The 57,671-nt window shown below is 46.0% G+C and carries 52 protein-coding genes (2 of these 52 running past the window's edge); 42 read left to right on the forward strand and 10 right to left on the reverse strand.

Annotated elements, in window-relative coordinates; all coding sequences use genetic code 11:
• The 20 genes from NSB28_RS04835 to NSB28_RS04930 form a co-directional block, all read left to right on the forward strand.
• On the forward strand, positions 1–1,465 hold the 3' portion of the coding sequence (locus NSB28_RS04835) for an NTP transferase domain-containing protein (protein ID WP_109625435.1). It extends 296 nt beyond the left edge of the window; 1,465 of the gene's 1,761 nt are visible here — the last part of the coding sequence; its start codon lies off the left edge, out of view; it ends in the stop codon at positions 1,463–1,465.
• Complete coding sequence (locus NSB28_RS04840; protein WP_109625436.1) at positions 1,446–2,324, forward strand: NTP transferase domain-containing protein; 879 nt, start codon at positions 1,446–1,448, stop codon at positions 2,322–2,324. The genes NSB28_RS04835 and NSB28_RS04840 overlap by 20 nt, the downstream gene beginning before the upstream one ends.
• Before the next feature lie 56 nt (positions 2,325–2,380).
• Positions 2,381–3,385, forward strand: coding sequence for an extracellular solute-binding protein (locus tag NSB28_RS04845; RefSeq protein ID WP_109625693.1), 1,005 nt, complete (start codon positions 2,381–2,383; stop codon positions 3,383–3,385).
• 16 nt (positions 3,386–3,401) lie between these two features.
• Positions 3,402–4,166 carry an ABC transporter ATP-binding protein gene (locus NSB28_RS04850; RefSeq protein WP_109625437.1) on the forward strand — a complete coding sequence of 255 codons (765 nt, stop codon included), beginning with the start codon at positions 3,402–3,404 and terminating at the stop codon, positions 4,164–4,166.
• Positions 4,163–5,725, forward strand: coding sequence for an ABC transporter permease subunit (locus NSB28_RS04855; RefSeq protein WP_109625438.1), 1,563 nt, complete (start codon positions 4,163–4,165; stop codon positions 5,723–5,725). The genes NSB28_RS04850 and NSB28_RS04855 overlap by 4 nt, the downstream gene beginning before the upstream one ends.
• A gap of 146 nt (positions 5,726–5,871) precedes the next feature.
• On the forward strand, positions 5,872–6,387 hold the full coding sequence (locus tag NSB28_RS04860) for a hypothetical protein (protein ID WP_109625439.1): 516 nt from the start codon (positions 5,872–5,874) through the stop codon (positions 6,385–6,387).
• 3 nt (positions 6,388–6,390) lie between these two features.
• Complete coding sequence (locus NSB28_RS04865; RefSeq protein ID WP_109625440.1) at positions 6,391–7,308, forward strand: leucine-rich repeat protein; 918 nt, start codon at positions 6,391–6,393, stop codon at positions 7,306–7,308.
• A complete protein-coding gene (locus NSB28_RS04870; protein WP_109625441.1) occupies positions 7,298–8,650 on the forward strand; it encodes a vWA domain-containing protein in 1,353 nt (450 codons plus the stop codon). Before NSB28_RS04865 ends, NSB28_RS04870 begins: the two co-directional genes overlap by 11 nt.
• Before the next feature lies 1 nt (position 8,651).
• The gene (locus tag NSB28_RS04875) at positions 8,652–10,184 is read left to right on the forward strand and encodes an AAA family ATPase (protein WP_109625442.1); all 1,533 of its coding nucleotides are present in this window, start codon (positions 8,652–8,654) and stop codon (positions 10,182–10,184) included.
• A complete protein-coding gene (locus NSB28_RS04880) occupies positions 10,181–10,909 on the forward strand; it encodes an HAD family hydrolase (RefSeq protein WP_109625443.1) in 729 nt (242 codons plus the stop codon). The genes NSB28_RS04875 and NSB28_RS04880 overlap by 4 nt, the downstream gene beginning before the upstream one ends.
• Positions 10,906–11,460, forward strand: a complete 555-nt coding sequence (locus NSB28_RS04885) for a DUF2284 domain-containing protein (protein ID WP_109625444.1) — start codon at positions 10,906–10,908, stop codon at positions 11,458–11,460. The genes NSB28_RS04880 and NSB28_RS04885 overlap by 4 nt, the downstream gene beginning before the upstream one ends.
• Positions 11,457–11,690: a hypothetical protein gene (locus NSB28_RS04890; RefSeq protein ID WP_148410887.1), complete on the forward strand. Its 234-nt coding sequence runs from the start codon at positions 11,457–11,459 to the stop codon at positions 11,688–11,690. The genes NSB28_RS04885 and NSB28_RS04890 overlap by 4 nt, the downstream gene beginning before the upstream one ends.
• An 87-nt stretch (positions 11,691–11,777) precedes the next feature.
• Positions 11,778–12,143 (forward strand): CidA/LrgA family protein, encoded by a 366-nt coding sequence (locus NSB28_RS04895; protein ID WP_109625446.1) that lies wholly within the window; start codon positions 11,778–11,780, stop codon positions 12,141–12,143.
• On the forward strand, positions 12,140–12,832 hold the full coding sequence (locus NSB28_RS04900; protein ID WP_109625447.1) for an LrgB family protein: 693 nt from the start codon (positions 12,140–12,142) through the stop codon (positions 12,830–12,832). Before NSB28_RS04895 ends, NSB28_RS04900 begins: the two co-directional genes overlap by 4 nt.
• A gap of 25 nt (positions 12,833–12,857) precedes the next feature.
• The gene (locus tag NSB28_RS04905) at positions 12,858–13,388 is read left to right on the forward strand and encodes a M48 family metallopeptidase (RefSeq protein WP_109625448.1); all 531 of its coding nucleotides are present in this window, start codon (positions 12,858–12,860) and stop codon (positions 13,386–13,388) included.
• A gap of 63 nt (positions 13,389–13,451) precedes the next feature.
• The gene (locus tag NSB28_RS04910) at positions 13,452–14,897 is read left to right on the forward strand and encodes a phospholipase D family protein (protein WP_109625449.1); all 1,446 of its coding nucleotides are present in this window, start codon (positions 13,452–13,454) and stop codon (positions 14,895–14,897) included.
• Positions 14,898–15,063: 166 nt separating this feature from the next.
• A complete protein-coding gene (locus tag NSB28_RS04915; RefSeq protein ID WP_187374346.1) occupies positions 15,064–15,915 on the forward strand; it encodes an SseB family protein in 852 nt (283 codons plus the stop codon).
• A 9-nt stretch (positions 15,916–15,924) separates the two neighbouring features.
• Complete coding sequence (locus NSB28_RS04920; RefSeq protein ID WP_109625451.1) at positions 15,925–16,875, forward strand: alpha/beta hydrolase; 951 nt, start codon at positions 15,925–15,927, stop codon at positions 16,873–16,875.
• Positions 16,868–18,688, forward strand: a complete 1,821-nt coding sequence (locus tag NSB28_RS04925) for a DUF6320 domain-containing protein (protein ID WP_109625452.1) — start codon at positions 16,868–16,870, stop codon at positions 18,686–18,688. Before NSB28_RS04920 ends, NSB28_RS04925 begins: the two co-directional genes overlap by 8 nt.
• An 18-nt stretch (positions 18,689–18,706) precedes the next feature.
• On the forward strand, positions 18,707–19,510 hold the full coding sequence (locus tag NSB28_RS04930; protein WP_109625453.1) for a PHP-associated domain-containing protein: 804 nt from the start codon (positions 18,707–18,709) through the stop codon (positions 19,508–19,510).
• 118 nt (positions 19,511–19,628) lie between these two features.
• Here NSB28_RS04930 and NSB28_RS04935 read toward each other — a convergent pair whose 3' ends face one another.
• From NSB28_RS04935 to NSB28_RS04960, 6 genes are all read right to left on the reverse strand, one after another.
• The gene (locus NSB28_RS04935; RefSeq protein WP_257497685.1) at positions 19,629–20,024 is read right to left on the reverse strand and encodes a hypothetical protein; all 396 of its coding nucleotides are present in this window, start codon (positions 20,022–20,024) and stop codon (positions 19,629–19,631) included.
• A 72-nt stretch (positions 20,025–20,096) separates the two neighbouring features.
• Complete coding sequence (gene bilS / locus NSB28_RS04940; RefSeq protein WP_109625454.1) at positions 20,097–20,606, reverse strand: flavodoxin family protein BilS; 510 nt, start codon at positions 20,604–20,606, stop codon at positions 20,097–20,099.
• 147 nt (positions 20,607–20,753) lie between these two features.
• Complete coding sequence (locus NSB28_RS04945) at positions 20,754–22,205, reverse strand: GntR family transcriptional regulator (protein WP_109625455.1); 1,452 nt, start codon at positions 22,203–22,205, stop codon at positions 20,754–20,756.
• 129 nt (positions 22,206–22,334) lie between these two features.
• The gene (locus NSB28_RS04950) at positions 22,335–24,539 is read right to left on the reverse strand and encodes an EAL domain-containing protein (protein WP_257497684.1); all 2,205 of its coding nucleotides are present in this window, start codon (positions 24,537–24,539) and stop codon (positions 22,335–22,337) included.
• Between the two features lie 450 nt (positions 24,540–24,989).
• On the reverse strand, positions 24,990–25,724 hold the full coding sequence (locus tag NSB28_RS04955; protein ID WP_109625456.1) for a tRNA lysidine(34) synthetase: 735 nt from the start codon (positions 25,722–25,724) through the stop codon (positions 24,990–24,992).
• Positions 25,725–25,730: 6 nt separating this feature from the next.
• Positions 25,731–26,336 (reverse strand): TetR/AcrR family transcriptional regulator, encoded by a 606-nt coding sequence (locus NSB28_RS04960; RefSeq protein WP_109625457.1) that lies wholly within the window; start codon positions 26,334–26,336, stop codon positions 25,731–25,733.
• Between the two features lie 184 nt (positions 26,337–26,520).
• On the opposite strand from NSB28_RS04960, the gene NSB28_RS04965 reads away from it, so the two are divergent.
• The 6 genes from NSB28_RS04965 (at position 26,521) to NSB28_RS04990 (ending at position 34,846) form a co-directional block, all read left to right on the forward strand.
• Positions 26,521–28,617 carry an efflux RND transporter permease subunit gene (locus NSB28_RS04965; RefSeq protein ID WP_109625458.1) on the forward strand — a complete coding sequence of 699 codons (2,097 nt, stop codon included), beginning with the start codon at positions 26,521–26,523 and terminating at the stop codon, positions 28,615–28,617.
• Positions 28,614–30,806 (forward strand): X-X-X-Leu-X-X-Gly heptad, encoded by a 2,193-nt coding sequence (locus tag NSB28_RS04970; RefSeq protein WP_109625459.1) that lies wholly within the window; start codon positions 28,614–28,616, stop codon positions 30,804–30,806. Before NSB28_RS04965 ends, NSB28_RS04970 begins: the two co-directional genes overlap by 4 nt.
• 111 nt (positions 30,807–30,917) lie before the next feature.
• Entirely contained in the window at positions 30,918–31,847 is a 930-nt protein-coding gene (locus NSB28_RS04975; protein ID WP_257497683.1) for a carbohydrate kinase family protein, read from the forward strand.
• Between the two features lie 12 nt (positions 31,848–31,859).
• Entirely contained in the window at positions 31,860–32,735 is an 876-nt protein-coding gene (locus NSB28_RS04980) for a helix-turn-helix domain-containing protein (protein ID WP_109625461.1), read from the forward strand.
• 81 nt (positions 32,736–32,816) lie between these two features.
• Positions 32,817–33,623, forward strand: a complete 807-nt coding sequence (locus tag NSB28_RS04985) for a methyltetrahydrofolate cobalamin methyltransferase (protein WP_109625462.1) — start codon at positions 32,817–32,819, stop codon at positions 33,621–33,623.
• Positions 33,624–33,655: 32 nt separating this feature from the next.
• Entirely contained in the window at positions 33,656–34,846 is a 1,191-nt protein-coding gene (locus NSB28_RS04990; protein WP_109625463.1) for a trimethylamine corrinoid protein 2, read from the forward strand.
• Between the two features lie 198 nt (positions 34,847–35,044).
• Here NSB28_RS04990 and NSB28_RS04995 read toward each other — a convergent pair whose 3' ends face one another.
• Positions 35,045–36,046: a LacI family DNA-binding transcriptional regulator gene (locus tag NSB28_RS04995; RefSeq protein WP_109625465.1), complete on the reverse strand. Its 1,002-nt coding sequence runs from the start codon at positions 36,044–36,046 to the stop codon at positions 35,045–35,047.
• 334 nt (positions 36,047–36,380) lie between these two features.
• On the opposite strand from NSB28_RS04995, the gene NSB28_RS05000 reads away from it, so the two are divergent.
• The 12 genes from NSB28_RS05000 to NSB28_RS05055 all read left to right on the forward strand — a co-directional run bounded on the left by NSB28_RS05000 (position 36,381) and on the right by NSB28_RS05055 (position 51,533).
• The gene (locus tag NSB28_RS05000) at positions 36,381–37,712 is read left to right on the forward strand and encodes an ABC transporter substrate-binding protein (protein WP_109625466.1); all 1,332 of its coding nucleotides are present in this window, start codon (positions 36,381–36,383) and stop codon (positions 37,710–37,712) included.
• Positions 37,713–37,851: 139 nt separating this feature from the next.
• Positions 37,852–38,745 carry a carbohydrate ABC transporter permease gene (locus tag NSB28_RS05005; RefSeq protein WP_109625467.1) on the forward strand — a complete coding sequence of 298 codons (894 nt, stop codon included), beginning with the start codon at positions 37,852–37,854 and terminating at the stop codon, positions 38,743–38,745.
• Between the two features lie 15 nt (positions 38,746–38,760).
• Entirely contained in the window at positions 38,761–39,588 is an 828-nt protein-coding gene (locus tag NSB28_RS05010) for a carbohydrate ABC transporter permease (protein ID WP_109625468.1), read from the forward strand.
• A gap of 94 nt (positions 39,589–39,682) precedes the next feature.
• Complete coding sequence (locus NSB28_RS05015) at positions 39,683–40,702, forward strand: LacI family DNA-binding transcriptional regulator (protein ID WP_109625469.1); 1,020 nt, start codon at positions 39,683–39,685, stop codon at positions 40,700–40,702.
• The gene (locus tag NSB28_RS05020; protein WP_109625470.1) at positions 40,702–43,857 is read left to right on the forward strand and encodes an alpha-mannosidase; all 3,156 of its coding nucleotides are present in this window, start codon (positions 40,702–40,704) and stop codon (positions 43,855–43,857) included. Before NSB28_RS05015 ends, NSB28_RS05020 begins: the two co-directional genes overlap by 1 nt.
• Positions 43,858–43,883: 26 nt before the next feature.
• Entirely contained in the window at positions 43,884–44,849 is a 966-nt protein-coding gene (locus NSB28_RS05025) for an alpha-L-fucosidase (RefSeq protein WP_109625471.1), read from the forward strand.
• A 142-nt stretch (positions 44,850–44,991) separates the two neighbouring features.
• Positions 44,992–46,401: a Sapep family Mn(2+)-dependent dipeptidase gene (locus NSB28_RS05030; protein WP_109625472.1), complete on the forward strand. Its 1,410-nt coding sequence runs from the start codon at positions 44,992–44,994 to the stop codon at positions 46,399–46,401.
• Between the two features lie 121 nt (positions 46,402–46,522).
• Positions 46,523–48,139, forward strand: coding sequence for an ABC transporter substrate-binding protein (locus tag NSB28_RS05035; protein WP_109625473.1), 1,617 nt, complete (start codon positions 46,523–46,525; stop codon positions 48,137–48,139).
• Positions 48,140–48,191: 52 nt separating this feature from the next.
• Positions 48,192–49,142: an ABC transporter permease gene (locus NSB28_RS05040; protein WP_187374343.1), complete on the forward strand. Its 951-nt coding sequence runs from the start codon at positions 48,192–48,194 to the stop codon at positions 49,140–49,142.
• Positions 49,139–49,954, forward strand: a complete 816-nt coding sequence (locus NSB28_RS05045; protein ID WP_109625475.1) for an ABC transporter permease — start codon at positions 49,139–49,141, stop codon at positions 49,952–49,954. Before NSB28_RS05040 ends, NSB28_RS05045 begins: the two co-directional genes overlap by 4 nt.
• Positions 49,955–49,971: 17 nt before the next feature.
• Positions 49,972–50,931 (forward strand): ABC transporter ATP-binding protein, encoded by a 960-nt coding sequence (locus NSB28_RS05050; RefSeq protein ID WP_109625476.1) that lies wholly within the window; start codon positions 49,972–49,974, stop codon positions 50,929–50,931.
• On the forward strand, positions 50,928–51,533 hold the full coding sequence (locus tag NSB28_RS05055) for an ABC transporter ATP-binding protein (protein WP_109625477.1): 606 nt from the start codon (positions 50,928–50,930) through the stop codon (positions 51,531–51,533). Before NSB28_RS05050 ends, NSB28_RS05055 begins: the two co-directional genes overlap by 4 nt.
• A gap of 84 nt (positions 51,534–51,617) precedes the next feature.
• Here NSB28_RS05055 and NSB28_RS05060 read toward each other — a convergent pair whose 3' ends face one another.
• The gene (locus NSB28_RS05060) at positions 51,618–52,091 is read right to left on the reverse strand and encodes a DUF4358 domain-containing protein (protein ID WP_109625478.1); all 474 of its coding nucleotides are present in this window, start codon (positions 52,089–52,091) and stop codon (positions 51,618–51,620) included.
• Between the two features lie 120 nt (positions 52,092–52,211).
• Complete coding sequence (locus tag NSB28_RS05065) at positions 52,212–53,204, reverse strand: GDSL-type esterase/lipase family protein (protein WP_109625479.1); 993 nt, start codon at positions 53,202–53,204, stop codon at positions 52,212–52,214.
• A gap of 150 nt (positions 53,205–53,354) precedes the next feature.
• Here NSB28_RS05065 and NSB28_RS05070 point away from each other — a divergent pair, with 150 nt between their 5' ends.
• The 3 genes from NSB28_RS05070 to NSB28_RS05080 all read left to right on the forward strand — a co-directional run bounded on the left by NSB28_RS05070 (position 53,355) and on the right by NSB28_RS05080 (position 56,452).
• Positions 53,355–54,776: an MBOAT family O-acyltransferase gene (locus NSB28_RS05070; RefSeq protein ID WP_109625480.1), complete on the forward strand. Its 1,422-nt coding sequence runs from the start codon at positions 53,355–53,357 to the stop codon at positions 54,774–54,776.
• A gap of 11 nt (positions 54,777–54,787) precedes the next feature.
• The gene (locus NSB28_RS05075) at positions 54,788–55,927 is read left to right on the forward strand and encodes a DHHW family protein (RefSeq protein WP_109625481.1); all 1,140 of its coding nucleotides are present in this window, start codon (positions 54,788–54,790) and stop codon (positions 55,925–55,927) included.
• Positions 55,928–56,098: 171 nt separating this feature from the next.
• Complete coding sequence (locus tag NSB28_RS05080; protein WP_109625482.1) at positions 56,099–56,452, forward strand: helix-turn-helix domain-containing protein; 354 nt, start codon at positions 56,099–56,101, stop codon at positions 56,450–56,452.
• 220 nt (positions 56,453–56,672) lie between these two features.
• Here the strand turns inward: NSB28_RS05080 and NSB28_RS05085 are convergent, their stop codons facing one another.
• Entirely contained in the window at positions 56,673–57,065 is a 393-nt protein-coding gene (locus NSB28_RS05085) for a nucleoside 2-deoxyribosyltransferase (RefSeq protein ID WP_109625483.1), read from the reverse strand.
• Positions 57,066–57,273: 208 nt separating this feature from the next.
• Between NSB28_RS05085 and thyA the strand changes: the two genes are divergently transcribed.
• A protein-coding gene (gene thyA, locus NSB28_RS05090; RefSeq protein WP_109625484.1) for a thymidylate synthase crosses the window boundary here: on the forward strand, positions 57,274–57,671 show its beginning. It continues 454 nt past the right edge of the window; 398 of the gene's 852 nt are visible here — the first part of the coding sequence; its start codon is at positions 57,274–57,276; its stop codon lies off the right edge, out of view.

The following is a 57,671-nucleotide window of genomic DNA, read 5'->3' on the forward strand; positions in this document are numbered from 1 at the left end:
TGTAGAGAGCATGATCTGTTATCTACATGAGGCAGGTGTGTTTAAGATAGATATCATAGTCGGTTTTATGAAGGAACAGTATGAATATCTGATAGATAAATATGGGGTGGAGCTTGTATACAGCAGAGATTATGCCACCAGGAACAATCTTTTTTCCTTGAAGAGGGTGATTGACAGGATCGGCAATACTTATATTATCCCCTGCGATATCTGGTGTGAGAAAAATCCATTTTCCAGGCAGGAACTTTATTCCTGGTATATGGTCACAGATGAGATGACCGAGGATACCTCAGTGAGGATTGGAAGGAAAAAGGAGCTGATCCTCACAGGTAACGGGGAGATAGGCAACAGGATGGTGGGGATAGCCTATATCCTGGAGGAGGATGCCGCAGTTCTGAGGGAGCGTGTGGAGGAGCTGACACAGAGAAGAGAATTCAACCAGGCCTTCTGGGAGACAGCGCTTGTAGCTGATGGAAAGCTGAGACTGTGGCCGAAAGAGGTTTCAGGGAGCAGCGTGAAGGAGATAAATTCTCTGGAGGATCTCAGGGTTGTGAATGAGGGAAAGGAACCTCTCAGTGAGCAGGCATACTGTTTTATAGAAGAGGCTCTCTCATGCAGGAGAGAGGATATAGGACATGCCATATCTGTTAAGAACGGATTTTTGAGCCGTGTTTATGAATTTGAATATTCCGGGAAAAAATATGCCCTGAGAGTGCCTGAAGAGATCATGGCTGATACATTTGCACCGGAACAGGAATATGAAGTCTATAGAAAGCTCCTGGAAAATGACGTTATGACTCCGAAATGCTATTTTTCTGTGGAACCTGGCTTCTGCCTGAAGGAGCTCAGTGTGGGATGCCGCACCTGTGACAGGGAGAATGAGGAGGATGTCAGGCGGTGTATGGAATATCTGCGGAAATTCCACAGTAAGAATATCCAGGCCGGGCATTTTTACGATATGTATAAAATGATCGATTACTATGAGAGCATGCAGTACGGCGGAAAGTCTGTTTACAGAGACTACAGGGAGACAAAGGCAAAGATATGTGAGCTTAAGGAATACGTGGACGCCCAGCCCAGGCAGTATGCCCTGACCCATATAAATGCCATACCGGAAAAGTTTCTGATGTTTGAGGATGGCCGCATCTGCCTGCAGGACTGGGAATACGCCGGGATGCAGGATGTACATCTGGATATCGCCATGTTTGCAGTCTACGCATTATATGACAGAGAGAGGATAGACAGGCTTATAGACTATTATTTCGAAGATAAGTGTCCCAAAAGTGTGAGGATCAAAATCTATTGTTATGTGGCCATTGCAGGCTTTTTATGGAGCAACTGGTGTGAGTATAAAAGAAGATTCGGAGTGGAATTTGATGAATATGCGATGAAGCAGTACAGATATGCAAAAGAATTTTATAAAATTGTAAAAAAGGAGCTGGAGGATGACAAGGACAGGCTATAAAACAGACAACGCAATTATAATGGCAGCAGGGATGGCTACCCGGTTTGCACCGCTGTCATATGAGAAGCCCAAGGCGCTGATAGAGGTAAGGGGGGAAGTGCTCATTGAACGGCAGATACGCCAGCTCATAGAGGCGGGAGTACCGCAGATCATCGTGGCGGCAGGATATAAAAAGGAATTGTTCGGATATCTGACGGATAAGTACGGGGTCATGCTTGTAGAAAATCCTGATTACCGTACAAGGAATAATCATTCGACTCTCTACCATGTGAGGGATTACCTGAAAAATTCATATATCTGCTGTTCAGATAACTATTATACAGAAAATCCTTTTAAGGACAGGGAGGATGAGGCATATTATGCAGCTGTCTATGAGGAAGGGCAGACTGATGAGTGGTGCCTCTATACAGATGAAAAGGGATACATTAACCATGTGCAGATAGGCGGCTCTGATGCCTGGGTCATGCATGGGCATACATTCTTTACGGAGGGCTTCTCAAAGCAGCTCATACCGTATATTGAAGAGGCTTATCATAAAGAGGAAGACGCCGGGCTGTATTGGGAAGAGATATACATGGAGCATCTGTCGGAGATGAGGATGCGCAGGAGAGAATATGATGTGGATGTGATCCAGGAATTTGACTGTCTTGAGGATCTGCGGAAATTTGACGATACTTATCTGAACCATTCAGGCTCATGGGTGATGGAGAGGATATGCAGAGAACTGAAATGCAGGGAAAAAGATATTGTGGGGATAAAGCCTGTAGAGGGAAATGACGGTGCAGCAGGCATTACATTTTCTGTGTTTAACAGAAGATATGCTTTTGATTACGCGAGAAAATATCTCGGAGAGTGCTGACGGCAGGAAATGCCGGCCAGTGTGCAGCCGGAGAGCTGCAGGAGAGGAGAGAAAAGATGAAAAAATGGATGATGGCAGCAGTAGCTGCAGTGATGCTTCTGGGGGCTATGGCTGCCTCAGGATGCGGAAAAGGTGCGGAGGGAGTAAAAACTGATGACAATAAGGTGGTCATCTATTCCTGCCTGGAAGACTTCAGGAATGACTATATCCTGGATAAACTGAAAGAAAAATTCCCTGATTATGATATCACGCTCCAGTTTGTGGCAACGGGAAATCTGGCAGCCAAGATCAAGAGTGAGGGGGAAGCCACAGAGGGAGATATCATTCTGGCGCTTCAGGCTGTATATATGGAGCAGCTGAAAGACAACTTTGCTGACCTGTCTTCTTACGACACGTCAAAGTACCTGGATGAGCTGGTGATGGATCATCACAAGTACCTTATATGGGAACGGTTCAGCGGATGCATTATGACAAATCCGAAGATTTTAGAGGAAAAGGGCCTTACTGAGCCTGAGAGCTTTGAAGAGCTAGCAGACCCAAAGTATAAGGGGCTTGTTTCCATGCCTGACCCGAAGACTTCCAGCACGGGATTTATCTTCTATCAGATGCTGGTAAATGACTGGGGGGAGGATAAGGCCCTCGAATATTTCGACAGGCTGTCAGAGAATGTACTCCAGTTTACCACCTCCGGAAGCGGCCCTGTCAGCGCCCTGACCCAGGGGGAAGCGGCTATTGGCCTTGGTATCACCTACCAGCCCGTCCAGCAGATAAATGACGGGGTGAAGATGAATATCAGGTTCTTTGAAGAAGGCGCGCCTTATGATCTGGACGGCTACGGGATGATCAGGGGGAAGGAAGAGAAGAAGGCGGTAAAGGATGTTTTTGACTATCTGTATGATACCCTGATCTATGAGGACAAGGATCTGTATTCTCCGGAACAGATATTTAAAGAACAGTCAAATACGATTGAAAACTATCCAAAGGATATCCCATACGGTGATATGACAGGTGCTCTTGATATCAAGGAAAAGGAACGTCTTCTTGGCGAGTGGAAATATTAAAGCGGGGTGCGGTCAGATGAAAGAAAAACTGCGGGTGGAAAACCTGAAAAAAGTATACGGTACTAAGGAAGTCCTCCGGGGCGTGGAATTTGATGTGAGGGACGGAGAATTCCTGTCTATTCTGGGGCCCTCAGGGTGCGGGAAGACCACCATCCTGAAAATACTCTCAGGCCTGCTTAAACCCACTGAGGGGCGGGTGATCAAAGACGGGGAAGATATTACAGAGCTGGCTTCCTCAAAAAGAGGTATGGGGATCGTGTTCCAGAACTATGCCCTGTTCCAAAATATGACGGCTCTCAAAAATGTAGAATATGCCATGCAGTTTAGGCCGGGGCTGAAACCGGGAGCCAGAAAAAGGGCGAGAGGGCTTCTGGAGATGGTGGGCCTCTCAGAATATGAAAATGCAAAGCCTCACAGGCTCTCAGGCGGCCAGCAGCAGAGGGTAGCCATCGCCAGGACACTGGCGCTGAATCCGGATATCATACTGTTTGATGAGCCTATGTCAGCGCTTGATGTGGCAAACCGCCTTGCACTGCGGGGGGAACTGAAGGCTATCCAGAAAAAGACGGGAGCGACCATCATCTATATTACCCATGACCAGGAGGAGGCGTTTGCCATGTCTGACAGGATCATGGTGATGGGAAACGGTGAGATTGAGCAGCTGGATACTCCTGAGAATATATTAAAATCCCCGGCAAGCGATTATGTCAAAAGCTTTGTGCTGGATAATCTCAGGCTGAAGATGGAATCGCTGTCAAAATATATGGAGTACTGTCTATGAAAAAGAATTATGGCCTGAAGGCCATCCTGGCTCTCTTTTTCCTGTTTGCCGTGATCTGTCCCCTGGCTGCCCTGCTGGCAGGTTTAAAGGATGTAGATATAGGGGCGGTCATCAGCTCCGGGCAGTTTATGGATGCACTTGTCCATTCCCTTGTCTCAGCAGTACTCTCCACTGTCATATCTGTGGCCTGCGGACTTTTGCTGGCCTGGTGCATAGCCAGGAGCAATATAAGGGGGAAAGCAGTATTTTCCATGCTGCTGACTCTGCCCATGCTGATCCCGTCTATTTCCCACGGAATGGGCCTGGTGATGCTGCTGGGGCAGAACGGTGTGCTCACTAACCTGCTGGGGCTTAAGGGGTCAATATATGGCCTTTCAGGCATTGTAACAGGATCTGTCATCTATTCCTTCCCCATTGCTTTTTTGATGTTTGTGGACATCTTTACATATGAGGATATGTCGGTGTACACTTCTGCGGAGGTCATGGGGGTGCCTAAATACAGGCAGTTTTTGGACATTACACTGCCTTACCTGAAAAAGCCCATGATTTCCATAGTGTTTACTGTGTTTACCATGGTAGTGACAGATTATGGGGTGCCTCTCATGGTAGGAGGCAAGTATACGACACTTCCTGTTCTCATGTACCAGCAGGTCATAGGGCTGCTGGATTTTGGAAAGGGGACAGTGATCGGGGCGGTGCTTCTGATACCGGCAGTCGTTACCTTCCTTATTGACGCGCTTCACAATGAGAAGTCAGGGCAGCATTTCGTAACTGAGAAGACAGAGAAGAAGGAAAACAAGGTAAGGGACAGGGTGAGTTATCTTTTCTGTACTCTGTCAGGCATTCTTGTAGCTCTGCCGATTCTTGCATTCGCGCTTCTCACATTTGTCAAAAAATATCCGTTGGACAACAGCTTTACACTTGCAAATATCCAGAGAAGCCTGGAGATGGGAGCAGGCAGGTATCTGTCCAACTCCCTGGTGATTTCTGCGGCGGTGGCAGTATTTGGAACAATGCTGGCGTATCTGGCCGCATATGCGTCCTCCAGGAGTACAGGAAAGTCTTCAAGAGTCCTGCATCTGGCCGCCATCACTTCGCTCTCCCTGCCGGGGATGGTCCTGGGCCTCTCCTATGCAGTTTTTTATAAAGGGAGCTTCATATACGGCACTATGGGGATACTTGTGCTGGTGAATATCATACACTTTTTTGCATCCGCATACCTGCTTGCCTATAATTCCTTCGGCAAGATAAATGAAAATCTGGAGGATGCAGGGCAGATGCTTGGGATCAGCAGATTCCATATGATAAAGGATATTTTTCTGCCTCAGATGAAAGGGACGCTTTGTGAGATGTTCTCGTACTTTTTTGTAAATTCAATGATAACGATCTCAGCAGTTTCTTTCCTGACTACAGTAAAGAATATGCCTCTGGCGCTGATGATACCCCAGTACGAGGCGCAGATGCTGCTGGAAAGTTCAGCTTTTGTATCGCTGCTGATATTGGGAGTGAATCTGCTTATAAAAGGCAGTGTATACATAATAAAGAAGAAAGCGGCTTAGTAATAAGGCCGCTTTTTCCGTTGACATAAGCACCTGTTCTGCGTTATCTTACATATGGTAGGAAAGAAACAGAACTCGTAACAGTTCAGCAGGTCTGTGCATTTACTGCACAGACCGTAAGAAAATGATCCAAGGGAGCAAAAATCATGTCTTTTAATATAATAATGAAGCAGAAAATCAGGCAGGAGGTAGAGCGGGTGCTTCATGTACCAGGAAATTTTACTAAGGATATCCTGGAAATGGCGCTTGTTATTGACTGTTCCCTCAGTACAGAGGAAGCCGGGGAGAGCATCCGGGAACTGTTGGGGACACTGAAGAAGCAGAGTGAGGTCTTCAGGAATGTCAGGCTAAATGCAGTTAAGTGGCTGGATGACGGGCATATTGAAAATCAGGTCACGTCTGCCGCTGTAATGCAGCTGGGCAGATATTTTGAAGATTATAAACAGAATATTTGTGTAAAATCTATGGATAAGCTGACAGGATACCTGAAAAAATTTCAGGCAAGATCAAAATTGATTATTGTTGTCTCAGATGGGAATTATAGAATAGAAGATGAAAAGACAGTTCAGGAAAATCTGAGTCCATTCCTGAGGAGAAAAATGATATACTGGAATATTAAAGATGATACGTTTGTAAGAGGCTTGCCCGGAGGAAAGGTATAAGTAATGGCAATATATGAAACAGGCGGACAGAGATTTGAGTATTCAGTGACAGGACAGGGCATCAGGATAGATGGATGCGGAGGTACTGGAAGCATCTGCCTGCCGGAGGAGATAGAGGGGGAAAAAGTGACATGTCTGGGGGACTATGCGCTGTCACCTATGCGGCAGCAGGGGCTCATGGATGTGGAAGAGGTGCGGCTTCCCGGGAATCTGAGGAGCATCGGGAGGTATGCATTTTATAACTGCAGTACTCTGCATGAACTGCATTTTTATGGAGGCTTAAGTGAGATAGGCGCCGGCGCCTTCACGGGCTGTCATCAGGTAAAGAAGCTGACAGCGGTGGAGGAACAGGGAAAGTGCCCCTGTCTCAAGGAAATACTCTCTGAACTCACAGAAGAGATAGAGGTGCGTTACTGCGGGGACGGGGAGGCACTCCTGTATTTTCCAGAATATTTTGAGGAAGGGGTGGAGAACACTCCCGCCAGGATACTGGAAAACCATGTGCATGGCAGCGGACTTTTTTTCCGGAACTGCTTTCGGAACAGAGAATTCCAGTTCAGAGAATATGACAGCAGATTTGATATGGCGGCGGCACAGGAGAGCAGAGGATTTCTGACATATATGTGTCTGGGAAGGCTGATGTATCCGTATCTGCTGGAGGAAGAAGCCAGGCTTAAGTATGAAGGATTTCTGAGGGGCCATCTGGCAGAGGCGGCGGCACATCTCTTAAAGAAAAGAGATATGAAGAGATTCATATGGCTGATGGAGAACTGCGGGCTGCCGGGAGAACGCGGCTGGCAGGATAATATGGACCAGATATTTGAGAGAGCAGAAAAATACAGGAATGCTCAGGCCATGAGCTTCCTTATGGATTTCAGGCACAGGTTTGAAAGGCAAAGAGAGGTTGAGTATGAGCTCTAAGGAAAATGGCAGGGATAAGCCTGTAAAAAATCCCATACATGATGAGCAGCTTAGGAGGCAGAAAGCAGAGGAGCTGGGGGCGGAAGTTCTGGGGATATCCAGAAATGAACTGTATCTGAATATGAGGTTTATGGATGTGGCTCTGGCCAGGTTCCGTTTTATGCCCTGGAATGAGGGCAAGGGCCTGGGGACAGACGGAGCAGCTGTTTATTTTTCTCCCATGCATCTGCTTAGAATGTACAAGTCAAGCCGGACGGCTGTAAACAGAGCCTATCTTCATATGACCTTCCACTGCCTCTTTGCACACGTATTTGACACCGGGGACAGGGATGAGGCCTTATGGGATATTTCCTGCGATATAGCTGTGGAATATCTCATGGACAGCCTGTACCTGCACTGTACCTACCGGCACGCATCACCGCTCAGGAAAAAGGTGTACAGGGCAGTAAAAGATCATATGAAAGCAGCCTCGGCCCAGGGCATATACAGGATGCTGAAAGAGCAGGAATGGGATCACGGCGCTCTGTGTGCGGAGTTTTATGTGGACGACCACAGTATATGGAGGAATGAGGGTACAAGGCAGGGCTCAACCCAGAGAAAGCAGCAGTGGGACGAGGCGAGGGAGCAGATGCAGACAGAGATGGAGACATTTGCAAAGGAGTCAGCCGAGGATGCCCCCGAGCTGTATGATCAGATACGGGCCCAGAACAGGGAGAGATACGATTACAGGGAATTCCTTCGCAAGTTTGCGGTTTTAAGGGAAGAGATGAAGGTGGACATGGACAGCTTTGATTACATTTTCTATAATTACGGGCTGTCGGTCTATGGGAATATGCCTCTTATAGAACCCCAGGAGACTAAGGAATCTGTAAAAATAGAAGAATTTGTCATAGTCATCGATACTTCAATGTCGTGCAGAGGAGAGCTTGTCAGGAATTTTCTGGAGCAGACATATGCCATCCTCTGTGAGTCAGAAAGCTTTTTTACGAAGATCCGCATCCATATCCTCCAGTGTGATGACAAGGTACGCCAGGATAAGGTAATAACAAGTATGGAGGAACTGAAGTCTTACATGGAATACCTTACAATAGCAGGTCTGGGAGGTACGGATTTCAGGCCGGCATTCGCCTATGTGGATGAGCTGCTGGCAAAAGGGGTATTCGGAAAACTGAAAGGGCTTATCTATTTTACAGACGGTTATGGCATATTTCCGGTCAGGATGCCGCCTTATGAGACGGCATTTGTATTTATGGAAGAGGACTACAGAGATGTGGATGTACCGCCCTGGGCGATCAAGCTTATTGTGGAGCCGGAACAATTTACAGCAGACAGGAGACAATAAAATGAACATAAAACGGGCAAAGCAGGAAATAAAGGACGCCATTGAAGCATATCTTCTGAAGGATGAATACGGTGAATATGTGATCCCGGTCATCAGGCAGAGGCCGGTGCTTCTGATCGGCGCACCGGGAATAGGAAAGACACAGATCATGGAGCAGATAGCTTCGGAGTGCAGGATAGGTCTTGTGGCATATACGATCACACACCACACAAGGCAGAGCGCTATAGGCCTTCCTATGATTTCAAAGAAGGAATTTGGCGGAAAGGAATATTCAGTGACGGAATATACCATGAGTGAGATCGTGGCATCCGTCTATGAAAAAATAGAACAGACAGGGCTGAAAGAGGGAATACTTTTTATTGATGAGATCAACTGTGTGTCAGAGACGCTGGCGCCTGCCATGCTGCAGTTTTTACAGTGCAAGACATTCGGAAACCAGGCTGTGCCAAAAGGATGGTTAATAGTTGCAGCAGGAAATCCTCCGGAGTATAATAAGTCTGTGAGGGAATTTGACGTGGTGACTATGGACAGAGTCAGGAAAATAGAGGTGGAGCCTGATTTTGAAGCATGGAAGGAATATGCATATCAGGAGGAAGTCCATCCTGCCGTTATTTCATATCTGAATATACGGCCCAGATATTTCTACCAGATGGAAAATACGGTTGACGGAAGAAGGTTTGCCACGCCCAGAGGCTGGGAAGACCTCTCCCGAATGTTGTGTGTCTATGAGAAACTTGGAAAGCCGCTGGACCGGGAGGTCACAGAGCAGTATATCCAGTACCCCAAGGCGGCAAAAGATTTTGCAGCCTATCTGGAGCTGTATTACCAGTATCAGGCGGATTACCAGCTGGATGAAATTTTTGAGGGACGTTTCGACCCTATACTTCTCAAGAAGACGGCGCACGCTTCTTTTGACGAGAGACTGGGTGTCATAGGGCTCCTTTTGTCCAGGTGTTCCGTACATTTCAAGCAGGTGTGCAGGATGCAGGGAGTGCTTGAAAAGCTGCAGTATGAGCTGAAGGCGTGGAAGGCACAGATGAAAGATGGGGCCGGGCAGGAGGATTTTGCCGGGGAGCCTGCTGTTTTGCTGGAACAGAATGCTGCCGGGCTCAGATGCAGGATGGAACAGGAGAAGGAGGCCGGGATCCTGCCAAGGGAGGATGAGCTGGCACTGCGCGCCGCTGCTGATAAGCTGGATGTCTATGTCATGGAGCTGAAGAAGTCGGGCTGCAAGATATACGATGAGGCGTTTGACCAGGTGAGGGAGTCATACAATGCTCTCTGCCGGGACTACAGACAGAAAAAAAGTGAGGCAGGGGCTGCACTGGAATATGCATTTGATTTTCTGGAAGCAGCATTTCTTCAGGGACAGGAGATGGTCATATTTATCACAGAGCTGAATATGAACCGTTACTGTGTCAGGTTTCTGCAGGAATATGAATGCGAAAGATATTACCGCTACAATAAAGAGCTGCTGTTTGAGGACAGGCAGAGGGAGCTTATGCAGCGGATAGACGAATTGGAGGAAGTATGATAAGAGCAGTATTGTTTGATCTGGACGGAACGCTTCTCCCCATGGATCAGGAGGAATTCATCCAGGCATACATGGGTGAGATCGCCGGGCGTTTCGGATCAGAAGAGTTAAAGAAGGAAGACTTGATCAGGGCCCTGTGGAAAGGCACAGGCGCTATGGTAAAAAATGACGGCACTTCCAGTAATGAGGAGGTATTCTGGAAGGTCTTTGCCGGACTGCTGGGAGAAGGGATATTAAGGCGCCGGTCTGAATTTGATGATTTCTATACAAGAGAATTCAAAAATGTAGGCAGGATCGCCAGTCCCAATGATCTGGCGGGCAGGTGTGTGGGGAGGCTGAAGGAAAAAGGATACCGCCTTATAGCGGCCACTAATCCTTTATTTCCCAGAACAGCCACACTGGAGAGGATGTCATGGGCAGGTATTGATCCGGCCAGCTTCGAGCTTATCACTACCTATGAGAATTCAGCATACTGTAAGCCTAATCTGGAGTACTACAGGAATATACTGGACAGGCAGGGGCTTTTGGCAGAAGAGTGCCTGATGGTGGGCAATGATGTGGCGGAGGATATGTGTACTTCTAAGCTTGGCATGGATACATTTCTGCTCACAGAGCATCTGATACCGGCGGAAGGCGTGGATACGAAAGAAATGCGGCAGGGTGGTTTTAAAGAGCTGTATAACTACATAGAAGACATGCCCATACTGAAAGAAGGGGTATTATGAACCAGGGTGAAAGATTTGTAAAGATGGCTGTGGAAATGGGTTTTTCCAGGGCAGCCTGTGTGCCGGTAAGTGAAATTTCATTTGATGCCAGTTTAAGACGCTACTGCGAGATGAATCTTTGCGGCAGTTATGGAAACAATTATGCCTGCCCTCCCGACTGCGGAACGCCGGAACAGATGGAGGCGAAGGTCAGGAAATATCAAAATGCCCTTGTTGTCCAGAGCATAACTAAAGTGAATGACATAAGGGATGACACGGAGACAAAGAAGGTCAAAAAGGAACATAACAGGAAAATGTCAGAGCTTGTCAGAGAACTGCGGCAGGCTGCCCCGGGCGGGACTGCAGTTATGGCCGGCCCCTGTGCCCTGTGTAATGAGTGCAAAAAGAAAAAAGGTGAGAAGTGCATATTTCCCGAAGGCATCTCCTCCTGCCTTTCAGCCTACTGTATAAAGGCACAGGAACTGGCGGAAAAGTGCGGCATGGTTTACTGGTGTCCTGAAGGAGAGGCAGCTTTCTTCAGTATTTATCTCTGGAGTGAGGAGGGGATATGATGGATCTGACAAAGGAACAGAGAGAAAAGGTATCTATGGGAGTGCAGGCATTGATAATTCTGCTGGCTCTCGTACTGACAGTGAAAGAAGACGCAAAAGGCAGGTCTGCCCATCTGAAAAAAATGCTGGAGAAAGAGGCAAAGAGGGCAGGAAAGCTGGAAAAACAGAAATATAAGATTGAGAAGGCCGGCCTTACAAAAAAATATAAAGCAGTAAAAAAGAAGAAATAAAACGTTGCCGCTGATTAATGGGAGACTGCCAGAGATCGGCGGCTTTTGAAAAGACTGACAAAGCAAAGACAGAAAGAGAGAAAAAAGATGAGACTTTTGTATCAATTTGGAGTGATACTGACCATCACATTTCTGGGGGAAGGACTGCACGCCCTGATCCCGCTTCCCATCCCAGCCAGCATTTACGGGCTGGTGCTTATGCTTCTTGCGCTGTGCACAAAGACAGTGAAGCTTAGGCAGGTAAAGGTAGCCGCTGATTTCCTGCTGGACATCATGCCCCCAATGTTCATTCCGGCTGCCGCAGGGCTTGTAGTTGTATGGGGAGATCTGCAGGAAATGCTGGTTCCAGCTGTTGTGACCGTGACAGTCACCACTGTGGCGGTCATGGCTGTCACGGGCAGGACAGCCCAGAGCATCATCAGGAGGAAGAAGAGGAGGGAGGCCGGCAGATGAAAGAATTTTTATGCAGTTCTGTCTATTTCGGCGTAGCTGTCAGCCTTATTGGCTATGCAGGCGGTGTATGGCTGAAGAAAAAGTTCGGGTTTGCCTTTTTAAATCCCCTTCTTATATCAATCATATTTGTGATAGCAGTGCTCAGTATCCTGGGGATTGATTACGATACTTATGAAAAATCAACTAAGTTCCTGAGCTATATGCTGACGCCGGCAACAGTTTGTCTGGCAGTTCCGCTCTATCAGCAGATCAGCCTGCTCAGAAAAAATCTTCTGGCTGTGGCGCTTGGGATCCTCTCAGGCGTGCTGACAAGCCTTGCCGGCGTACTGGTGCTGGCTGCCGTATTCGGACTGGACCACCAGTGGTATGTGACTCTCCTGCCGAAATCGATCACCACTGCCATAGGTATGGGTGTCTCAGAAGAACTGGGAGGGATTGTTACAATCACGGTGGCGGCGATAGTGGTCACGGGAGTGCTGGGAAATATCATAGGAGATCTGGTTTTCAGGATATTCAGGATAAAGGAACCTGTGGCACAGGGACTGGCCCTGGGGACAGCCGCTCATGCCATAGGTACGGCAAAGGCGCTGGAGATGGGAGAGATCCAGGCTGCCATGAGCAGTCTGTCAATAGCTGTTGCAGGGCTTTTGACAGTTGTGGGGGCTTCTATATTTGCGAATTTAATATAAGTTCTATGTAATTAAAGGATGAAAGATGATAGAATATAAATTATGCAGGTCAAACAGAAAAACAATAGCGATACAGGTCAGGGGTCAGGAGGTAACAGTCAGGGCCCCGCAAAACGCGTCAAAAGATTTTGTGGAAGAATTTGTAAGGTCAAAGGAAAACTGGATCAGACGCCATCTGGAAGAGAACAGGACGGCAGAGAAGAAGAAAAGTGATGAGCTGGATCCGCAGCAGAAGGCAGAGATGTATGAAAATGCCAGGACTGTATTGAAAAGAAAAGCTCTGGACTTTGCCGGACAGATGGGCGTCTCATTCGGGCGGATCACCATCAAAGAGCAGAAGACGAGATGGGGAAGCTGCAGCAGCCGCGGAAATCTGAATTTTAACTGGAAGCTGATGCTGGCCCCGGAGGAAGTGCAGGATTATGTGGTGGTGCATGAGCTTGCCCACTTAAAGGAAATGAACCACTCACCGGCTTTTTACAGGGAAGTAGAAAAAGTCATGCCTGATTACAGGCTTTGGCAGAAGTGGCTGCGCTATTACGGAAAAATGCTGTAGACTTATAGTAACTGAGAAGGTACTGAACAGCTGCGGCTTATTTTTGAAAAAGAGGTTTTAGAGATGAAAAAAATATTAAACTGGAAAAGATGCCTTGTGCTGCTGGTGCTGGCCGCAGTCCTGTATCTTATAATAGGAATGATGGCGCCCTTCTGGCATATGAAAGATGTCAGTGAAGAGTATAAGAAATCTTTTGACGTAAGCCAGTTCTACGGAGAACAGGAATCAGTGGACAGGGCGGCGATCGTGGAGTCAAGCATGGATGCTCTGGATGAGAGGATACGCCTGATAAACAAGGCCAGCGAGAGGATCATTATGTCCACCTTTGACATGCGTCCGGGCGAGAGCACCAGGGATGTGCTCTGTATGCTGCAGGAGGCTGCAGACAGGGGAGTCAGGGTGCAGATACTTGTGGATGGCATTAGCGGCCTCATACGTATGGAGGGAAATGAGCTTTTCTATGCAGTGTCAGCCCACCCGAATATTGAAATTAAGATCTACAACAAGCCGGATTTTCTCAGGCCCTGGACGATACATGGGCGTATGCATGATAAATATCTGATAATTGATGATAAATACTTTCTGCTGGGGGGCAGGAATACATTTGATTATTTCCTGGGAGACTATATAGAAGATGACAAGAGCCTGGATAGGGAAGTGTTGATCTATAATACGGCAGGCGGGACAGAGAGGTCACATGAGAGCTCTCTTTTCCAGGTGGAAGATTACTTCAATGAGATATGGAATATGGATGTATGCCGGGATTTTCACAATGATACGTCACTTCTGGAGAAAAAGGGCGTGCAGGATGAAGTGGATTCTCTTAAGGCCCGCTATGCCATGATAAGAAGTGAGAAGGCGGGACTGTTTGAGGATGACAGTCATTATGATGAAATAACAGTGCCGGTCAATAAGGTTACTCTTGTCTCAAATCCAAAGGGGATATACGGAAAAGAGCCTGTTGTATGGTATGAGCTGGAGCAGCTGATGAAGAATGCTGATGAGAAGGTTGTCATACATACCCCTTATGCGGTTATGAGCGATGATATGTATGAAGGGCTTGAGGAGATCAGCGGAAAAGAGATAGAGTGCACTATGATGATAAATTCTGTGGAGAACGGGGATAACTTTGTGGCTTCGTCAGATTATCTGCTGCACAAGGACAGGATCATCGATACGGATGTCCAGCTGTATGAGTACGACGGAGGTGACTCTTATCACGGCAAATCCATACTTATAGATGATAATATTTCAGTCATAGGTTCTTACAATCTGGACCTGCGCAGCACGTATGTGGACACAGAGCTGATGCTGGTGGTTGACAGCAAAGAGCTTAATGCAGATCTTGCGGCTAAGATGGACGGCCTTCAGCAGAAATCCAGGAAGGTCCTGGACGAAAAGAACTATGAGGTACCAAAAGGACTGGTGGTGGCAGATGTGCCCATCTGGAAAAGGATCGCCTGGGCGGTGACAGGTGTGGTGCTCCAGCCGTTCAGGGTTCTTGTATAATTTTATAGAAAATATGAAAAAAAGGGAAGACTTTATGGCAGTTATGGTGTATACTATAGGGGATAGCGAATTTTAGGGAGAAAAAGCCAGACCGGGCTCATAAAGAAAATAGCGGGGCCGTACTCGAAAGGGTATGGCTTCTTTAGACAAGGAGAGGAAAATAAAGATGACAAATGAAAGACAGGAACAGTTAAAGAAAATGCTTTTTGATAAGAAAAAGGATGTGATGGCTTACAGAAAGCTCAGTATCGAAGATCTTATCTATCTGTACAGGGCTACAGACGGCGGCCGTCTCTTTTATGGAGTCATTTTAGAAAAGCTGAGGTCTTTGGACGAGATCTGTGTGAATATTTCAAAATATACCAGGATGCCGTTCATTTACTGTGAACCTGAGACTTTTGATGACCAGGTATTTGTGTACTGCAGCGAAGAGGCTGCAAAGGATGCTGCCGCACGTTTTGCTGAAGAGCATGCCCAGATGAACGTGGGAAAGATCAAAAAAGAAAAATTCCTGAATTTTTATGTGGGGCTTTATCTGCTTGGGGTGAATGCAGTAGTCCTGGATGACGGGGAGCAGCAGGTATCCATCCAGCTGCCGGACCTGGTGACAAGGCCTGACTATTCGAAGCTGCCGGAGGGACATATCGTAGTGGAGAACCCACAGCTTCAGCTGACTGCCATTTACTTTATGCAGGAGCTGCGCAAGCCGGAGAAGACAAAGACCATGCAGGAATTAAAAGCCATGGAAGAAGAGATGATGGTAAATGTCCAGAGAGGAAAGTACCTTGTTCCCCTTCAGGATAAGAATAAGATCCCGTTCATGAAATATGAGAACGGCGATACCTACCAGCCGATCTTCACTGATGCCGGGGAGTTCTCAAAGTTCAATAAGGACAATGCCTTCCAGGCAGTGGCTATGCCGTTTGAGAACCTGAAAAAAATTGTCTTAGAGCAGGCAAAGGGAATTGTTATTAATCCGCAGGGATTCCATCTTGTACTGTTAAAGAATCAGCTGTAGGAGAATAATATGGCGATAAACAGAGGCGTGAGGGCTATTTTAAAGGCCTTATCCTATGGGGGGATAGACCTGGAACCATCCAGGCAGTTTGCAAATTTAAAGGCGCTTGACCCTATGAAGCCCTTTTATCATACCATTGATTATAAGATTTATAATGATGGGCACGAAGTGCCGACCAGGATCTATATGCCGGGGGAACAGGGCGGTAAGCCCTGTGAGTCTCTTGGCTGCGGACACCCTGTCCTTCTTTTTTTTCACGGGGGAGGATGGGTGACAGAGAGCGCTGAGAATTATGACAGGGTATGTTCACGGATGGCCAGCAGCACGAACCATATCGTGGTTTCCGTGGATTACAGGCTGGCTCCTGAGAACAGGTTCCCGGTGCCGCTGGAGGACTGCTATGCAGCGGCCAAAGCTCTTTTTCAGGGAAAGTTTCTTCTGAATGCCGACCCTGACAAAATAACAGTGATAGGCGACAGTGCGGGAGGAAACCTGGCGGCGGCGCTGTGCCTGCTTGCCAGGGAGAGGGGTGAATTTATGCCAAAGCGCCAGATCCTCATTTATCCTGCCCTGAGCAATGACTATTCCGAAAATTCCCCATATCCTTCTGTCCATGAGAACGGGACTGATTTTCTTCTGACGGCGAGGAAGATGAGCGACTATCTGGACATGTATGCAGGATGTGAGGAAGACAGGAAGAGTCCCTATTTTGCGCCGCTTCTGGCGGAAGACCTGAGCGGCCAGCCAAGGACGCTTATCATTACAGCAGAATATGATCCTCTCAGGGATGAAGGGGAGGAATACGGCAGGCGTCTTATGGAGGCGGGGACCAGTGTCCAGATCTGCCGGATCGAAGATGCGCTTCATGGTTTTTTTGCACTGGGCATTAAATTTTTGCATGTCCAGGAAAGCTTTAAGCTAATTAACGGTTTTTTAAAGGAGGTCTGGGAAGATGCTTAATGCAAAAACAGCCAGATGGAGAAAACTGGATAATGCGGCTAAGATATTTCCGGCGACCAGCGGAAAAAAGGATACCAGAGTGTTTAGATTTTCCTGTGATTTAAAAGAAGAAATTGACGGGGACCTTTTGCAGAGGGCGCTGGATAAAACGATGGAGGTATATCCGTTGTTCAGATCTGTGCTGCGCAAAGGGTTTTTTTGGTTTTATCTGGAAAAAAGCGGGCTGCAGCCGATAGTGTCAGAGGAATCTAAGGCGCCGTGCAGCAGCCTTTATGTGAGGGATAAGAAGACTCTTCTGTTTGAGGTGACTTATTATAAAAACAGGATAAATTTTGAGGTTTATCATGCAATGACAGACGGAACAGGGGCCACCCAGTTCCTGAAGGAGCTGGTAAAGAACTATCTGCTGCTGTCCCATCCTGACGAGCTGTCAGATCCGGGACCGCTGTCCGAGGAGGACTTGACATCTCAGGACAAAGAGGATGACAGCTTCTATAAGTATTATATGAAGACCGGCAGGAAAAGAGAAAAGGAAAAATCGGATAAAGCATATCAGCTGCATGGGCCCAAGACAGAAGTAGAGAATATGATGATAGTAGAAGGGAAGGTCTCAGCTTCGGCACTGCTGGCTAAGGCAAGAGAATACGGGGTATCTATTACGGTGTTTCTGACAGCTGTGCTTTTATGTGCCATTCACAGGGAGATGAGCCCGCGGCAGGAAAAAAAGCCGGTTATCCTCATGGTTCCCGTGAACCTGAGAAAATATTTCCCGTCCAGGTCCATGCTGAATTTTTTTAGCTGGATAGATCCGGGATTCCAGTTTGAGACAGGTAAGACTACATTTGAAGATGTCATTGCTCACGTCAGGGATTATTTCAAAGCCGAGCTGTGCAAAGAGAGGCTGGCAGACAGGATGAACGCCCTGACGGGCCTGGAATTCAATCCTGTGCTCAGGGCGGCACCGTTAGTCGTTAAGAATCTGGGGCTGCTGGCCGGAGCTAAATTTACAGAAAAAAATACAACGGCCATCTATTCTAATATGGGTGTTGTGACGATGCCGGAGGATTTCAGAAAATATATAAAGTATTTCCATGTATTTACAAGTACGCCCAAGACTGAGCTGTGCATGTGTTCTTTTGAAGATGAGCTGGTTATGAGCTTTACGTCCAGATTTGAGAACGTAAATGTGGAGAGGAACTTTTTTGAGATCTTAAAGGAAAACGGACTTAAGGTCGAGATGATTGAAAATGATTTCCCGGAAAGAGACAGGCATGTGTTTGCAGGCACCAGAATCTTTCAGTGGTTTACTTTTATTTGTATTGCAGCGGCGGTCATTATGGGTGTGGTAAATGCGATTGCACTGCCGGGGATATTATGGTCACTGCCCGGAGCGTGTGCAGTACTCTGTCTCTGGATCGTATTTGCTATTGGATTTTACAAGCGGCGGAATCTGTTAAAAAATGCTATGTGGCAGCTGTTTTTTGTGATGGCCTGCTGCATCGGCTGGGATATGGGAACAGGCTGGAAGGGCTGGTCTGTTGATTATGTGCTGCCCGGAAGTATTATTCTGACTCAGTTGTTTATGCTAATAATTGCCAGCATCCAGCACCTTGAAAGTAAAGACTATATGATATATTATGTAATGGCAGCAGGAACGGGGCTTGTTCCCGCTGTATTGTATGCAGCCGGAGCAGTGGGGGAAAGCTGGCCGTCTGTCATCTGTGCCGGGATCTCGGTATTATTTTTGACAGCGCTGCTGATATTTAAGTGGAAAGAATTGAAGTCTGAATTATCAAAGAAGCTTCATCTGTAAGAGAAAGAGGTGTCTGTCATGAAGATGGATATGCATTGCCATACAAAGGAAGGCTCCATAGATGGAAAAGTGAGCATTGAAGAATATATTGGGCTTTTAGAGGAAAAGGGATTCGGCGGGATGCTGATCACAGATCACAACTCGTATAAAGGATACCGTCATTGGCGTGATCATATAAAAGGGAAGAGCCACAAGGATTTTGTGGTTCTAAAGGGCATTGAATACGATACCAGCAACGCAGGCCATATACTGGTTATCATGCCGGAAGGAATGAAGCTGAGGATTCTTGAGCTGAGGGGGATGCCAGTCTCCCTGCTCATCACATTTGTGCATGCTTTCGGAGGAATCCTGGGACCTGCTCATCCCTGCGGTGAAAAATACATGAGCCTTGCAAACACAAGGTATTACAGAAAAAACAGAGCAGTGCTGGCTAAATTTGATTTTATAGAAGGGTTTAACTCCTGTGAGCCTGTGCAGGCCAACAGTGAAGCTATGAAGCTGGCAGAAAAATATAAAAAGCCTGTTTTTGGGGGAAGTGATTCCCACCGGTATGACTGTGTGGGAACTGGATTTACAGATTTCCAGGAAGAGATCACATGTGAATCGCAGCTGATAGAATACGTAAGGCAGAAAAAGCCCATGGAGGCCGGAGGAGTACTATATAAGGGCACGACAAAGGAAAAGATAGGAGCTGCCAATCATCTCCTTGTATATTCCTTCTGGCTCTACAATAAAAGCGCAGCCTTTCTCAGGTCACATAAAAGAAGAGGTCAGTCCAGGTATCTGAAACTCAATATGGATCATGGAAACGGGAAAAGTTAAGAATGAAAAAGAAGGTATCTCTCCGCAGCATATGCGCTGCAGAGGGATACCTTCTTTTCTGATGTGATCCTTTGGCAACAGTTCAGCCTTCCACTGCTGTGGGGGCTTTGACTCAGAATCAACTTTTTTTGATGAATTCAGTCTTACATTTCGGGCAGGTGACACATATTTTTCCTTTACCCTTTGGAACACGGATTTTCTGTTTGCACTTCGGGCATGTATAAATACGAAAATCCTTTCTCTGGGAAGCTATATTCTTCTCTTTTTTGAAAAAACCGACTACCTTATTCTTGAGTCCAAGGAATTTTTCGTTCTCCTGATACCGGTTCTGGCAATTACGGGAAAACATTCTGAAATAGATCCATACAAGGCCCGCCAGGACCAGAATATTAATGATAAATGTGCGGGCAAACATATTGATGACCATTAGCACGACCAGAACGACAAGAGTAGTATTTGAGAGCTGGTCCGCACCATAACGTCCGGCCATAAATCGTTGAAATCTTTCTTTCATTTTAAAATTCCTGCTTTCTATTATTTTGATAGTCAAATACCCCGCAGCAAACTGACGGGAAACAAACAAGCTTTACAGCTTTTTAAAAACTGAATCTACAAAATCCATTGCATTTTTTAAATCACCATCGTTGGGATGAAGGAGGGCTTCATCAAAATTCCGGAGCATCTTCTGGATCTGGGCGTGATTTTCGTCTGTTTCCATTGCCAGATACTTTTCACGCACGCGCATGGGCATCTTGCCCTGACACATAAACGCTCCCAGATAAACATTATCATCCGGGATAAATGCAGATACCTGGTTCTCGATCTCCTTATAGTATTCAGGAGAACCTCCCATGCCACAGGTGCCGAACAAGGCGATGTTCTTGCCGTGTAGATCTGACAGGATATCAAGAAGCTCATAACTTGCACTGCCCCTGTTTGTCCAGAAGCCTATAAAATAAGTCTCAGCCTCAGGGTCTTCCTTAAAAAGCGCCAGACGCTGTATATCCTTGGAGGCATCAGGAATAGCCTTATATACAGCCTTTGCAACCAGCTCTGTATTACCTGTGCTGCTGGCATATAAAACATGTACTTTCATAATAGTCACTTCCTATCTGTATAACAGGATATCACATCGTAAGGAAAAATGAAATTTTTTTTATATAAAAAATAATGAAGTATTTATAAAAATTGCTGTTATAAGCAAACTGTAGGCGCAGTATACCTGACTTTCTGCACCCTCCCTTTAAATCTCTGCAGGAACTTTATCCGGATTTTTAAAGCAGATAAGCGTATATAAACGGGCATCCAGAAATATGGCCCGAAAAGTCCGCTGGACGCAGAGGGCAGCGCTTTCCCGGTCACCTTTTCTAAGAGAACTGCATGCAAGCGCAAATTCTTCAAAGCCTTCCTGTGCCAAAGCCACACATTCTTCAATTATCACATATGGGCGGTCCAGATAATGACCCCAAATCAGGGCATCATCAAACTGCTCAAGAATGTTTTCAAGACATTTCAGCGGCATATGCGCTTTTAGGAAAGCAGTAATGATATGTATGATACCGGAACTTCTCTGTCTCAGGGGACTCAGCTCCCATTCGGCTGCCGTATCCGCAAGCTGGGAATCATCCAGCAGAGAAAAAGCCGCAAGGGAAAGCTTTCCTGTACAGACAGCCAGAATCTGCAGGACATTTAAAAAAAGAGTCAGATTGTTCTCGATGATATTTTGTTCTATCCGGATAGGCGCAAGCTCCTCCGAAGTGCGCAGCACAGAACCTTTTTTCTCAATTGTGTGGATGAATCCAATGTCGCTCAGCAGAGCCATTGCCTTGGAAGCAGTTGATTTGGAAATCTTGTAGATGCGCATAATTTCAGGCTCTGACGGGAAATATGCACGATCACTGAATTCGCCTGATTGAGCGCGCCGGTACAGGCTTTGAGCCACAGAAGCATAAAGCGGAGAGCGGTTTTTTCCTCTGAACCATTGGTAGGCCACCAGGTTCTCCGGCTTTGGTACGATTTTTTGTAACCCGTTTAAATAGACTGCCGCCTGCTGGCCGGCATTTTTGTACATCTCCTCAAGTTTGGCAATCAGGGGTCCGCGTTCCTTACGTTCAGCCATGCCCTGCATAACTGACAGATTATTTTTCATAAAATCCGCCGATACAGTGAAGGGATCCTCTAATTGGGACTGCATGACATAAGGAAAACGTGCATAGTGCTCCATATCGCTCTGAAGGTCCAGTACAGTCTGGTTGCGGTACGGAAGAAGCATCTCTGTAAAAAAGGCGGCTGTTTGCTGGTTATTGATAATCCTGTTATCAGCTGAATCTGCTGCGTCCGCAAAAAAACTTAAACTGCCGCAATGCATCGCCCCTTCGGCATAAAGGGACGGCATGATCAATTCCAGTCCGCTGTAGATATCCAAAATGCTTTCGCGTCTTTGCATCAGTGACTGGATGTAGCCATTTTCGTTTTCATTAAAGCTGACGATAGCCCGCTTGCCGGAGGAGGTACATATCACACCTTCTTCTTTCAGCATACGGATTACCTTTCGTACAGTTGTTATTCCCACCTGATACCGCTGGCAAAGCTCACTCTGGCTGGGAAATACTTCTCCGCGGCGGAGAACACCGCTGTATATCTGCGTCAAAATGGATTGATAAAGAACTTTATAAAGCAGACTTTCCTGTTCCACGATATGCCTCCTTATAGTAAACTATTTTTAGTATACCATAAATAAAATTAAAATACTTAATAATTTGAAAGGAGGCCAATAGGGCAGACCGGACAAATTTCTTGTCCGGCCGCTTCGTATCTGTGCATTTTATTTCAAAAAAAGATTTTCATATTGTTCTATCCGGAGTGGTCTGCTGATCAGAAATCCCTGGACACCGTCACATCCAAGTTCCTGCAGCATAGAAAACTGGCATTCATTTTCCACACCTTCTGCGATCAAACGCATATGCAGATTATGGCAGATTTGTACCAATGACGTTATCAGCATACGTGAACGCTCATTTTTATCGATATCATCCATTAAACGCTTGTCTACTTTTAATGTATCCAAATCGGCATTTATAAATAATGCCATATTGGAATAGCGGGAACCAAAGTCGTCAATTGAGATTGCAAATCCGGCTTTTTTTATCTTATCAATAATGGAAATTAAAAATTCATTGTCATAATTCTCATCATTTTCAATAATTTCAATTTCAAGTAAGGACTTGTCTACATCATAACGTTCCCATATCGTGTTCAGCATATCTATGTATTCCGGAATACGCAGCGTATAACGGGAAAAATTTACACTGACCGGTTTTAACAAAAGGTTCTCTTTTTTCCATTTTTCCAGCAATTTGCATATTGTCTCAAAAACAAAAAAATCAATATGGTGAATACTTCGTGTATTCTCTAAAAAGCTTATAAATTCATTAGGCATAATGAGTTTTCCCTCATGGTCATGATACCGGATCAATGCCTCTCCGCCTATAATATGCCGGTGGAAATCAACTTTAGGCTGCAAATACACCTCAAAGTTCCCGTTTGCAATCTCTTCTTCCAGCTTATTTTTTTCAGAGAATTGCAGTATGCTGTCGTTGTGAAAACGATAACGGTTAGAAGTTGGATTCTTGCGGTAAAAATCTCTTTTATCCTTATACATTAATTCATCGGCTTCACTTATTTTACTGTCTATATCATTTACTTGATCTGTCCAGATATAACCAACAGCACCTTTACAGTTGGTACTTAACAAAATATAATGCTTTAGATTAACCACCTGGTCTTCAAGGGCATCCTGTCCGATCCCGCTGATCAATACTACAAATTCATCCCCGCCCAGACGGTAGATATTGCCTGTAGGGAATGCTTTCTTCAGCATTTCTACACCCTCGATAAGTATTTGGTCCCCAAACTTGTGCCCCATGTGGTCATTGATGTCTTTTAAGCCGTTTATATCCATATAAACGGCGCCTATAGATGTGAAACTGACACTTTGGCAAAGATTCTCTATATCCTGCAGATATTTATTGCGGTTAAAGGAACCTGTCAATTCATCATAAAAACTATTATATATGAGTTTTTCGTTTAATTCTGACTTTTCAACAGAAATGCCAATGAAATAGCTTAATGTTTCCAACATAGAAGTGTTCATCAAAAACTCTACATTAGAATTGTCGGCGCCGATAAATCCGATCAGCTGATCATGCGTAATGATGGGGGATAATACCATGCTGTGAATCCCCTGCGCATACAGTACTTCAAAAGTATGTGAATTATTTTCTTTCAGGGCGTCTACATTGGGAATTACAATATTTTTCCCCATGCAAAACTCCTCAAACCACGGTTCAAGAAGCTTGATATCCATATACTGGCAATAGTCCATCTGAGGATCTATACCTTCGCGGCACCATTCAAATATACAATTCATTTCAGTTTCATTGATATCAAACATATATGCACGCTCTGCCTCTAAAAAGGTACCAATGATACACAGTATATCATCCATGTATTCTGCCTTGTCCATACAGCCATACATCCGCTTGAGGCACTCCATTGTCTGTATTTCCTTCCGCAATATATTTTGCGATTTTCGATGCTCTTCTTCCGCTTTTGTTCGTGCATTTACCAGATCATCAACATCTGTATACACGACGTATATAACGGGCACTCCATCAATTACTTCATCTGTAAAAGTACCTATGAAACGGATCCAGATAGAAGACCCGTCTTTGCGGGGCATTTTGCAAACGGCATCATATCCCCCATGGTTAGCAGTTAATGCGTCTTTTACAGCTTTCACGATGGAATTATATTCTTCAGGAGCATTGGAAAAATAAAGGCGGACGCTTCCATGAAAGTTTTGATCATATTCCTCTTTTGTATAGCCTGTTTTGTCATAGAAAAAACGATTTGCCCAGATGACTTGAAAATCATCATTCAGCAAATGTTTACTGACACTAATATGCAGTGAGGTCATCAACATATTGTATTCATTACTTATAGTTGATAAATTCAACGAATTTTCCATATATACCTCCTCATATGATTCAAAATCTTTCCTTGCACTTCTTCCCTGAATTAGCTATAGGTTATTATATCTACATTTTGATAAATTAGCAAGTGTTTTAGAAATTTTTTACATGCAGCTGTGAAAAGAGTGAACAGTTTCGATTTTTGACAAAAAAGAGGACCATGACATTTTATTGGAGTCATGGTCCTCTTTTTATATTGCATTCATTTATGATCCTGTGCCTTATTTTTCCACTGCCATTGCTTTTTTGCGGAGCACGGTCAGGCCGAAGCCTACCATAGCTGTTCCGTTTGCAAGCAGACCCAGTGTTGCCGCCATCGCTATAGTCACTGCCATTGTTATCACCTCTGTCTTGGATTGTTAACATTTTATCACTCCTTGTACAAAGATACAATGTGCAGAATCAATGGGATTTAAAGGAAAAATAAATGGGATTTTGTTTATTATTTAACGAACATGGGGGATTCGCTCCGGCCATCCCTCCAAATTGCCGCTGATGATGGCTGTAAACATCCTTTCTTTGCATCCCGGGTGTTCGCGGTTCAGCTGGCGGAGAAGATTTTTGGCGTATTCACGTTTAGTGTGGCCGTCAGCCGGACAGGGACTTTTTGCTACGGGCAGTGCATATTTATTTTTAAAGCCAATTACGTCAGCTTCATCTACAAACATCATGGGACGTATTACAGTCAGATCCATGCGGTCCAGATAGGTGCGGGGAGAAAAAGAGTGGAAACGTCCCTCAAAGATCAGTGACAGCAGCATGGTTTCCACAACATCATCCTTGTGGTGTGCATAAGCTACCTTGTTGCAGCCAAGTTCTTTGGCGGCCTGATTGAAAGAACCTTTCCGCATCTTGGCACAGAGTGAGCAGGGATTGCTCTCACGGCGGTCTTCAAAGATGATCTTGCCGATCTCTGTATCAACTACTGTGTAGCGGACTCCGAGTTCATCACAGAGAGCGCGGATGGCTGACAGATCGAAGCCGGGAAAACCTAAGTTGACCGTGATTGCTTCAATCTCAAAATGTTTTGGATAAAATCTTTTAAGTCCATGTAAGGCATAGAGGAGAGTCAGGCTGTCTTTTCCGCCGGATATTCCCACGGCGATCCTGTCACCTTCCCCGATCATCTGATATTCGTCTACCGCCCGGCGGGTATAGCTGAGTAGCTGCTGTAATTTCATAAAGTATTAATCTCCTTGGGTATGTTGTTTAATGATTGTTCGTACACTTTCAAAAATATAAGGCTTCATATCCTCGATAGGAGCCGGCTGGCTGTAGAGGATAGGGCTGTAGGTAGAGCCGCTGACGGTTTCCACGATCATATAGACCATGATCTCCGGGTCTTTAAAGGTTTGCCCGCTTTCTGAGAGTATCTGGTAATAAATGTCATATACGTTTTTATCAGTGTCATTATCCATACGTGTAAGGGCATTTTTAAAAATTCCCCAGCTCAGATGCTTGGCAATGAGATTCAGAAGGGATTTATCCTGATTCAGCTGATTGATAACGTGGTCAGCGATAAAGACTACACGGTCCTCGAAAGAATCTATCCCGGCAGATTTCATAGCTGTGTAGGCACTTCCCAGGATCTGATTGGCCTTGTGTGAGATCAGCTTGTTCCGAAGGTCATATTTGTCAGAAAAGTACAGATAGAATGTCCCCTTTGCCACACCGGCCTTCTCCACAATATCTGAGATGGAAGTCTTTTGTATCCCTTTGGTAATAAAAAGATCAAAGGCTGTATTCAACAGGGCCTCTTTTTTCTGTTTTTTATTATTTTCCAATTTACTCATACGGCATATCTCCTTTGGCTGCGGTTTGAAAGCGCATTCCCTCTTTATTATTGATGAAAAGTTCCAAAAAGTCAATTACCTGCATAAAATTAAAAATAGAGATTGACTAATGGTCATTTTTGTAGTATAACATGGTTTGAAAGAAATGACCAGTAGTCATTTTGAAAGTGAGGAGAGATAAGGAATGATAAAAGCAGGCAAAAAAATAGTTAAGTACAAGATACCGATTTTCATATTGAGCCTACTTCTGCTGGTTCCCGCCGTATTCGGATATATCAGCACAAGGGTAAATTATGATATCATGACCTACCTGCCTGATTCGCTGGAAACAGTCAGGGGACAGGACATTATGCTGGATGAGTTTGGAATGGGCGCTTTCTCTATGGTGATCGTGGAGGATATGGAACCAAAGGATGTAGTAAAGCTTAAGGATGAGATCAGGGAGATAAACCATGTAAAGGATGTGCTCTGGTATGACAGCGTTATGGATATCAGCGTGCCGGTGGAGATGCTGCCGGATGATATAAAGGACGCCTTCTTTCAGGGGGATGCCACTATGATGATAGCCCTCTTTGATGACACTACATCCTCCGATGAGACAATGGAGGCTGTGAGCCAGATGAGGACACTGGCAAGGGAACAGTGTTACATCAGCGGCATGTCAGGGGTGGTTACAGATGTGAAGGATCTGTTCCTGCAGGAAATGCCAATATATGTATTGATAGCTGCGCTGCTGAGCCTTCTGGTGCTGATGCTGACAATGGATTCTGTTCTGGCGCCTGTGCTTTTCCTGTTCAGTATAGGCATTGCGATTATTTACAACATGGGTACGAATATGTTTCTGGGGGAGATCTCATATATTACCCAGGCGCTGACGGCAGTGCTCCAGCTGGGCGTTACAATGGATTATTCCATTTTCCTGCTGAACAGCTATGAAGAAAACAAGGTCAGATTTGACGGAGATAAGAACAGGGCTATGGCCCATGCTATATCAAATACATTTAAATCTGTGGCAGGCAGCTCAGTAACTACTATCGCCGGATTTATAGCGCTGTGCTTTATGTCCTTTACCCTGGGGATGAATATCGGAGTTGTAATGGCTAAAGGGGTAGTTATTGGAGTTATTTGCTGTGTGACACTGCTGCCGTCCATGATCCTGATTTTTGACAGGGGGATTGAAAAGACAAGGCATAAAGCGCTTATACCAAATCTCGACAAGATATCAGGCTTTATATCAAAGCATTATAAAATCTGGATGGCAGTCTTTATCATATTGCTTGTTCCGGCGCTTTACGGCAATACGCATACAGATGTGTATTACAATATAGACTCTACGCTGCCGGCAGATCTGGACAGTTCTAAGGCAAATGCAAAGCTTGGCGATGAATTCCATATGAATAATGTATACATGGTCATGCTGCCAAATGGAATGGATGCCAAGGATAAAGATAATATGCTCAGGCAGATCAAAGAGGTGGACGGCATCAACTGGGCGATCGGCATGGATTCTCTTGTAGGACCGGGAATTCCGGACGATATGATCCCTGAAGATATAAAAGGAATGCTGAAAAGTGATAATTACGAGCTGCAGTTTATCTGCTCAGACTATAAGACAGCAACAGACGAAGTGAATAACCAGATAGCCCAGGTGAACGGCATTATTAAAAATTATGAGCAGGGGGCTATGGTCATAGGTGAAGCGCCGCTGACAAAGGATCTGGTCACAGTGACGGACGTGGATTTCAGAAATGTAAATATCATATCCATCGCCGCCATATTTGTCATAATCATGATCGTGTTCAAATCCATATCACTGCCGGTAATACTGGTGGCAGTCATTGAATTTGCTATCTGTATCAACATGGCAATATCATGTTTTGCCGGAACAAAGCTTCCGTTCATAGCAAGTATAGTCATAGGCACCATACAGCTGGGGGCTACAGTAGATTACGCTATTTTGATGACCAGCCGCTACCAGCGTGAGAGGAGCAGGGGGGCTGGCAAGAAGGACGCTATAAGGACGGCCCATAAGTCTTCAATGAAATCAATTATAATCAGCGGGTGCAGCTTTTTCGCAGCTACCTTCGGCGTGGGAATGTATTCCAAGATAGATATTATCAGCTCTATCTGCAACCTGCTGTCGAGAGGGGCTATTATCAGTACGGTAGTCGTTATCTGTGTACTGCCTGCCATGTTTATGATATTTGATAAAGTAATATGTAAAACATCAATCGGCTTCTTGCCAAAACAGAACAAGAATAAACAGGAGGAATTAAGATGAATAAAAATCGTATATGGAAAAAAACAGCAGTGGCAGGCTTTGCTGTCATTCTGGCAGGAACAACCTGCCTGAACGGGATTGGAAAAGTGATGGCAGAAGATAAAAGCGAAAAGACAAAGAAGGATGAAAAAAAGGAGACAGAGGCACAGACTGAGAGAATTGCCAAAGGCACAAAGGATGAGACTGTCTATGTAAAAGCAGATGCAGACGGACAGATACAGAGTGTGATCGTAAGTGACTGGCTGAAAAATTCAGATCTGGACATTGCCATGAGCGATGTCTCCGAACTGTCAGGAATTAAGAATGTGAAGGGTGATGAGACATTTGATCAGAACGGAAATCAGATCACATGGAATGCCGACGGCAACGACATCTATTATCAGGGGGAGACAGATAAGGAGCTTCCTGTAGGGATCAAGGTAACATATTATCTGGACGGCAAAGAGACGGCGCCGGAGGATATGGCGGGAAAAAGCGGGAAGGTCAGGATCCGCTACGAGTATATTAATAAGGCAAAGAGCGGGGAAGCTTATGTGCCGTTTGCTATGGTGACAGGAATGATCCTGCCCACAGAAAACTTTAAAAATGTGACAGTCACAAACGGAAAGGTAATATCAGACGGCAGCAGGAACATAGCAGTTGGGATGGGATTTCCGGGGCTGGCAGAAAGTTTGAAGCTGAAAGACGCAGAAGAGACGAAAGATCTGGATATACCCAATTATTTCGAAGTCACGGCGGATGCCCAGGATTTCACACTGTCCATGACAGCTACTGTAGCTACGGCAGATATTCTCAATGAGTTTGGATTTGATGATGCAGACAGCCTGGATGATTTGATGGATTCTGTGAGGGAGTTAAGTGAGGCTTCTACAAGTCTTGTGGATGGCAGCGGCGAGCTTGCGGATGGGGTAAAGGAACTTCAGGAAGCATGTAAAACCCTGGATACAGGCGCAGGAACATTAAATGAGAAGATGGGTGAGCTCTCAGACGGGCTTGCTCAGCTGAATGGCAGGAAAGGTGAACTCACAAGCGGCGCACAGGCGCTGGCAGGAGGAATCGCGGAGCTGAATGAAAAGAAAGGCACGCTTATAAGCGGAGCAGACAGCATTGCAGCGGGAGCAGGGGAACTGAAGAAAGGGACCGCCAATTTACAGCAGGGCGTGACACAGTATACTGCAGGCGTAGGCACAGCGAAACAGGGAGTTGACAGCTTTGTGGGCGGAGCGTCAGCCCTGGCGCAGGGAACTACAGAATATGTGAACGGAGTATCCCAGCTGGCTGACGGGCTCAATGATGCCGGAGAGGGGATAGAATCCGCCAAGGCTGCTGTGGCGGCGCTGCTGCAGCAGTCCATATCAAGCGACACAGCAGTACTGCAGACACTTATGGAGGTGCAGGGCGTTGTAGCCTCTTACACAAGCAATCATGAGATATTGGTGAAGCTGGCTAATAATGCTGTGCCGGTGGATGAATACACGCAGAAGCTGGCTGACTCCATAGGGCAGCTGCAGACCAGCATCTACTGCCAGCAGCAGCTCCTGGCCCAGTTCGGACAGGACGGGGATATCAATAAACTGCTTCAGGGAATTGGGAGCCTTCAGGCCGGCGCACAGGAACTGACAGCAAATAACCAGATGCTCCTGGATGGGGCAAAAGAGCTGCTGAACAAAGGTCCTCAGCTGGCAAAGGGACTTGATGACCTGAATGCATCCAGTGCAGCACTCAACCAGGGCAGCGCGTCAGCGGCGCAGGGAGCGTCAGCCCTGGCAGGAGGAGCACTCAGCCTGAGCACAGGAGCGGCACAGCTGGGAGATGGTGTGAGCGCACTTGCCGGAGGCAGCAGCGCTCTTGCCGCAGGAGCTTCAGAACTGAGTTCAGGAGTAGAAGCCCTTGCATCCGGGGCCAGTCAGATGAAGGAAGGAACAGACACACTGGCGTCAGGCACAGGCGACCTGGTGGATGGTGCAGATACCCTTAAGGAAGGAGCTGACACTCTGAAAGATGGAATGGAAGAATTCGATGAGGAAGGAATTCAGAAGCTGTCAGATGCACTGGAAGGGGATATGCAGGATGTGCTTGACAGAATAAAGGCAGTCATGGATGCAGGTAAAGAATACAACAATTTCTCTGGAATTTCAGAAGATATGGATGGAAGCGTAAAATTTATAATTGAGACGTCAGGTATCTGATTAAAATGTCCAGCCCGGGAGCAGAGCACCCGGGCTGGAATCATGATAATTAAATTGCCAAGCGGGCGTCTTCTGGTGTATAATGAAAAGAAAACACAGGAGGTACCTGTAATGGATGTAATTTGTGTTGGAGAAATGTTGATAGATTTTACGCCGGGCACCCAGCCCGCAAGTTATATCAGAAACCCGGGAGGAGCTCCGGCCAATGCCTGCATCGCTATGGCGAGAAACGGACTGGAGGCCGGATTTTTAGGAAAGCTGGGCGATGATGATTTTGGCCGTTTCCTGAAGGAAACACTGGAAAAAGACGGTGTGAAGGTGCTCTGCCCCAAGCTTACAGATGAAGCCATAACAACTCTGGCTTTTGTTACCCTTTATGAGAATGGAGAACGTTCTTTTACATTTGCCAGAAAGCCGGGAGCTGATATGCTGCTGGAGGTCTCTGATGTAAAAGCAGAAGATATAGAGAATACAAGGATGCTCCATGCGGGTTCTTTTGGAATGTCAAAGGATCCGTCACGCACTGCAACAGAATATGCCATGAAGCTGGCTAAAGAAAAAGGAAAGCTGGTCAGCTACGATGTCAACTACCGTGATACAGTTTGGGAAAATGAAGCGGCGGCAAAGGAAGCTGTGGACAGTATATTGAAATATGTGGATTTATTGAAAATATCAGAGGAAGAGCTGAGCTTTACTGGCGGTGAGGAGAATATTCCGGCATTCATGAAGGAAAACGGGATAACCGTAGTGATCGAAACACTGGGCGCCGATGGGGCCAAGTATTTCTTTGACGGCAGGGAAGGCCATATCTGCGGACATAAGGTGAAGGCAGTTGATGCAACGGGAGCGGGAGATGCTTTCTGGGGCGGTTTTTTGTCAAAAATACTTATGAGCGGTGTAAATACAGCTGCTGAGCTTACAGAAGATATAGTAAGGGAATCTCTGGAATACGGAAATGCGTCAGGCGCCATCTGTGTGCAGAAAATGGGCGGTATACCGGCGCTTCCCACAAAGGCAGAGATAGAAGGGTATCTGGATTAAGGTCTGGATGACATGTACATAAAAAAAGACGAAACAAAGTTTGACAAAACTTACCCGTTCCATATATTCCGCTATTATTCCTGCCCCGGCGATGATACAGAGGGGCAGTTCCACTGGCATGAGTTTATGGAAGTCACCTGCGTGGAAGACGGAAGCGGCTGCTACTATGTGAATGGACAGGAATACCAGGTCAGGGCAGGGGACCTGATCATATTCAACAATGTGGATGTCCATGGCTGGAAGACTACAGAGAAAATGCAGCTCCTTGTCATGACATTTTCCACAGAATTCATATCAGACGGCACCCATGTCTTTGACTATGATTATCTCGTGCCATTTGTAGAGCGGGGCAGCAACTTTAAGAACAGGATCGGGAAGGATGAGCCATATACGGATGAGATAGCTTATACTATGAGGCAGATCCTGCTTGAGTACAGAGAGAGGCGTTTGGGATACCAGCTGATGATAAAGGCTGATGTCCTGCGCATACTGACTATTCTGGTGAGGCATTTCCAAAAGGAGGAGCCTGCCAGAGAACTGCTATCAGTTAAGAAGACCCAGATGAAACGCCTGGATAAGGCTTTTTCATACATTAAAGAGCATTATATGGAAAAAATCACATTGGAGGAGGTGGCGCAGGTCGCATATATGAGTCCCAATTATTTCTCCACTTATTTTAAAAAAGTGACAGGGAAAAATCTGCGGGACTATCTGATTGAACTGCGGGTGCAGAAGGCGGAGGAACTTTTGAAAAACAGTGACAAGAGTGTTCTTGAGATTGCCGGTGCCTGCGGGTTTACCAATACTTCGAATTTTTACCGCCTTTATAAAAAAGAAACAGGGCGGTCTCCAGGGGAAACAAGAAGTAAAGTGAGTAAAAAAGTATAATGAAATCGTAATTATGCAGAAGATTAAGGGTGAAAAAAAAGCTATAATAAAAAACAACTTATGTAGGAGGTATTTACCGAAATGATTATTATTGGTGAGAAAATCAATGGCTCTATTCCTGTTGTGGCAGAAGCAATTGCGAAAAGAGATGGGGAATTTATTAAAAACAGGGCGAAACTTCAGGCTGAAAGCGGAGCTACTTTTATTGACTGCTGTGCTTCTGTAGAAGAGAGCATCGAAGTGGAAACCTTAAAATGGATGATCGAATGCATCCAGGAAGTGACAGATAAGCCCATTTCAGTGGACAGCCCGAGTGCGGATGTGCTGATCCAGGCATATAAGTTCTGTAATAAGCCGGGAATCATCAACTCTGTATCAATGGAAGGCGACAAAGCAGACAGGATCTTTAAAGAGATCGCTGATACAGACTGGGAAGTGATCTGTCTTCTGAGTGATGATAAGGGTATCCCTAAAACAGCAGAGGACCGTTTGAGAGTGTTCGACGACCTCATGGCAAAAGCGAAAGAGTATGGCATCAAACCGAGCCGTTTACATATTGACCCATTAGTAGAAATGCTGTGTACATCAGAAGATGGAATCGCCATGAATGTGGAAGTGATCAGCAGCGTGCGCAAACAGTATCCTTCTATCCATATCACAGCAGCTGTCAGCAACATTTCTTTCAACCTGCCTGTTCGTAAGCTGATCAACTTAGGCTTCACTGTTCTGGCAATGAATGCAGGACTTGACAGCGCTATCCTGGACCCGACAAACAGGGATATGCTGGGACTGATCTATGCCACAGAAGCTCTCCTTGGACAGGATGATTACTGTATGGAATATATCGGTGCATACCGTGAAGGAATTATCGGACCAGTTAAGAAATAAAGTCTATCTGTTAACCCTGGAGGAATAAAGTTATGATGTATAAAGAAAACTGGGAAGAGACAAAAGTAAAATTTAAAAATTACTGGAAACACCAGAATACAGGCAGGCCGCTTATGTGTGTCATTGCCAGAAAGCCGGAGATTGAACATCTTTCAGACAACAGGCCTGTGGAGGGCGGGTACTCGGACGTGATCTGTCAGGGTAAATATTATGGCCTTCCTGAAGAACTGAAGTGGAAGGATATGGAGGATAAATATCAGAATGCAGAGCGTATCGTAGCCAGATACCGCCATTTCTGTGAAAACCACATATTCCTGGGAGAGAGCTTCCCGAATCTGAATGTAGACTTCGGACCTGGTTCACTTGCAGCTTATCTGGGATCAGATATTGGATTTAAGGAAGATACAGTCTGGTTTAAATCCTGCCTTGACGGCTGGGAGGATGTACCTCCTTTTAAGTTCGATCCTGAGAACGGATGGTACAAAAAGCATATTGAGCTTGTAAAAGAGTGCCGCCGTCTGGCAGGTGATGATTTCTATGTGGATATGCCTGACCTGATGGAAAATGTGGATGTGCTCGCGTCTCTGCGCGGGGCACAGGACATGCTTTACGACATGATCGATGATCCGGAGATCATTGAGGAGAGGGTTAAGGAGATCACAGCTCTCTACTATGATTACTTTGACAGTTTCTATAATGTGATAAAAGACAATGAGGGCGGAAATGCATATACGGTATTCCAGATCTGGGGACCGGGCAGGACAGTAAAGCTTCAGTGTGACTTTTCTGCCATGATGTCACCGGCGAATTTCCGTGATTTTGTCCAGGACTCTCTGAGGCAGCAGGCTGAAAAAGCAGACTGTGTGCTGTATCATCTGGACGGTCCTGATGCTATCAAGCATATGGATGCACTGATGGAAATAGACGGTATAGATGCCCTTCAGTGGACAAGCGGTGACGCTGGTCCTGATGGAACACTGGAAGACTGGTACGGGATCTATGACAAGGCCCGTGCAGCAGGAAAATCTCTCTGGGTGAAGGTATACTCAGGTGATTTTGAAGACTGGATCAGAAATGTTGACAGACTTGTAGAGCGTTACGGCTCACACAGCCTTTTCCTGTTCTTCCCTGAGATGTCTTTAGAGCAGGCAAATACGTTATTAGATCATGCCGAGAAGCACTGGAGCGATGTGGAAGGTACTTTCCCGGGAAAAAGAGGTTGACCACTTTTTAATATTGTACCCATAATATGTGTGCCCGTCATTACCCGGACGGGTGCACGAAAAAAATTGTGTTGGTAACCCATAAAAAGTTTACAATATATAGCCCAATCAGGCTGCGCTGCTTTTGGCGGCGCGGCGGCGGGGCTGCTGCAACAGCGGACATATATCTGCTGCTGCGGCAGCTCCGTTTTTTGTCCCTTAAATAGCTGCCACAGATTCCCGCTCAATGAGCCTGACGGGAACAAGCACCTTTTTGCCGGGGGAAGAATCTTCACCTGATATCCTGCTTAGAAGTATTTTTGTGGCCTCTTTTCCAATTGTAAGAAAGTCCTGGGCAATCACGGTGATGGAGGGCGCCAGGGAAGAAAAAAGCGGGTCATCGTCAAAGCCTATTATGGATATTTTCTCCGGAACAGAAATATTATATTTGGCCAGCTCGGATATACCGGAGAGGCAGCTTTCGTAATAGCAGAAAAAGAGTGCTGTGGGAGGCTCTTTTAGTGAAAGAAGATGCTGAAGCTGTGCTTCCGCAGCCGGATATGCAGAAGTCTGATAAGAATAGTACTGGGGAATGGAGGGTATCTGGTGGTCCTGGAGAGCATCCAAAAAACCGCGGGTGCGCTGGCAGATCGTGTAAGTTCCCGGCTCACTGGCAATAAAGCCAATTTTTTTGTGGCCTTTTCCGGCTAAATAAGACCCTGCCATGTAACCGCCCTGGTAATTGTCGGAGGTGACATAATCCACAGACAGGGAAGATAAGACCTGGTCTAGCAGGACGATGGGAACTCCGTTATCCTCCAGCCTGTTGAGCGCCTCTTGGGAAAGTGAGCCCGAAACGGCAATCACCCCGCCTATCTTTTTACTGATCAAAAGCTGAATAGTCTTAAGCTGTTTATCTGTCTCAGGCAGATATGTATGAACAGTGCATGTATAACCCTTTTCCCAGAGGGCGGAAGTTACATAACTCACGGAATGCCCCCAGAAATAGTTGCTGTAGAAAGGGATCAGCAGGGCGACAGAACGCGAACTCTTGGAACGGAGTCCCTGAGCGATCCGGTTGGGGGTATATCCCAGTTTTTTGATAGAAGCTTCAATCAAAACCTGGTTTTCTGGCTGGACTTTTTTATGGTTCAGATATCTTGAAATAGTTGACAAGGCCAGACCTGTGTCTTTAGCAATGTCTGTTATCGTAACCTTCATGAAACTTCTCCTTTCTCCTGTGTTTTCTTTATTCTAGCATGGAATATATATCAGGGCAATCTGGTTTTGAAAATTACCTGTTATGCGGCAAAATGATGGTTACTGTTCACGGAGTAGACAGGAGACTTGATCTGGTAATTAAAGTATAATCAACTCGAAACGTTTTGTAAAGTGTAAATATTTATATGTTAATTATGCACTAAAATAAAACTAATAATATGTTAAAAATGCAAGAAAATATACTATTTTATGTAAAAATATTGACAAAACAATTCGCGTTTGATAATGTGGGCTTATAAAAAATAACCTGCAAAAATCTAAAGGAGGAATCATTATGAAACTCAAAAAAGCAACGGGCCTTACACTTGCAGCTCTCATGACAGTATCTCTGATACCAGGCACAGCTCTGGCGGCTGAAGATTACAGCCTTAAGGATGTACAGTTTGACAACGTTACGATCCGTGTTGCCACCAGGAACGGGGGAGGGGCGGAGAGCGCTGTGGACGCTTACTATTTAAGTAAAGTGGAAGAATTCAATGCCATGGATAACGGAATTACCGTGGAAATGATCAATATCTCCACTGAGGCTGATTATCTGGACAGACTGAGTACAGACTTTGCTTCCGGGGATGCGCCTAACATATTTCTTGAATACGGCGGATCAAGAGTACTGGATTATCTGGAGGCAGATTATCTTCTTGACCTGCAGCCTTATCTGGAAGCAGATCCTGACTGGTATGGCGGCTTTAAGGAAAATGGATGGTCTACCTGCAAATTTGAGGATTACGGATATGAGGGGATTTATGGGGTGCCCTCAGAAACATATCAGATCATGTTGTTTTACAATAAGTCTCTTTTAGAGGAAAATGGCATTGAAGTACCTGCAACCTGGGATGAATTGATGGATGCATGTGCAAAACTGAAAGAGGCAGGAGTACAGCCTTTTGTAGTGGGGGAGAAGGATGCTTTCCGCTTCGGCCATCTGCATACAGTACTCTCACTCAAAAAATACGGCGCTGATGTGGCCCAGAAGCTTGCCAGCAGGGAAATGAGCTATGATGGGGAAGAAATGCTTTCTATCTACGGGATGATTAAGACAATGGTAGATAATGGCTATCTGGGTGACAATCTGCTGAGTACAGATAAGGGCCAGGAAGATACATATTTTGAAGAAGGAAAGGCTGTATTCAAATATGACGGTTCATGGTATCCGGCACAGATTGAGGAATCCGGTTCTGAACTGTTTGCCAATCAGGAAGTTGGAGTGGTAAGATTTCCTTCCATCGAGGCGAAGTACGAGAAAACGGATATGGGCGGAACGACAGACGCTTATTATATTTCAACGCTGAATGCCACAGAGGAACAGGTTCAGGCATCTGTTGTATTCCTGAAATATTTGGCCAGCGTAGACTATATAGAAGGGCTGATCGCTGTTAACCCGAATACCTATGCATATAATGTGGATGTGAAAACTGATAATTACCTTCTTAATGATGTGATGGCAATCATGAATGACACGGAAGATGTGAGGAGTGACCTGCAGGGATATGATACTCAGTCTATGGCTATGAATACAGTGCGCACGGCGCTGCAGGGACTGGCAATGGATAAGACCCCGGAAGAAGTGGGATCGGAGATTGTCGATTCCCTGGCAGAATATGAGTAACGTAACTGTACAGATGGGCATATGTGCCGTTGGGCGTAAACATGTGTACATGAGGATTATCGGATAGAAATATCCCATCCGGTATAAAGGAGCTGCCGTCCTGGCAGCTCTCCTCTTTTAAACGGGAAGGAGATATCAGATGAAAGGAAAGACAAAGAAAAAGGAGTATATCATTGCAATTACTTTTTTGGCCCCGGCGCTGATCCTGCTTTTTTGCTTTATTATATATCCTGTAATGGATGCGGCTTTTTTGTCCCTCCACTCCTGGAAGGGGATGTACGGCCAGCCAAAGAAATGGGTGGGCCTGGATAACTTTATAAAAGCCCTGACAAGCGGTAAGTTCTGGAATGCTATGCTCAACTGTGTATGGTTCATGCTGGGAAGTTTCGTAGTTCTTATGCCTATTGCCTTTGGGCTGGCTATGCTGATCACCTCAAAGCTGAAGTTCACCAGAATCATGAAGACGGCATACTTTATGCCGGTCATGCTGGGGACAACAGCGGTGGCTTTGATGTGGACGAATATTTTGAATCCGGGATGGGGGGCGCTGGCTCAATTTTTGAGATTTCTGGGCCTGGATAGTCTTGTGACAGACTGGCTTTCTAAACCGGTGCTGAATGTGATCTGTGTTGTATTAGTAAATGAATGGATGTTTGCAGGATATAATATGCTGATCTTTGCAGCAGGCCTGGTGTCCATACCCCATAGTCTCTATGAAGCAGCTCTTATTGACGGCTGCGGAGGCTGGCAGAGAGTCCGCTATATTACTCTGCCGCTGATGAAAAATACCTTCAAGATATTTTCAATCCTGGCTTTTACTGGCTCCCTGAAAGTATTTGACATTGTATGGGCAATGACAAGGGGAGGTCCGGGAGATGTCAGCTCCACACCGGGAATTATTTTGTATACAGAAGCATTCCAGTATAAGCTGTTTGGAAGAAGCAGCGCATACAGTATTATACTGCTTGTATTCGGCATCGTGATCAGCCTGGTGGTAAATCGTATTTTCCGTCAGGATGAAGAGATGTATTAGAAAGAGGGGTAGAAAATGAAACAGAGAAAAAGATGGAACATCCTATGGTATTTTCTGGCGCTGGTGTGGGGGCTTATGACAATTCTTCCGCTGATGATTACAGTGTTTTCTTCCTTAAAAAATAATAATGAGATAAATATGGGTGTATTCTCCATGCCGGAACACTGGAGAATAGAAAATTATGCGAAAGCAAATGAGACGGCAAATGCCTTTGGAAGCATAGGAAATTCCATTTTGCTGGCGCTTCTGACAACTGTTCTTGTAACTGTGGTGGGGATGCTGGCAGCCTATATTCTGGCAAGAAAAAAGCTGTTTTTTATCAAGCCTGTTTATCTGCTTTTTATGGTAGGCGTCATGGTACCCGTACATTGTACGATCGTACCCATCTCCGGCATGGCTTCCGCGCTGCATGCCAAGGACAGCTTCTGGTTCCTTGTATTGATCTATTCAGCATTTAATCTGGCACAGGCGGTCTACCTGTATACAGGATTTATCCAGAGCATTGACAGGGAACTGGATGAAGCAGCTATTATTGACGGTTGCACGGATGTGACGCTGCTGTCTAAAATACTGTCGCCTATCTGCAAGCCGATCATTGCCACGGAAGCAATTTTCGTATTTATTTATGGCTACAGTGAATTGATCTTTTCACTGACCCTTCTGTCTAAGCCGGAGAAGTTTACAGTATCCAGGGCCATGCTGAACTTTACAGGAGAGCATTCTACTGATATGGGGCCGCAGTTTGCTTTTATCGTGATGGCCATGATCCCCACTCTGTTCATCTATCTGATCTTTCATGAGAGGGTAGAATCAGGGATTTTATCAGGGGCGGTGAAAGGCTGACGGAGCACAGAGCGGTAGAAAATGCCAGTTAAGTATGTTATACTCCTTGCAGGAACATGGAGTGTTCTTGAATATGTAAAATGAGAGGCAAGACATGGAAATTACGATTAAGGATGTGGCGAAAGAAGCCGGAGTGGCTATTTCTACTGTTTCAAAATATATGAGCGGCGGCTCAGTGCGCCAGGAAAATGAGGTACGGATCAGGGAGGCGGTAAAGAAGCTGGGATATTCCCCCAACAGCCTGGCACGTGGACTGAAAAGGTCAAAAACATTTACAGTGGGACTGATGATAGAGGCTATGGATGGCCCTTACTGGGCTAAACTGATCAATTATCTGGAGGCGGAGCTGCAGAAGATAGGATATGCATTGATTCTGTGCTGCCATGGAAAATCGGTGGAGCTGGCACGGGAATATGCGGAATACCTCACGTCACAGATGGTAGACGGAATATTTTTTGCTCCTATACAGGAAGAAGAGGACTATATGAATGTCCCCAGGGAAAAAGAGATTCCGCTGATTGCCCTGGAAGCCGCCAAGGGCTTTGAAGTGTACGGCCTGGTTCAGACGAATTACACAGCCATGGCCTATGAGCTGGTAGAAAATCTTATTATCAAAGGACATGAAAAGATAGCTGTCATTGGAGGGGCGCCTTCACTTCGTTCTGTTCAGGAATGTATGCGGGGATATATGCATGTCATGGAAGATTATGATATAGAGGTGTGCCGGGAATGGATGCTTTACGGGGAAAACACCAGGGAGTCAGGACTTGAGATGATGTACAGGCTCTGGCAGGCAGAAAAAAAGCCTACAGCTGTTTTTGCAGCCAATTATTATATGGCTATGGGAGTTCTGAGGGCGGCCAGTGAATTACATATCGTAGTGCCGGATGAGCTCTCACTGGCAGTGATCGATGATTATGTCTTTTCAACACTTGTTCCGGTAAAAGTCACAGCGGCGACGCAGCCTCTGGAAAAGATATCCCATGAGGCCTGCCGGCTGTTCAGGGAAAGCCTGGAGCATCCGAAGCAGAAAAGAGCGGAAAAGGTAAGAATAAAAGGAGAGATCGTCCCCAGGGAGTCAATAGCTCCGCCCAGGGATGAAGAGGAGGAATAATGGATTTTATATATGAACGGATAGGGGAAATTATCGGACAGCTGAAGGAGCTGGCGTATCCTGTACGTCAGGAGATTGAACAGTGGAAGGGAAAAGAAGGGCATTTTCCTGTGACAGACTGCCTGGAAGTGCAGACACATGATTGGCCGGCAGCAGATCCGGCAAAGCTTGGCAGCAGTAAAGGCGCATGGTTTGGACTCTGTACGGAAATCGTAATCCCAAAAGAGATGGAGGGCGGCTCTCTGGAACTTTTTATATCCACAGGAAGGGAAGGGGAATGGGACGCTACTAATCCCCAGATGGCAGCCTATGTGGACGGACAGCTTGCTCAGGGACTGGATGTAAACCACAGAAGCATTTATTTGGGCGAGGAAAAGAGAGCAGGGGAACACCTTACTGTATTTCTTTCGGTTTACACAGGAGAAGAGGGAAGTGTCAGAGAATGGCACAGCAGCCTCAGGATGAAGGATAAGGCAGTGTATGAGTTTTACTATGATTGTCTGGTGCCGTGGAAGTGCCTTGAGCTTATGGAGGAGGACAGCAGGGAATATGGAGAACTTCTGGGGATACTCAACCGCACAGTAAATTGTCTGGATATGAGAAAAACAGACAGCCGTGAATTTGCGGAAAGCATCAGAAGAGCTTCAGAAGAACTCAGGCGGCAAACGGAAAAGCTTCCGGCCTCTCCCGTCACCGTCTCCTGTGTGGGGCATACACATATTGATGTGGCCTGGCTCTGGACTCTGGAGATTACCAGGGAAAAGGCGGCCAGGAGCTTTTCAACCGTATTAAAGCTGATGGAGCGTTATCCTGAATATCTTTTTATGTCCAGCCAGCCCCAGCTCTATATGTATGTCAGGGCGAACCAGCCGGAGCTATATAAAAAGATTAAGAAGAGGGCAGAGGAGGGACGCTGGGAACCTGAGGGCGCCATGTTCCTGGAGGCAGACTGCAATCTGACCAGCGGGGAATCCCTTGTACGCCAGTGCCTCTATGGTAAGATGTTTTTCAGGGAAGAATTTGGGGCGGACAGCCGGATCTTATGGCTGCCGGATGTGTTCGGGTATTCAGCCGCCCTGCCGCAGATCATGGAAAAATGCGGGATAGACAGCTTCATGACTACAAAAATAAGCTGGAATGAAACAAATAAAATACCCTTTGATACATTCTGGTGGGAGGGGATAGACGGGACAAAAGTTCTGACTCATTTTGTCACTACCAGGGATTATGAGAAAAACGGGAAACGTGTTGCGACTAATAATGAATTTAATACCAGCTTTTCTACTAATTATAATGGATACATAGAGCCATCCCAGATAAAAGGGGCATGGCAGCGCTATCAGCAGAAGGCTTTGAATGATAATATTCTGGTTTCTTACGGCTATGGAGACGGAGGCGGCGGACCTACTGAGCAGATGCTGGAGACCGGCAGAAGGCTGGGCGCAGGAAAGTATGGCTGCCCGAAGGTAAAGCTTGAAAAGGCAGGGGATTTCTTTGAGAGGCTGCACAGGACAGCAGATGACTCAGAGTTTCCTGTCTGGTCAGGGGAACTGTACCTGGAATACCACAGGGGTACTTATACCTCCATGGAAAAGAATAAACGCTCTAACAGGATGGGGGAGTTTGCCCTGTTAAATAGTGAGTGCTGGTCTGAACTGGCGATGGAAAAGACAGGGAGGTTATATCCGGCTGAAGAAATCTCAAAGGGCTGGGAAATACTGATGCGGAATCAGTTTCACGATATTCTGCCTGGTTCTGCTGTCAGGGAGGTCTATGAGGACTCTGAAAGAGAATACAGGGAACTTGCGGCCATCACAGCAGAGGTGGAAAATGAAGCTCTGGAATGCCTGGCAAAACAGATCCTGGGGGAAGAGGGGGATATTTTAATTTTTAATTCCAACGGGGTGCCCTCCTCTGAGCTCGTGGAGATTCCAACAGATGAACTTCCCGGGCAGGAGGTAAAGGGAGTATTATGCGGGAATGAAATATATCCTGTTCAGTATACAGAAAGAGGGACGGTTTTATTTCAGGCAAAGGATATCCCGCCAAAGGGCTGGAAGAGGCTAAGCCCTGTTAAAGACAGCTCTGAGTATACAGCTGATGATTTTTACTGTACGGAGGAAGAGACAGTTACTCCTTATTACCATCTGAAATGGAATGATGCCGGGCAGATTTCTTCTTTTTATGATAAGAAAGCAGGGAGAGAACTGCTGCAGCCGGGAAAATGCGGCAATGTCCTGATGACCTACGAGGATAAGCCACATAAATTTGACAATTGGAATCTGTTTGAATATTACAGGGAAAAACAGTGGCCTGTGGAAAAGCTTGTATCTAGAAAGATCATTGAGCAGGGCCCTGTGCGTATGGCTCTTGAACTCTCCTGGGTCTATTTAGATTCCAGTATTACTGAAGTATTTTATTTTTATCCCGGCAGTCCCAGGATAGACATCCACGCCCACATTGACTGGCAGGAAGACCAGATATTGCTGAAGGCATTGTTCCCGCTGGATATCAATACATGTGAGGCATCCTACGAGATCCAGTACGGAAATGTTAAAAGGGCTACTACAGCCAATAATTCCTGGGAACAGGCTATGTTTGAAGTATGCTTCCAGAAATGGATGGATATTTCTGAGTATGATTATGGCGTCAGCTTTATAAGTGATTGTAAATACGGAGCAGGTGTCCGCAAAAACGAAGTGGGACTGACGCTCCTGAAGTCCGGGCTCTATCCTAACCCGGAGGCAGACAGAGGCGGGCATGATTTTGTGTACTCTGTTTTTCCTCACAGAGGAAGCTGGCAGGAGGCCGGGACAGTGGAACAGGCTTACGGACTGAACAATCCTCCCAAAATCCGGATCAAAAAAGAGTACGGGGGAAAACTTGAGGGAGAGTATGCCAAGGTACAAACTGGAAAGCCTAATATTATCGCAGAGGTCCTGAAGCGTTCTGAAGACGGGCAGGCGGAAATCCTGCGGCTTTATGAATGCTGGAACCGCAGGACAAGGACACAGCTGGCCTTTGGAGAGGAGTTCCAGAGTCTGTACCTCTGCAATATGCTGGAGGAGGAAGAGTGTAAGCTGGCAGAAAAAGGCAGCACTGCAGATATAGAATTTGCACCATTTGAGATTAAAACATTAAAGGTTATCCGCTGAGAAAATATTGGAAGGAACATATAACTATGAAAAGAGAATTGACAGACTTGCAGAAGGACTTCGTGAATTTGAGAAACGGTGTCTTTATCCACTTTAACAGTGCAACGGAACAATTCCATGATTCGGAGATCGAAGACTGGGACTATGGCATCACAGAAAAAAATGACCCGCGCCGCCATGAATTTAACCCGGCTTCCTGGAATCCAACAGAGCTGGACTGTGAGCAATGGGCACAGACAGCCATAAGCGCAAAGGCCAGATTTGCAGCGCTTACTGCAAAGCATCATGAAGGTTTCTGCCTCTGGCCGACGGCTGTCACAGAGCACTGTGTGAGAAACGGGGCATATAAGCAGGATGTGGTAAAGGCTTATCTGGAGGCCTTCCGGAACGCCGGGATTACTGCAGGGCTCTATTTTTCAATGCTGGATCTGCAGCATGATATTACAGAGAAAAAATGCACCTCCGCGGATAAAGATTTTATCAAAGCCCAGCTCCGGGAATTGCTGGAGAATTATGGAGAGATCCCTTTTCTTATTTTTGATGGATGGAATGCCCCATGGGGAGGACCAAGAGACAGTGACCTGCCCTTTCAGGAGATAGATGATTTTGTCAAAGGAATTCAGCCCAATTGTCTTGTTATGAATATAGGATGTGTGGAAAGCCTGAAAGATACAGATGTGATTTTCTTTGAAAATGCATTTGGACAAAGCGCAGATGAGTCATTTCAGGGACCTGGGGCGGCGGCAAACCTGTATGCCGGTACATGGTTCTGGAAGGATATCCATACGACTGCTGATCTCAAGACAGCTGAATGGGCGGCAGAGAGAGTGAAAGAATATAATAGAAGAAACACCTGCTTTTTAATGAATATTTCCCCAAACAACAGAGGCACCGTAGATGAAAACCTGAGAGAGCGGTTTGCCGAATTTGGCAGACTGTATGAGGAAATACCTCCTATAGAGGAAGTGCCGGAAGGGTGGCTGTACAGGTAAGGGCAGTAAATATGTCTTTAAAAAGCAAAGGGCATTTTTTTATTGATGTTTCTGATACTTAGGGTTACAATATGAATACGGGTCTGGATCAGAAGATTCCAGACAGTTATGCAGAATATATCAGAAACAGGAGGAAAATATCATGTATAAAGAGCAGATCGATGCGTATATTGACGGTCACCGGGAGGAGATGCTGGAGGACCTTAAGACTCTGGTCAGAATTGACAGCCAGAGAGGTAAGAGCCAGGAGGGGATGCCTTTTGGTGAAGGTCCGGCGAAGGCATTGGCGGCAGCGCAGGCGATGATGGATAAATATGGGTTTAAGACCAGAAATTATGATAACTATGTGGTGACAGGAGATTTCAATGAGAAGGAAAAGCAGCTGGATATCCTGGCGCATCTGGATGTGGTGCCCGTGACAGAGGACTGGACAGTGACTCAGCCTTTTGATCCTCTGGTCAGGGATGGCAGAATATACGGCCGCGGGACTGCAGATGACAAAGGACCTGCTATTGCCGCACTCTATGCCATGAGAGCCATCAGGGAACTGGGAGTTCCGATGGAAAAAAATGTGAGGCTGATATTGGGATCAGATGAAGAATGCGGCTCCTCTGACCTGAGACATTATTACAGCATAGAAGAGGAAGCTCCTATGAGCTTTACCCCGGATGCGGATTTTCCTCTGATCAATATTGAAAAAGCGCAGCTTCAGAGACCGTTTCTGGCTGTATTTAAGGCTGACGGAGCACTTCCCCGCATCCTCCAGATAAAAGGGGGAAGCAAAGTGAATGTGGTGCCGGGGAAAGCGCATGCTATTGTGGAAGGCATGGAGACGGCTGTTTTACAGGAGGCAGCCAAGACAGTGGAGGATGAGACTGGCATTGTCTTTGATATCCGCTGTGAGGAGAAAGCTACCTGGATAGAGGCTAAAGGGAACTCAGGACATGCATCTACGCCGGAAGTGGGAAATAATGCACTGACTGGTCTCTTAATGCTACTGTCCAGGCTGCCGTTTGCGCCAAGTGACGGTTTTGATAAGGTAAAGGCTGTGGCTGAGATGTTCCCGCACAATGATTATAACGGCAAAGCCCTGGGGGTGGATATGGAGGACGAGGAATCAGGCAGTCTGACTATGAACCTGGGTATATTCGAATACTCACCGGAGAGATTGAGCGGACATTTTGACAGCCGCGCCCCGTTATGCGCTACAGATGAGAATCTGACTGAGGTGATCAGGCAGAAGATGCTGGGATACGGCATAGTGATGGAGGCAGGAAAGTTGGTTCCGGCACATCATGTGCCGGCTGATTCTGAATTTGTGCGCACTCTGCTGGGAAGCTATGAACTGTATACGGGAAAGAAGGACAGCAGGCCTCTGGCCATCGGCGGCGGGACATACGTACATGAACTTGAGAGAGGCGTTGCGTTCGGGTGTATGGAGCCAGGCGTTGACAACCATATGCATGGAGATGATGAATTTATGGAAATTGATACACTGCTGACAAGTGCAAAGATTTTTGCGGATTCGATCGTTAAGCTTTGTACAAAATAAAACACAGAAATTGTTAAAAAAATAACCCCCACATGGGCTTGTGGGGGTCTTTTTGTGCTGTTATACTGTCATCATGATAATACTTCGAAGTGTCAAACAAAACAGAAAGAGAGAGGACAGAATGAAAAATAAATTATTCAGAACACTTACGGCCTTTTGTATGGCAGGAGTTTTATTTGCAGCCTGTGGAAATTCTATCGTGAGCCGTGCAGCAGAAGATACAGAAAATTCGGCAGCAGACCAGAAGGATTCTGTAGTTGTCACTATGCCGACTACTTCCGAACCGGAATCAGGATTTGATCCAGCATACGGCTGGGGGGCAGGAGAGCATGTGCATGAGCCGCTGATCCAGAGTACTCTGACAGTAACTACAGCTGACTTAAAGATCGCCAATGACCTGGCTACAGAATATTCTGTCAGTGAGGACGGCCTTACATGGACAGTTAAGATCAGGGATGATGTAAAGTTCACGGATGGTGAGCCTCTTACAGCTGAGGATGTGGCATTTACATATAATGATGTAAAAGAAAAAAGTACGGTCAATGATTTCACTATGCTGAAAGAGGCAAAGGTCATTGATGAAACTACAGTTGAGTTTGATATGGAAACTCCGTTCTCTATCTGGCCATATACAATGGCGATCGTGGGAATCGTGCCGGAGCATGCATATGATGAGAATTACGGACAGAATCCGGTTGGTTCAGGACGCTATATCCTGAAACAGTGGGATAAAGGGCAGCAGGTCATATTTGAAGCGAATCCTGATTATTATGGAGAGGCGCCTAAAATCAAAAAGGTAACTGTACTGTTTATGGAAGAGGAGGCAGCCCTTGCAGCAGCTCAGGCAGGTCAGGTGGATGTGGCCCACACAGCAGCTTCCTACTCAGATATGAGTGTGGACGGATACAGGCTTGAGTCAGTTGCCAGCGTGGACAACAGAGGCTTCAATCTTCCCACGACAGCACCCGAAGAGAAGGACGGTATCGTCTACGGCAATGAAGTGCTGCAGGATGTGGCAGTCAGAAGGGCGATCAATATCGGCCTGGACAGGGAAGAGATGATCGAGAATGTCCTGAATGGATATGGAACTCCGGCTTACAGTGTTTGTGATAAGATGCCATGGTATAACAATGAGGCAGAGACAGCCTATGACCTGGAAGGAGCTAAAAAGCTCCTGGATGATGCAGGATGGGTAGAAGGAAGCGACGGAGTACGTGAAAGAGACGGCGTAAAGGCTGCTTTCAAGCTTATGTTTAACCCGGAAGATTCTGTACGCCAGGCACTGGCTGAGGATGTAAAGAACCAGCTAAAGGAACTGGGAATCCAGGTGACGACAGAAGGAGCCGGATGGGATGTGGCATATGACAATGCCCAGTCACAGCCGCTCATGTGGGGATGGGGTGCCCATACGCCTATGGAGCTGTACAATATTTATCACACCATAAAGGATACAGGGACAGCGCAGTATTCCCCGTATGCAAATGAGACAGTTGACAAATACATGGATGAAGCACTCAGAGCAGATGATCTGGATAAGTCTTATGAACTGTGGCAGAAGGCACAGTGGGACGGGACAACAGGAGTGACACAGGAAGGAGATATTCCCTGGATCTGGCTGTGTAATGTAGACCATCTCTATTTTATCAGAGACGGGCTGAGCATAGGAGAACAGAAGATACATCCGCATGGCCACGGCTGGTCGATTGTAAACAACGTGGACCAGTGGAGCTGGGAATAAAAGGCTTGAATTGAAGAAGAACTGTTTATTTATAGGAAAGAATCTAATAAGGATGATTTTATTAGTCATCGGAGTGAGTATTGCAGCGTTCCTGCTGATCTCAGCCTCCCCCATTGACCCTCTGCAGGCCAATGTGGGGCAGGCTGCCCTTGGCAGCATGAGCCAGGAGCAGATAGAGAAGCTTCAGGAATACTGGGGCGTTGGTCAGCCGCCCATGGAAAGGTATCTGGCCTGGGCCGGGGATTTTATAAGAGGAGATATGGGAACTTCCCTGCTTTACAGACAGAGCGTGTCGGCTGTGATCGCTGTAAAGCTTGGAAATTCCCTGTTTTTGATGATAACAGCCTGGATACTCTCAGGGTTCTTCGGTCTGGTCCTGGGAATTATCTCAGGGATGAACGAAGGTAAATTTGTGGATAAGGCTGTGAAGGGATATTGTCTTGTCATCGCCAGTACCCCTGCATTCTGGCTGGCCCTTCTGCTGCTGATGATCTTCGGAGTCTGGCTGAAGGTGCTGCCTATAGGTTTAAGTGTTCCCATTGGAGTAGAGGCAAGCGGTGTCACTTTTATGGACAGGCTGAGGCATGCCATACTTCCGGCCGTAACATTAAGCATCACGGGAGTATCAAATATTGCGCTGCATACAAGAGAAAAAATGATCGATGTGATGGAAAGCGAATACGTGCTGTTTGCCAGAGCTCGGGGGGAGAGCAGATGGAGCATATTGAAAAACCATGGTCTGCGGAATATCCTTCTGCCGGCTATGACTCTGCAGTTCGCCTCCATAAGTGAGATATTCGGCGGATCGGTGCTGGTGGAACAGGTATTTTCCTATCCTGGTCTCGGACAGGCGGCAGTTACGGCAGGTCTTGGCAGCGATGTGCCCCTTCTTATGGCTATAACGATAATAAGCGCGCTCTTTGTATTTGGAGGAAATTTCATTGCAAATGTGCTCTATGGTATTGTCGATCCGCGCATCCGGAAGGGGGCAAAAGAGAGATGAACCAGAGAAAGAAAACGATAATTTATTTTACGGCGGCAGTTATATTTCTTGCAGCCGTGGCAATAGGAGGGCTCTTCTGCAAAGAGGCTGCCCAGGCGACAGATTTTTCGCAGAAGAACCTTCTGCCCGGCCTTTCCCATCCGTTCGGAACTGACTGGCTGGGGCGAGACATGTTTGTAAGGACAATAAGGGGGCTGTCATTAAGTATCCTGATCGGCCTGGCGGCAGCTACAGTCAGTGCGTTTGCAGCTCTGATTCTGGGCATCGCATCAGCTACGCTGGGAAAAGGCGTGGATGCAGTCATAACCTGGATCATTGACCTTGTCATGGGGATACCGCATATCCTGCTCCTGCTCCTCATATCAGTGGCACTTGGAAAAGGACTGACAGGAGTCGTGGTGGGTGTGGCGCTCACACACTGGACTTCACTGGCCAGGGTGATCCGCGGTGAAGTGATGCAGCTTCGTGAGAGCCAGTACATCAAAATTGCAGAAAAGCTGGGACATGGCAAACTGCATATTGCAGTGAAGCATATGCTGCCTCATCTTGTACCCCAGTTTCTGGTGGGACTGATCCTGCTTTTCCCTCATGCGATCCTGCATGAATCAAGCATAACCTTCCTGGGATTTGGGCTGAGTTCTGAGCAGCCGGCCATAGGGATCATATTGTCAGAGAGCATGAAATATCTTGTTACCGGGAAATGGTGGCTTGCGCTGTTCCCGGGACTGATGCTGGTACTTACAGTAATATTATTTGACGTAGCCGGTGAGAGCCTGAGAAAGCTGATCGATCCGGGCAGCGCCCACAAGTAAGAAAGGAGAGGAAAAGGATGAAGAATGGCAGAAAGACCATATTGGAGATAAAGAATATGTCCATTTCCTTTAAACAGTACGCTGAAAAAAAGGGTACAAAGCAAATAGACCTGCCTGTAATACGTGATCTATCAGTTACAATTAAAGAAGGTGAGATGGTTGCAGTAGTAGGCTCCAGCGGTTCAGGGAAGAGCCTGCTGGCTCATGGTGTGCTGGGGCTTCTGCCCTATAATGGAAAGATGGAGGGGAAAATATCCTACTGCGGAAAGCCCCTTACCCCTAAAAAGGTTGAAAAGCTGAGAGGGAATGAGATCGTGCTTGTCCCACAGAGCGTGTCTTATCTGGATCCTCTTATGAAAGTGGGAGCGCAGGTGAGGGGCGGCAGAAAGGATGCGGCTGCAAAGGAGAGGTCACGGGAACTGTTCAGACGGTATGGGCTGGAGGAGTCTGTGGAAGACCTCTACCCCTTTGAACTCTCAGGAGGTATGGCCAGAAGGGTGCTGATATGTACAGCACTTATGAAAAATCCAAAGCTGGTGATCGCGGATGAGCCGACTCCGGGACTTCATCTGGAGGCAGCAAGGCAGACACTTTCTGATTTCAGGGCAATAGCTGATCAGGGAGCGGGGGTACTTTTGATCACCCATGATCTGGAACTGGCTATGGAGGTGGCAGACAGGATCGTGGTATTCTATGCCGGCACAACTATAGAAGAGGCATCCGCTGATGATTTCAGGCAGGAAGATACGCTGAGGCATCCATATTCCAGGGCGCTGCACCGTGCTATCCCCCAGAATGGTTTTGGATATATCGAGGGGACGCAGCCATATGTGAAGGATATGCCGGAGGGATGTCCGTTTGGCCCAAGGTGCGAGGGATTCTGTGAGGAATGCCAAAAAGATATCCCATGGGTGAAATCCGGGAATGGATACGTGAGGTGTATAGGAAGCCTGGAAGCGGGGAGGATGCGGGCATGATACTCACAGCGAAAGACATCTCCTTTAGATACAGCAAAAAAGACAGGGAGATCCTGAGCGGATTCAGCCTTGAGGTGAGCCAGGAGGAAGTTGTGGGGCTGGTGGCCCCCAGCGGATTCGGGAAGACCACACTGTGCAAGATACTGGCCGGTTACCAGAAGCCTGACAGAGGTGAAGTGCTTCTGGACGGTAAGCCGCTGTCAGGGATAAAGGGGCCCTGCCCGGTGCAGATGATCTGGCAGCACCCTGAACAGTCTGTAAATCCCAGACTGCGTATGCGGGAGGTCATCCTGGAGGGTGACAATATAGGACAGGATATCATAAAAGGCCTGGGAATAGAAGAGGACTGGATGAACCGTTATCCGGCTGAGCTTTCAGGCGGAGAGCTGCAGAGGTTTTGTATTGCCAGAGCTTTGGGGAAAAGTACTGGATTTCTGCTGGCCGATGAGATCAGCACTATGCTGGATCTTATCACACAGAGCCAGATCTGGCATTTTCTGCTGGAAGAGACAAGAAGGCGGCACATCGGGCTGATAGCAGTGAGCCACAGCAGTGCGCTGCTGGATGAGATATGCACGCGAAAGATAGAACTGCAGCGCTAAAATGCTGTTAACAGCATTTTGTGTGCATGAAAAAGGGGAGGCATTTTGCCTCCCCTTTTCAGCATCCACATTTAATATATCTGCCTAAAATCCATATTTGCTTAAAATCTCTTCCGCTTTATCATTGTCATCTGAGACACATAACACAGCGTAGTTGCCGGATGTCTTGATGATTGCCTTTTCGAGTCTGGAAGCTTCAGGGGCATTGTAAGTTTCATACAAGCTCTTCTGGCTGTCAGTCCGCTGTTTTAAAAGGGTCTCTGTTTCCTTTACATAATCGGGATTCTTGCACTTGATGACAGCCACTTCGCAGGCTGTAGCTGCTGAACTAAAATAAGCGGCGCTATCTTCCACTTCATTCATATCAAGGAAATATGTAGCGGCCAGGAAATCTGCAGTTGATTTTGTAAGAGTATCACTGGTGATTGTTTCACTGACCAGCTCTTTTGCAATATCATCCGCAGCTGCAGTAACTTCTTTTGGCTCACCCTTTCCACAGGCAGCCAGGGCCGCAGTCATCATGACCACCATTAAACATAAGCATAGTAAACGTTTCATAAAACTTTCTCCTTTAGTTTCTTAAATAGTATTTTTGTGTAGCGCAATTTTATGATATCTGCAGTGTACAGCACAGCGGAGGCTAAAGCACAGGCATATAGCAGCCGCTAAAGCAGGTAACTAAGCAGAGGTATCTGAATTTGTCTGGCTTTCTTCAGTCGTGCCAGTCTCCTGTGAAGTATCATTCTGTCCTTCTTCAGGAGCGTCTGTACCCTGTGTGGACTCTGAATCTGTATCACTGCCGAAAGATACGTAATGATCCCGCAGGTAGTCAAGCCACATCTGGCAGTATCTGTCATAGAGGTGCACGCCGTCTATGGAAGCTCCAGGAAGGAGTGAACCGCTGCCGTCATCAAATATTTCGTTGAGGTCCAGGAAGTAATAACCGTTTTCTTCACATATGTTCAAAATATGTTTATTGATCTCCCGGACGTTATCATTGTTGACATAATCACCTGTTGTCACGAGAGCTTCTTCCACATATATGACATCCATCACATAGATGATGGCGTTTGGCTGAATAAGCTGTATTGTCTCAAGGACAGATTTGTATTGCTTTTCAAATTCATTAAAATCATAAAAGCCCAGCTCATTAGTGCCCAGCATAATATAGACTTTGCTGTAAGGAGCAGTCTGAAGCGCATCGTAGACTGTCACCATTCCATTCTCTGTCGCTATAAATGGTTTTGTACCGATGGTTTCCACATCCATGCCGACACCTGTCAGGAATGTGCCTGTGGTGATACCTGACTGTGCTCTGAAGCCTTCAACTCGTGAATCACCGATGAATACTGCATCTGAGAAATAAGAATCATCCACAGGAGTACTCTGCTTTGGAACTAAGGCGCTGCTCACCGTCTGGGGAGCTTCAGTCTGCCTTTCAGTAGGAGGCTCAGTCTGCGCGGATGTCTCGGTCTGGGGGGCCTCGGTCTCTTCCTCCGCACCCTCAAGGGCCTCATTCAGCTGGTTTTCCAGCTGCTTCTTAACCCCTTCTTTTGAAAACATGTTGATTAATAAGCGCCCTTCAAAAACGATTAATACAACAATGATCAGAATCAATATATTTAAAAAACGGCCCGAATCTGGTCGTTTCCGTTTTGTCTTATGTGCCATGAATTCTCCCCTGAAAAAATAAATTGTCTTTTATCCTTCTCTATTATATAATAAACCAGGTAATTGTAAATAGTTTTTTTGAAAAGTAATGAAAACTTAAAAAATGAACCCTATTTAAATAGGAAAAAATAGAAAAACGGAGTTAAGAATATGGTATTCAGCAGTTTATTATTTATGTTCAGGTTCCTTCCCGCAGTACTTATTTTGTATTATCTGGCGCCCAGAAAGATTAGGAATCTGGTGTTATTTGCATTCAGTCTCTTCTTTTATGCATGGGGTGAACCCAAGTACGTATTTTTGATGTTATTTTCCATCACCATGGATTATACTGTGGGAAGGCTTATCTCAAGGGCAAAAGAGCAGCAGGATATGAAAAAGGCGAAGCGCTTTTTAATGGTGTCCATATTTATGAACGTGGGAATCCTGGCTTTCTTTAAATATGCGGACTTTATTATTGGTTCCATAAACGGAGCGTTTGGGACGGGTATCCCCCTGCTGGGCATCCCTCTGCCCATCGGTATCTCATTCTTTACCTTTCAGACAATGTCTTATACGATCGATGTCTATAAAGGGGCCACGAAGGCACAGCGCAGCTGGATCAATTACGGCACGTATGTCTCCATGTTTCCTCAGCTGATAGCAGGACCTATTGTCCAGTATAAGACCATAGCCAGACAGATGAGGGACCGCAGGGAAAATACGGATGACTTTGTTGCAGGTATCAACAGATTCATGATCGGTGTGGGCAAGAAGGTGCTTCTGGCTAATAATATAGGAAAGCTCTGGGACACCATATCTGCCATGCCGGCGGGGGAGATTCCTGTGGCGATGGCCTGGCTGGGGATATTCGCATATGCTTTCCAGATTTATTTTGACTTTTCAGGGTATTCAGATATGGCTATAGGGCTTGGCAAGATGTTCGGGTTTCATTTCCTGGAGAACTTTAATTATCCGTATATTTCTAAGAGCATTACGGAATTCTGGCGCAGGTGGCACATTTCACTCAGCTCCTGGTTCAGGGAATATATATACATTCCTCTCGGAGGAAACAGGAAGGGTGCCCTCAAACAGGTCAGAAATATTCTGATCGTCTGGGGCGTTACAGGTGTATGGCACGGAGCCAGCTGGAATTTTGTCATGTGGGGTCTGTATTACGGAATATTCCTGCTTCTTGAGAAATTCGTCTGGGGAAAATATCTGGAAAAGCTTCCTGCTTTTGTAAGGATGTGCTATTCCATGTTTATTGTGCTGATAGGCTGGGTGATATTTGCATTTGACAGCCTTGGGAACGGGACTGCTTATATCAGGGCGCTTTTCGGCGGATACGGGCAGGGATTTATAAACAGTGAGACTATTTATCTGTTCTATAATAATGCAGTACTTTTAGTGATCCTGTTCGCGGGAGCTACCATGCTGCCGGCGAAGCTTGCAGGACGTCTTATGGAAAGGCTGAAGGGACATGAGTGGGTGTGCGTATGTATAAAAGCAGTCTTCTATGGAGCGATTTTCTTTGTCTCAGTGGCTTACCTGGTGGATGCCACTTATAATCCGTTCCTTTATTTCAGATTCTGACGGAGGGAATAATGAATAAAAAACAAAACTGGTTTCTGATCATCATATTTCTAATAATGATATTTGGAATGACTGGGGCTACTTTACTGAAGCCGGCCTCAGAATTCTCAGAAAAAGAGAACAGGGCTCTGCAGCAGAAGCCGGAGCTCTCGGCAGAGGCTGTGTTTGGCGGACAGTATGCTAAAGACTATGAAAAGTACCTGACAGATCAGTTCATAGGAAGGGACAGCTGGATCAGCGTCAAGACTGCCATAGAGAGGGCCTCCCTGAAGCAGGAGAGCAATGATATTTATTTTGCGGAGGATGGATATCTGATTGAAAAGCATACAGGAAGCTTTGATACACCCCTCGCAGAGTCTAATATCGGACATCTGTCGTCTTTTCTGGAAAAAGCAGAGTCCAGATATGGAAAAGGCCATGTTACTGCTACAGTCGTTCCAAATGCGGTGGATATCCTGAAAGATAAACTGCCCCCATTTGCATCTCCCTATGATGAGGGAGAATATCTGAAAAAGATTGAAAAGAGCGTGCCTGAGGGCACATGGCTGGATAGCCGGAGCGTTCTTATGGAGCACAGTGATGAGGAGATCTACTATAAGACTGACCACCACTGGAAGACCCTGGGCGCCTGGTATGTCTATGAGGCGTGGGCGAAACAGGCGGGATTTGCCTCTCAGTCCATGCAGGACTTTGATATAGTGACTGTGTCAGATGAATTTCTGGGAACGATTGAATCCAAAGTAGGCGGAAAGACTGCGAAGGATTCAATCCAGATATTCAAGCCAAAGCAGCAGCTTAAGTATCAGCTGGATTATAACAGAGGCATGAAGGTGACCGACAGCATATATGACGAAGAAGCATTAAAGACAAAGGATAAATACAGCATATTCTTCGGAGGGAACCAGCCTGTGGTGCAGGCGCGCATAGAAAATGGGAGCAGCAGGAAACTGCTTGTTATAAAGGATTCTTATGCCCACTGCTTCCTCCCCTTTGCATTCCACGACTTTTCAGAAGTTGATTTTGTGGATCTGAGATACTTCAATGAGAGCCTGGCAGAATTTATGGAAAGTCAAGATTATACTGATGTACTGTTTCTGTATAATGCATCAGGTTTTGCGGAAGATCCAAGCTTGATTAGACTGGAAAATTAAAAATTTGTACCTACAAAAGCAGCCTGACAGACAAATTTTTTGCTATACATCTACAATAACAGATTTGAATGAGGACTATTTGTTCAGCATTCGAAATGGATAGGCCGTTAATAATTATCTGTTTTCTGTATATGATAAAGGTCAGAGATAATTAGTCTGTGAGGTGATGGTATGGGCAGAGTCCAGAGCAAGGAAGAACAATTAGAACAGAAGCAGCTGAATGTGGAGATGGGAAAACGTCTGCTTAAATGGCGGATGGAAAAGGGCTATACCCAGGATCATGTGGGAGATATGCTGGGAGTTTCAGGCACATATTATGGCAGGATAGAACGGGGAACAGCAGGTTTTTCTACTCTCAGGATCAAGAAGGCGTTTGAAAAGCTGGATATAGACTGTACTTATCTGCTTACGGGAGTCATAAATACAGATATAAATCTGGAACTCTTTATTGACAAGTGCCCGGAAGAAAAGCGGGATGATTTAAGAGCACTGATTGAGCTGGCAATGAAGCTGGCGAAAAAATAGTATATGGAATGTTATGTGCCGTCTCAGGATTAACTGGAGACGGCATATTTTTTCAGGCAGGCAAAATGTATCTAAATTTGTAACTATTCAGCAGGTCTGTGCATTTACTGCACAGACCGTGAGAGCATGATTCAAGAGTGCAGAAATCCCATCGCTGTAAGCGATTTTAAATGGATTTCTGCATGTAACTGTGAAGGTACTGAACAGTTACCTAAATTTATTATGATCTCAGCAGTTCACCCGCAATCTCTTCTGTATTTCCTATAAGCTGTTTTACCTGTGAAAGCCAATAGAAGGCTGAGGTATTTCCATCGCATTTAAAATAAGTATCATTATGATGGCATAAGTAAACTTTTTTGCTCAGCGCTATTGCCATACCCAATTCCGTATGTGTTCCTCTGCCCTGGGGAGTTAGTACGATTACAACATCAGACTGTTTTATCCCTTCAAATTCTTTTTCGCCAATAGACTTTAGTGTTTCGGCGTCCGGTTCTTTTACGGGGCAGTGTATAGTCCAATCATAAGTATGCTCCCAACCGGCATTTTTCAGCAGGCAAGATAGACTGCGTACTTGTTTATAATTTACAAGACTTGAAGCTATATAAAATTTCATATGTATCCTCCACGACTTTATTCTATATTTTAATTATACATTATCGTGCGAAGCACGTCCATCCGTAAGGATCTGAATTATGGGATGCATGGAGATATTTGGTTCTGTCAAATCCTGAGATTTCCTTTTTATGCTCTATGACAGTTTAATGTTTTGTGATAAAATAAAAAGGCATCAATATATAAAAATGAAATAGAGGAGGAATAATATGAGCTATGCAGATCAGATTTTTATAAATATGTGTAAGGATATTATTGAAAACGGCACAAGTACGGAAGGTGAAAAAGTAAGGCCGGTGTGGGAGGATACCCAGGAATCCGCCTATACAATAAAGCGTTTTGGGGTTGTGAACAGATATGACCTCAGAAAAGAATTTCCGGCTCTCACGCTCAGAAGGACTGGGATCAAGAGCGCATTCGATGAGCTTCTGTGGATCTGGCAGAAAAAATCCAATAATATCCATGACCTGAACAGCCACATTTGGGATTCATGGGCAGATGAGGATGGCTCTATTGGTAAGGCTTACGGCTACCAGCTTGGCGTGAAACACAAATATAAAGAGGGGATGTTTGACCAGGTCGACAGGGTTCTGTTTGACCTGAAGAA

Origin of the sequence: Murimonas intestini, from assembly GCF_024622195.1 — a bacterium.
Lineage (GTDB): Bacteria > Bacillota > Clostridia > Lachnospirales > Lachnospiraceae > Murimonas > Murimonas intestini.

What these genes read in the sequence shown, in the direction of transcription:
- NSB28_RS04840 (WP_109625436.1), top strand. Translation starts at nt 1,446, where the DNA reads ATGACAAGGACAGGCTATAAAACAGACAACGCAATTATAATGGCAGCA.
- NSB28_RS04845 (WP_109625693.1), top strand. Translation starts at nt 2,381, where the DNA reads ATGAAAAAATGGATGATGGCAGCAGTAGCTGCAGTGATGCTTCTGGGG.
- NSB28_RS04850 (WP_109625437.1), top strand. Translation starts at nt 3,402, where the DNA reads ATGAAAGAAAAACTGCGGGTGGAAAACCTGAAAAAAGTATACGGTACT.
- NSB28_RS04855 (WP_109625438.1), top strand. Translation starts at nt 4,163, where the DNA reads ATGAAAAAGAATTATGGCCTGAAGGCCATCCTGGCTCTCTTTTTCCTG.
- NSB28_RS04860 (WP_109625439.1), top strand. Translation starts at nt 5,872, where the DNA reads ATGTCTTTTAATATAATAATGAAGCAGAAAATCAGGCAGGAGGTAGAG.
- NSB28_RS04865 (WP_109625440.1), top strand. Translation starts at nt 6,391, where the DNA reads ATGGCAATATATGAAACAGGCGGACAGAGATTTGAGTATTCAGTGACA.
- NSB28_RS04870 (WP_109625441.1), top strand. Translation starts at nt 7,298, where the DNA reads ATGAGCTCTAAGGAAAATGGCAGGGATAAGCCTGTAAAAAATCCCATA.
- NSB28_RS04875 (WP_109625442.1), top strand. Translation starts at nt 8,652, where the DNA reads ATGAACATAAAACGGGCAAAGCAGGAAATAAAGGACGCCATTGAAGCA.
- NSB28_RS04880 (WP_109625443.1), top strand. Translation starts at nt 10,181, where the DNA reads ATGATAAGAGCAGTATTGTTTGATCTGGACGGAACGCTTCTCCCCATG.
- NSB28_RS04885 (WP_109625444.1), top strand. Translation starts at nt 10,906, where the DNA reads ATGAACCAGGGTGAAAGATTTGTAAAGATGGCTGTGGAAATGGGTTTT.
- NSB28_RS04890 (WP_148410887.1), top strand. Translation starts at nt 11,457, where the DNA reads ATGATGGATCTGACAAAGGAACAGAGAGAAAAGGTATCTATGGGAGTG.
- NSB28_RS04895 (WP_109625446.1), top strand. Translation starts at nt 11,778, where the DNA reads ATGAGACTTTTGTATCAATTTGGAGTGATACTGACCATCACATTTCTG.
- NSB28_RS04900 (WP_109625447.1), top strand. Translation starts at nt 12,140, where the DNA reads ATGAAAGAATTTTTATGCAGTTCTGTCTATTTCGGCGTAGCTGTCAGC.
- NSB28_RS04905 (WP_109625448.1), top strand. Translation starts at nt 12,858, where the DNA reads ATGATAGAATATAAATTATGCAGGTCAAACAGAAAAACAATAGCGATA.
- NSB28_RS04910 (WP_109625449.1), top strand. Translation starts at nt 13,452, where the DNA reads ATGAAAAAAATATTAAACTGGAAAAGATGCCTTGTGCTGCTGGTGCTG.
- NSB28_RS04915 (WP_187374346.1), top strand. Translation starts at nt 15,064, where the DNA reads ATGACAAATGAAAGACAGGAACAGTTAAAGAAAATGCTTTTTGATAAG.
- NSB28_RS04920 (WP_109625451.1), top strand. Translation starts at nt 15,925, where the DNA reads ATGGCGATAAACAGAGGCGTGAGGGCTATTTTAAAGGCCTTATCCTAT.
- NSB28_RS04925 (WP_109625452.1), top strand. Translation starts at nt 16,868, where the DNA reads ATGCTTAATGCAAAAACAGCCAGATGGAGAAAACTGGATAATGCGGCT.
- NSB28_RS04930 (WP_109625453.1), top strand. Translation starts at nt 18,707, where the DNA reads ATGAAGATGGATATGCATTGCCATACAAAGGAAGGCTCCATAGATGGA.
- NSB28_RS04935 (WP_257497685.1), bottom strand. Translation starts at nt 20,024, where the DNA reads ATGAAAGAAAGATTTCAACGATTTATGGCCGGACGTTATGGTGCGGAC.
- bilS (WP_109625454.1), bottom strand. Translation starts at nt 20,606, where the DNA reads ATGAAAGTACATGTTTTATATGCCAGCAGCACAGGTAATACAGAGCTG.
- NSB28_RS04950 (WP_257497684.1), bottom strand. Translation starts at nt 24,539, where the DNA reads ATGGAAAATTCGTTGAATTTATCAACTATAAGTAATGAATACAATATG.
- NSB28_RS04955 (WP_109625456.1), bottom strand. Translation starts at nt 25,724, where the DNA reads ATGAAATTACAGCAGCTACTCAGCTATACCCGCCGGGCGGTAGACGAA.
- NSB28_RS04960 (WP_109625457.1), bottom strand. Translation starts at nt 26,336, where the DNA reads ATGAGTAAATTGGAAAATAATAAAAAACAGAAAAAAGAGGCCCTGTTG.
- NSB28_RS04965 (WP_109625458.1), top strand. Translation starts at nt 26,521, where the DNA reads ATGATAAAAGCAGGCAAAAAAATAGTTAAGTACAAGATACCGATTTTC.
- NSB28_RS04970 (WP_109625459.1), top strand. Translation starts at nt 28,614, where the DNA reads ATGAATAAAAATCGTATATGGAAAAAAACAGCAGTGGCAGGCTTTGCT.
- NSB28_RS04975 (WP_257497683.1), top strand. Translation starts at nt 30,918, where the DNA reads ATGGATGTAATTTGTGTTGGAGAAATGTTGATAGATTTTACGCCGGGC.
- NSB28_RS04980 (WP_109625461.1), top strand. Translation starts at nt 31,860, where the DNA reads ATGTACATAAAAAAAGACGAAACAAAGTTTGACAAAACTTACCCGTTC.
- NSB28_RS04985 (WP_109625462.1), top strand. Translation starts at nt 32,817, where the DNA reads ATGATTATTATTGGTGAGAAAATCAATGGCTCTATTCCTGTTGTGGCA.
- NSB28_RS04990 (WP_109625463.1), top strand. Translation starts at nt 33,656, where the DNA reads ATGATGTATAAAGAAAACTGGGAAGAGACAAAAGTAAAATTTAAAAAT.
- NSB28_RS04995 (WP_109625465.1), bottom strand. Translation starts at nt 36,046, where the DNA reads ATGAAGGTTACGATAACAGACATTGCTAAAGACACAGGTCTGGCCTTG.
- NSB28_RS05000 (WP_109625466.1), top strand. Translation starts at nt 36,381, where the DNA reads ATGAAACTCAAAAAAGCAACGGGCCTTACACTTGCAGCTCTCATGACA.
- NSB28_RS05005 (WP_109625467.1), top strand. Translation starts at nt 37,852, where the DNA reads ATGAAAGGAAAGACAAAGAAAAAGGAGTATATCATTGCAATTACTTTT.
- NSB28_RS05010 (WP_109625468.1), top strand. Translation starts at nt 38,761, where the DNA reads ATGAAACAGAGAAAAAGATGGAACATCCTATGGTATTTTCTGGCGCTG.
- NSB28_RS05015 (WP_109625469.1), top strand. Translation starts at nt 39,683, where the DNA reads ATGGAAATTACGATTAAGGATGTGGCGAAAGAAGCCGGAGTGGCTATT.
- NSB28_RS05020 (WP_109625470.1), top strand. Translation starts at nt 40,702, where the DNA reads ATGGATTTTATATATGAACGGATAGGGGAAATTATCGGACAGCTGAAG.
- NSB28_RS05025 (WP_109625471.1), top strand. Translation starts at nt 43,884, where the DNA reads ATGAAAAGAGAATTGACAGACTTGCAGAAGGACTTCGTGAATTTGAGA.
- NSB28_RS05030 (WP_109625472.1), top strand. Translation starts at nt 44,992, where the DNA reads ATGTATAAAGAGCAGATCGATGCGTATATTGACGGTCACCGGGAGGAG.
- NSB28_RS05035 (WP_109625473.1), top strand. Translation starts at nt 46,523, where the DNA reads ATGAAAAATAAATTATTCAGAACACTTACGGCCTTTTGTATGGCAGGA.
- NSB28_RS05040 (WP_187374343.1), top strand. Translation starts at nt 48,192, where the DNA reads ATGATTTTATTAGTCATCGGAGTGAGTATTGCAGCGTTCCTGCTGATC.
- NSB28_RS05045 (WP_109625475.1), top strand. Translation starts at nt 49,139, where the DNA reads ATGAACCAGAGAAAGAAAACGATAATTTATTTTACGGCGGCAGTTATA.
- NSB28_RS05050 (WP_109625476.1), top strand. Translation starts at nt 49,972, where the DNA reads ATGAAGAATGGCAGAAAGACCATATTGGAGATAAAGAATATGTCCATT.
- NSB28_RS05055 (WP_109625477.1), top strand. Translation starts at nt 50,928, where the DNA reads ATGATACTCACAGCGAAAGACATCTCCTTTAGATACAGCAAAAAAGAC.
- NSB28_RS05060 (WP_109625478.1), bottom strand. Translation starts at nt 52,091, where the DNA reads ATGAAACGTTTACTATGCTTATGTTTAATGGTGGTCATGATGACTGCG.
- NSB28_RS05065 (WP_109625479.1), bottom strand. Translation starts at nt 53,204, where the DNA reads ATGGCACATAAGACAAAACGGAAACGACCAGATTCGGGCCGTTTTTTA.
- NSB28_RS05070 (WP_109625480.1), top strand. Translation starts at nt 53,355, where the DNA reads ATGGTATTCAGCAGTTTATTATTTATGTTCAGGTTCCTTCCCGCAGTA.
- NSB28_RS05075 (WP_109625481.1), top strand. Translation starts at nt 54,788, where the DNA reads ATGAATAAAAAACAAAACTGGTTTCTGATCATCATATTTCTAATAATG.
- NSB28_RS05080 (WP_109625482.1), top strand. Translation starts at nt 56,099, where the DNA reads ATGGGCAGAGTCCAGAGCAAGGAAGAACAATTAGAACAGAAGCAGCTG.
- NSB28_RS05085 (WP_109625483.1), bottom strand. Translation starts at nt 57,065, where the DNA reads ATGAAATTTTATATAGCTTCAAGTCTTGTAAATTATAAACAAGTACGC.